Below are 54272 nucleotides of genomic sequence, written 5' to 3'. Positions count from 1 at the left end.
ACGACCGAGACGAAGAAAAAGCCCGGCTGGCGCACGCTCGCCCGTTCGCTGAAGAATCCCAAGAGCGGGTTCATGGCGCTGTTCGGCTTCGCCAGCGGGCTGCCCTTCGCCCTGTTTCTGGGAACGCTGTACGCATGGCTGAGCGAGGCGGAAGTCGATCTCGAGACGATGGGCGTCTTCTCGCTGATCGGGCTGGCCTATGCCTTCCAGTTCCTGTGGTCGCCGCTGCTCGACAAGGTGGATATTCCGGGGCTCCGGCGGCTGGGCAAGCGCAAGCAATGGATCGCGCCTATGCAATTGCTGCTCGGCGTCATCCTCGTCACCATGAGTATACTCGATCCCAAGAGCCAGCTCGGCGTTTTCAGCCTGCTCGCGGGGATCGGCGCGTTCGCCAGCGCCACGCAGGATATTGCCATCAATGCCTGGCGTATCGACGTGGCGGACGAGGAAGCGACGATCGACATTCTCTCCACCATCACGCAGATGGGCTTCCGGCTCGCGAGCCTGGTGGGAGGGGCGCTGGGCCTCATCATCGCCGAACGGATTGGCTGGCCGCAAACCTATGTGATCATGGGCGCGATCATGCTCGCGATTGGTTTCGCCGGTCTGTTCGCGCCTGATTCGCAGGTCGATTCGGCAGCGTCGAGCGCGGCCGGAGAAGACGAGGTCGCCGAACTCTACCGGGTGGGCGAGATCGAACCGCGCGTGCGCAACTGGGCGCTGCTGGCGGTCGGGCTGCTGTGGGCCTGGGCCATCGGTACGGTCGTGGTGTTCATGGTCCGCTCGATGACGGCGGTTCCCGATCTGCGCCCCGACCCGACCGAATTCACCGCCACCTACGGTCCGCTCATCATCCTCGCCACCATTGTCCTGCCCGCCCTGATCGCCGCCTGGCTCGCGAAGCTGAAGAAAGACGGGCGCCACACGATCACCGCGACGGAAGGCACGTTTGGCGCGCACGAGATGAAGTTCACCGACCACCTTTACCGCGCACTGGTTCTGCCGCTGGTCGAGTTCGTCGGGCGCATCGGCTGGGCGCTGGTCCTGATCCTCGCGTTGGTGCTGACCTATCGGATCTGCGACGCGATCTGGGGAACCTTCGCCTATCCGTTCTACCTCGGGGAGCTCAACTATACCGGGGACGAGGTCGCTTTCGCTTCCAAGTTCTTCGGGGTGGGCGCGATCATCGCGGGGCTGGCGCTCGGCGGGTGGCTGATTACCGTCATCGGCCGGATGTTCACGCTGACGCTGGGGGCGGCGCTGGCGGCGGCAACCAACCTGCTCTACGCAGACCTGGCCGCCGGCGGACGATACATGCAGGCGAGCAGCGATTTCATCGGTTTCACCCGCCTGATAGAGGTCATGGCGCCTTTCGGTTCGGAAGGCCTTCCGCGGCTCACCTTCACCATCATGTGGGAAAACCTCGCCATCGGCGTTGCCGGGGCTGCCTACATCGCCTGGCTTTCCAGCATCGTCGCCAAGAAATACGCCGCCGTCCAGTACGCGCTGCTCGCCTCGCTCACATTGCTGGTGGGCACGCTGGGGCGCGGGGCGCTGGGGGAAATGATCGAGGATCGCGGATATTACGACGTCTTCGTGCTGACCGCGCTGATCGGCGTGATCGCGGTTGTCCTGTGCATTCTCGAGTGGATAAGGGAAGCTCGCAGCGGCGCGAAAAGCGGCGTCGTCCAGCCCGACTTCGAAGGCGAGACCGTCGCGGCGGAGTGATGCCGGAAGGGGCTCAGCCCGGATATTCGCGATTGGCGCTCAACGCCTTGCCCGCAAGATAGAGCGAGCCGCAGATCAGCACCGGGCCCGCGCGGCTGTCGAGGGTCGCGAACGCTTCGGCAAGGTCAGCCGCGGTGCTGGTCCTGGGAACGCCCGCCTCAGCAGCGAGCGCCGCCAGCTCGTCTGGCGAGACATGTTCGCTACCGGGGATCGGCACGCCCACCAGCGACGCGAGATGCGGGGCGAGCAGACGCAGAAATCCGCGCGCATCCTTGCCAGCCATCATGCCCATGACCGCATCGGCCGGCTCGCCCAGCGTGGCCAGATAGGCCGACAGGGCCGCTGCCGCGTCGGGATTGTGTCCGCCGTCGAGCAGGATCGGGCGCCCCGGCACCAGTTCGGTCAGCGGACCGGGCGCGAGCCAATGGAGCCGCGCGGGCCAGCGGGCGGCCTTGGTGCCCTCTGCCAATGCGGGGGCGGAGACGGCAACATCGTCCTGATGACGCAGCATGGCCACGGCGAGCGCGGCGTTGTCCGCCTGATGCGCGCCGGGCATCGTGGGCAACGGCAGGTCGAGCCGCCCGTGACGATCGCGGTAGGCTATCGCGTCCGGCCCGGTTTCCGCCCACCAGTCTCCACCGCGCATGTGCAGCGGCGCCCCGGCCAGCCCCGCCCGCCGTTCGATCTCCGTCTCGACATCGGGCGGATAGGCCTGTGTCACCAGCGGCGATCCCGGCCGCGCGATGCCGGCCTTCTCGAACGCGATGCGTACGAGGGCATTGTCGGGGGAGGGGGCGGTGTCGTCCTCGCTCAGCAGAAAGGCCTCGTGATCGACGCCCAGGCTGGCGATGCCGCAGGCGGCGGGGCGTTCCAGGACGTTGGTCGCATCGAACCGGCCACCAAGCCCGACCTCGATCACGCAGGCATCCGCCGGCTCGCGGGCGAAGGCGAGGAAGGTCGCCGCGGTGGTGACTTCGAAGAAGCTCGGGGAAAGCCCGTCGGCGGCGTCCAGCACCTCTTCCAGAAGGGCGGCGAGCCGGGCGTCGGACACCAGTTCGCCGGCGATGCGGATGCGTTCGTTATAGCGCACCAGATGGGGCTTGGTGGCGACGTGGACGCGCTTGCCATCGGCCTCCAGTATGGCGCGTAGGAAGGCGCAGGTGGAACCCTTGCCGTTGGTTCCGGCGACGTGGAACACCGGCGGCAATCGGGTCTGCGGATCGCCCAGCCGTTCGAGCAGCGCCCGGATCGTGTCCAGCCCGAAGCGACCCTGCGGCAGCGACAGCCTCCCCAGCCTGTCCAGCTGGCGCTGGACCGCGGGATCGTCCGAAATCGCGAAGTCCTTCAAGGATTGCCTACGCCGCCGCACGGGGTCTGAGATAATCGAGCAGATCGGACAGCGTGCCGCGCAGGTCCTTTCGCGGCACGACCATGTCGACCATCCCGTGCCTGTGCAGGTATTCGGCGCGCTGGAAGCCCTCGGGCAACTGCTCGCGAATCGTCTCCTGGATCACGCGCTGCCCGGCAAAGCCGATCAGCGCGCCCGGTTCCGCCACATGCACGTCGCCCAGCATGGCATAGCTGGCGGTGACGCCACCCGTGGTCGGGTCCGCCAGCACCACGATATAGGGCAGGCCCGCCTCGCGCAGGCGGCGCGTCATTACCGTGGCGCGGGGCATCTGCATCAGTGAGAGAATGCCTTCCTGCATCCGCGCGCCGCCCGCCGCCGTCACGACGATGTAGCCGCATTTCTCATCGAGGGCGCGCTGCGCCGCGGCACAGAAGGCGTCGCCGACGGCCATGCCCATGCTGCCGCCCATGAAGGTGAAGTCCTGCACGCCGACCACGGCCCTGCGCCCCTCGATCGTGCCGGCGGCGGCGGTGAAAGCGTCCTGGTGAGCGTTGTTGGCGCGCGCGGCTCTCAGGCGTGCGGTATAGGGCTTGGAATCCTTGAAGCGCAGCGGATCTTCGGTGACCTGCGGCGCGTCGAGCAGCTCGTATCCCGCATCCAGCAACTGCCCCAGCCGCGTGTCCGCCCCGATGCGGCCGTGATAGTCGCAACGCGGACAGACATAGAGGTTGTTCTCGTATTCCTTGGTGAACAGCATCTCGTGGCATCGCGGGCACTTCACCCAGAGATTGTCGGGCGTCTCGCGCTTCTTGCCGAACGGGAGCCGTTCGCGGACCTTGTTGAGCCATGTCATGCGGCGCTCTCTCGCGCGGAATGCACCGCCTTGGCAAGATCCGACGTCAGTTTGCGGACATGCGGGGCGGCGTCCGCGCCGTGCCTGGCCACCAGTTCGACAAGCGCGCTGCCCACCACAACGCCATCGGCAATGCGGGAGATGGCGGCGGCCTGTTCCGGTTCGCGCACGCCGAAGCCGACCGCGACGGGCAGGTCGGTGTGGTGCTTGATGCGGCCGACATTGGCCTCGATCGATTCGATGGCGGCGCTCTGCTTGCCGGTGATGCCGGCGACGGAGACGTAATAGAGGAAGCCCGCCGACCCTTCGAGCACGGTGGGCAGACGCGCCGAATTAGTGGTGGGCGTGGCGAGGCGGATGGGGGCGACGCCACGCTCACGCAAGGCGGGGCCGAGATCGGCATCTTCCTCGGGCGCGAGATCGACGCAGATGACGCCGTCGACGCCCGCCTCGGCGAGCGCATCGGCAAACCATTCCGGCCCGCGCCGGACCATCGGGTTGGCATAGCCCATCAGCACCAGCGGCACGTCCGGATGGCGGGAGCGGAAGGCGGTGGCGATGGCCAGCACGTCGGCGGTCGTCGTCCCCGCCGCCAGCGAGCGGATATCCGCCGCCTGGATCGCGGGGCCGTCGGCCATCGGATCGGTGAACGGCATGCCCAGCTCGATCACGTCCGCGCCGCCCTCGACCAGCGCGTCGAGATTGGCCGAGGTGTCCCCGTCGCCCGCGGTGAGGAAGCAGACGAGGGCCGGGTGGGGCTTGGCGAAGGCGGAGGAGAGGCGGTTGGTCATTTGCCCATCAACGGAGTGAAGCGAAAGAGAACGAATAAAATTAAGCCTACCAGCGCAGAAAACGCCAAATGCGCCAGCCATGAATCGTGCCACGGTTCGGAGAGGAGACCACCGATCCAAACGCCGAAAGTGCCTGCCAAAGCGATTCTTAAGCCCTTGGAAGATCGATCACTCACATCTCCACTCCCAGCGCCTCGGCGACGGTGAAGATGTCTTTGTCGCCGCGGCCGCAGAGGTTGGCGAGGATCACGCTGCCGCGCGGCATTTCGCGGGCGCGCTTGACGATGGCGGCGATAGCGTGGCTGGGTTCGAGCGCGGGAATGATGCCCTCGGTGCGGCACAATAGCTGGAAGGCGTCCAGTGCCTCCTCGTCGGTGGCGGAGGTGTATTCGACGCGGCCCGTTTCCTTCAGCCATGCGTGCTCCGGCCCGATGCCCGGATAGTCGAGACCCGCGCTGATCGAGTGTCCCTCGGTGATCTGGCCGTCCTCGTCCTGCAACAGATAGGTCTTGTTGCCGTGGAGGATGCCGGGAAAACCGCCTGCGAGGCTGGCGGCGTGCTCGTTTCCGTCGAGTCCGTGCCCGGCCGCCTCAACGCCGAGCATCTTGACTTCGGGATCGTCGAGGAAGGGGTGAAACAGGCCGATGGCGTTGCTGCCGCCGCCGATCGCGGCCACCAGCATGTCGGGCAGCCTGCCGGTGCGGGCCAGCATCTGTTCGCGCGCCTCGCGGCCGATCACGCTCTGAAAATCGCGAACCAGCTCGGGGTAGGGATGCGGGCCGGCGGCGGTGCCGATGATGTAGAAGGTGTCCTCCACATTCGCGACCCAGTCGCGCAGCGCTTCGTTCATGGCGTCCTTCAGCGTGGCGCGTCCGCTGGTGACGGGGACGACCTCGGCGCCGAGCAGCTTCATGCGGAACACGTTGGGCTGCTGCCGCTTCACGTCGGTCGCGCCCATGTAGACCACGCAGGGCAGGCCGAAGCGCGCGCAGACCGTGGCGGTGGCGACGCCGTGCTGCCCCGCGCCGGTCTCGGCGATGATACGCGTCTTGCCCATGCGGATCGCCAGCAGGATCTGCCCGATGCAATTGTTGATCTTGTGCGCGCCGGTGTGGTTCAGTTCGTCGCGCTTGAACCAGATCTGCGCGCCCTTGCCCTCGGGCGCATCGGCGCGCAGGCGCTCCGTCAGCCGCTCGGCGTGATAGAGCGGACTGGGACGGCCGACATAATGTTCGAGCAGGTCGTCGAACTCTGACTGGAAGGCATCGTCAGCCTTCGCTGCGCGGTATTCCCTTTCCAGATCGAGGATCAGCGGCATCAGCGTTTCGGCGACGTAGCGACCGCCGAACGCGCCGAAATGCCCGTGCGAATCCGGCATTTGGCGAAAGCTGTTCGCCTTCACGGGGGGCTGGGTGCGGGAGGAATTGGGTTGCGTTCCGGTCATGCGCTGTCTCTCGTTCTCAGGCCATCGCGCGGCGCGCTTCACGCGCGGCGTCGCAGAAGGCGCGGATTTTCCCGGTATCCTTCACCCCGGGTGCGCTTTCCAGGCCGGAGGAGGCATCCACCAGCGGCGCATCGGTATAGCGGATGGCATCGCCCACGTTCGACGGTCCGAGCCCGCCAGCCAGACCCCAGGGAAGCTTGTGTCGATGATTGAGCAATAGCCGCCAGTCCAGCGCCAGCCCGTTGCCGCCCGGCAACGCGCCGGCGGCGGCATCGTAGATCAGGCGATGCGCGACGTCGGCAAAGCGGTCCGATTTCTCCAGCGCGGCGGCGTCCTTCACGCCGATGGCCTTCCATACTTCCAGCTTGGAATTGTTCTTGATGAGCGCCAGCCATTCGGGGTTCTCGCGGCCGTGCAGTTGCAGCACGTCGGGCTGTATTTCCTGCAGCGCCTCCGCCGTGTCCTTAGGTTGCATGTTGACCGTAAGCAGCACGACCTTGACATGCGGCGGCACTCGGGTGCGCAGTTTTGCCGCATCCTCCAGCGGGAGATGGCGCGGGCTTTTCTCGAAGTGGACGAGGCCGATATGCGTCGCCCCCGCATCAACGGCGGCATCGACGGTTTCGGGCGTGGTCAGCCCACAGATCTTGATCAACTGTTCCGGCATGGTGGCTCGTCTAGGCGAATTGATGGGGTAGTGAAAGTGGGCGGGGAGGCCGGTTCACGTCACAGCGTCGCCTCGATCTCCCGCGCCGCCGCCAGCGGATCATCGGCACGGCTGATAGGCCGGCCGATCACCAGCACCGATGCGCCGTCGTCGCGGGCCTGGCGCGGGGTGACGACCCGCTTCTGATCGGCGGTCGGCTTCCCGCCGGGGCGCAGGCCGGGGACGACGAAGAAGCCGTCGCGCCAGCTGTCGTGAACCGCCTTCACCTCGTGCCCGGAACACACGATCCCGTCGAGCCCGGCATCCTGTGCCAGCCCGGCCAGTCGCATCACCTGATCGTGCGCGGTGCCGGCAACGCCGGTGCGTTCGAGGTCGCGCCCGTCCATGCTGGTGAGCAGCGTCACGGCGACGACCTTGCAATTCTCCCCCGCGGCGGCCTTCGCATCTTCCATCATGGCCCGCCCGCCGCCGGCATGGACGGTGACGATGGCAGGTTCGAGGACGTGCAGCGCCTGCATCGCGCCGGCGACGGTATTGGGGATGTCGTGCAGCTTCAGGTCGAGAAAGACCGGCAGGCCGAGCTCCCGGATCTCGTGAACGCCGTGCGCGCCGTGGGCGCAGAAGAATTCGAGGCCGAGTTTCAGCCCGCCGACATGGCCGCGCACCTTTTCGGCCAGCGCCTTCGCGCCCGCCAGTTGCGGCAGGTCGAGCGCCAGATAGACCGGATTGCTCACGATCCGGGCGAGCGATAGGTGCCGGGCACGTCGTCGTCGCGATGCCGGGTTTCGCGGTGCACGGTATCGGTATCGCCATCCCCGTCGACATCGCTGCGGGTCACCGCCGTTTCCGTCTCGTCAGAAGTGACGGGCGCGCGGCCAGCGGTGGTTCCGGTTGTGGTCGTTGCGTCGGAATGGCTCGTCGCTACCGGGGTGGCGGCAGCGGTGCGCGCGGCGTTTTCGAGGCTGGCGACCTTGCGCCGCATCCGCCACATGGCGGCGCGGTGATAGAGCCACATCGGCACGAAGCCGATCAGGAAGGATACGATCACGATCGCCGGGATCTTCGTGTCGACGACGATCCCCTCCCAGATGCGGACGGTAACGGTCGGATCCCAGTTGGCGAAAGAGAACAGCAGCAGCGCTACCAGCAGCAGCACCCAGACGATGGTTCTGACGATCGACATTGCTGCTTCCCCTTGTCTTTTTCCGAATTCGCTGCGTTGACGCTAGGCAAGGGCGACGGTTTTGGGAAGGGCCGTCATGCCCCGCCGAACACGCGCTCGAACACCGTGTCGACATGCTTGAAGTGGTAGTCGAGGTTGAACTTTTCCTCCAGCTCCGCCTCCGGCAGCGCGGCGGTCACGTCCCCGTCCTGTTTCAGCAGGTCGAGCAGCGAGAGGCGTCCGTCGCTTTCCCACACTTTCATGGCGTTGCGCTGCACCAGGCGATAGGCGTTGTCGCGCGTCACGCCGGCCTGCGTCAGTGCCAGCAGCACGCGCTGCGAATGGACGAGGCCGCCCATCCGGTCGAGATTGGCCTGCATCCGCTCGGGATAGACCAGCAGCTTGTCGATCACGCCGGTCAGACGGGCGAGCGCGAAGTCGAGCGTGATGGTCGCGTCGGGGCCGATGAATCGCTCCACGCTCGAATGGCTGATGTCGCGTTCGTGCCACAGCGCCACGTTCTCCAGCGCGGGCAGGGCGTAGGCGCGGATCATCCGGGCTTGGCCGGTGAGGTTCTCGGTCAGGATCGGGTTGCGCTTGTGCGGCATGGCGCTCGATCCCTTCTGACCGGGAGAGAAATACTCCTCCACCTCCAGCACCTCCGTGCGCTGGAGATGGCGCACCTCGACCGCCAGCCGTTCCATCGAACTGGCGATGACGGCGAGTACGGCGAAATACATCGCGTGCCGGTCGCGCGGGATCACCTGGGTGCTGACCGGTTCCACCGCCAGCCCCATCCGCTCGGCGACATGCGCCTCCACCTCCGGCGCGATGTTGGCGAAGGTGCCGACAGCGCCGGAGATGGCGCAGGTGGCGATCTCGGCGCGCGCCGCGACCAGCCGCGCGCGGCAGCGGTCGAATTCGGCGTAGGCCTGCGCGAGCTTGAGGCCGAAGGTCGTCGGCTCCGCATGGATGCCGTGGCTGCGCCCGATGGTGGGCGTGTACTTGTGTTCGCGCGCACGCCGCTCCAGCGCCCCCAGCAGCGCATCGAGATCGGCCAGCAGCAGGTCGGTCGCGCGGGTCAGCTGCACCGCCAGCGTGGTATCGAGAACGTCCGAGCTGGTCATGCCCTGATGCATGAAGCGCGCCTGTGGCCCGACCTCGTCCGCCACCCAGTCGAGGAAGGCGATGACATCGTGCTTGAGCACCGCCTCCTTCGCGTCGATCGCGGCGACGTCGATCCCGGGATCGGTCTTCCACCAGTCCCACAGCGCCTTTGCCCCGCTTTCCGGCACCACGCCCAGCTCCGCCAGCTTTTGCGTGGCGTGCGCCTCGATCTCGAACCAGATCCGATATTTCGCTTCCGGCTCCCAGATGGCGGTCATTTCGGGGCGGGCGTAACGGGGGACCATCGGGGCACTTTCGGCTTGAGGGGAGTCGATGGCGAGCGGGTAGGGGCTGGGGCGGGGCGAGGCAAGCGGTTGCGCCGGCGGACGCGCTCTGCGGCCCGCTTGTGAAGGATTTGCGAGGTTGACGAAGTTTACACTCGCGTCAACTTCGCTTCCGGGGTCTTTTGATCGAAATACCAATGATTTATGACGTTCTATCCTCGCGAAGTTGACACTTTGCCGTGCTGGGAAAAAAATTGCGCAAAGGCCCCGTGTCCCGCTTCGCGCAGCGTGCTGCACGGGGTCGGACAGATAGGAAAGCCACAGGGGCATGCCGCGGACAAAAATTCCCCCATCCCCAATTGTGGGGATGCCGCCGGCGCGGCGGCGGTGCCATTCAGATGACGGGTCGGGCGGATGAGCGGCCGTCCGGCAATTCCCGCCGGCATGGCGCGCCACCCCGCCCGGTCCACCCAGTTTGCGCCGCGATCGTCCGTCGCCGCGCAGTCATGCAACCGGTGCGGGGGGGCACCGGCGCGAAGTCCCGGGCCGGTTCGCTTGCGACCCGTTACGGGCCACCCGGGAGAGGGGCCGGTCATCGTGCCGGTCCCTCACTCGCTCCGCGTCCCGCCCCGCCAAGTGCTTGCCAAGGTGGGAAAATCGGCGCATCGCCTCTCTCTGAAACGGGAGGGTCGATGGCACTCGCACTGGAAGCGGCGTTCGATGCCGTGATGGACGACGAGGCGCTCGTCGCGTTGTTCGACAGCTATGCCGCGCGCATCGGCGCCAAGGGCTACGCCGCCGGATGGAGCGGTGGCTTCGCCGTCGACGAGATCATGGTGTTCCGCAATGACTGGTCTGACGCGATGCTGGGCGAGTATCACGAACGCTACGCCGCGAACGATCCGTGGACGCGGGCGATGCTGGCCAGTGGGGAGGGGGCCGATGCCGAATTCCTGCTGACGTCGGATTACGTTTCGGATCACGAATTCGGCGACAGCGCACTCTACAACGATCTGCTGCGCGCCAACGGCGACGACAGCTTCCGCGCGGCCGCGCTCGTCGGCCCGATGCAGGGCGGATTGTGCGGCATTACCTTCTACCGTGGTCGCCGGCAGAGCGATTTCGACCGTGCGCGCGTGATGACGCTGAACGAGGACGCCGAAGCGCTGGGCCGCGTGCTCGCGCTGAAAGCGCTGCTCGCCGGGCGCAGCGCGCAGGCGGCGAGCTGGCGGATGCTGGTGGACCGCTTCGCCGGCGCGGTGTTCGTGCTCACCGTGAACGGCCGGCTGCTAGAGACGAACCGGGCGGGCGAACGCATGCTGGAACGCCGCGCGCCCTTCTTCGCTTCGCGCGGGGCTTTCTTCGCCAGCCACCCGGCGACGCAGGCCCGGCTGGCCGATGCGCTGCTCCGCGCCTCGATCGGCATAGAGGCTACGCCGCTGGTCATCGCCGCCTCGCCGGGCGGGCGGTCGGAGCGCTTCCATGTCCTTGCCGCGCCCAATCCCGGCGGCGGCAGGCGCATCGTGCTGATGGGGGAGCCGCCGGCCCGCATCGGCGAGGCGGCCCGCGCGCTCCTGATCGCGGCCTTCGCCCTGTCGCCTGCGGAGGCGGCGGTGATGGCGCGGCTGGCGGAAGGGGCGTCCGCTCCCGAACTGGCGCAGGAGCGCGGCGTGTCGGTGGAGACGGTGCGCACGCAATATCGCGCCGCCACGGCGAAGATGGGGTGCGAGGGGCTGGGCGAGGCGCTGTCGCGCGTGCGCCGGATAGTCGCCATCTCCGGGGCGGAAAGCTAGATCAGCCCCTTGGCCCTTAACGAGACGTGCCCCTCGCGCCCGACGATCACGTGATCGTGGACGGTCAGCCCGAGCGGGCGCCCCGCCTCGGCGATCTGGCGCGTGATCTGGATATCGGCGCGGCTGGGTTCGGGGCTGCCGCTGGGATGGTTGTGCACGAGGATCAGCGCCGATGCGCCGATATCCAGCCCGCGCCGGATGACCTCGCGCACATGGATCGCCGCCTCGTCTATCGTGCCGTCACCCACCAGATGATCGAGCAGCAGGCGGTTGCGGGCATTGAGGTAGAGCACGCGCACCCGTTCCACGGTCAGGTGTGCCATGTCGATGGCGAGGTAATCGAGCAACGCCTGCCAGCTGCCGAGCACGGGTTTGTCCTGCACCTCGCTGCGCGCCATGCGCCGGGCGACGAGCGCGGCGATCTTCAGCTGGCCGACCGTCGCCTCGCTCACGCCTTTCACCTGCTTGAGCGCAGCGGCTTCGGCGTTGAGTACCGCCGACAGCGAGCCGAAGCGTTCCAGCAACCGCTTGGCGAGCGGCTTGGTGTCGCCGCGGGCGAGCGCGCCGAACAGCAGGTATTCGAGCACCTCGTAATCGGCCAGCGCTTCCGGCCCCCCATTGAGCAGCTTTTCGCGCAGCCGGGCGCGATGGCCGGCGGCCTTGGCAGGCATCTTGCCGGCGCTCGTCTCGGGCAGGTCGAGCGGGAGCGAACTGTCCGATCTGCGATCATCGTGCGCCACGTTCGATGCGACCTCCCTCATCAGCCGCATTGCCTTTGCCCGCGCTCTCGCGCAAGTGTTCGCGCAAGATGGCGCAGGAAGCCGACGCGGCACAGGAAAACCGGCCACAGGGTCGCAAGCGCCGCATCGTGCGCAACGCCTTTCGCGTGGTCGTGGCGCTGCTGGCCGTAGCGGTGCTGCTGGCGTGGTTCGCCCGCTACCGCATCGCCGACGACCTGATCGCCGATGCCTTTCGCGACGCCGGCGTGCGCGCCACCTACGATATCGAGAGCATTTCCCCCGGTCGGCAGGTGGTCGCGAATATCGTGGTGGGTGATCCCGCGCAGCCCGACCTGACGGTGGAGCGGCTGGAGCTGCTGACGACGCCACGCTTCGGCCTGCCCGACATTCGCCAGCTGCGCGTAAGCGGGGCGCGCCTCTACGGCAGCTGGCGGGGCGGACAGCTGAGTTTCGGCGCGCTCGACCCGCTGCTCTTTACAGGAGAAGACAAGCCGTTCCGCCTGCCCGACGTCAACCTGGCGCTCGCCGATGGACGCGCGCTGATCGCCAGCGACTATGGGCGGATCGGCCTCTCGCTGTCGGGGGAGGGGCGGCTGCGCGACGGTTTTACCGGCGAACTGGCGGCGGTGAGCGATGCGCTTGCGGCCGGCGAATGCGCGGCGGAGCGCACGACGCTTTACGGGACCGTTTCCGTCGACAGCGAGCGCCCGCATTTCACCGGCCCCCTGCGGTTCGACCGGTTCGCCTGTCCGGACAGCCAGATCGCGATGCGCGACGCGGCGGTGCAGCTCGATCTCACGGCGGATGCCCGGCTCACCCACGTCGCCGCCGATTTCGCCGCACGAACGGGCGGGGTGGAACTGGCGAGCGCGCGGGCGAACGGTCTGACCGGCGGCGGCGAGGCGTCGTGGCGCGACGGGGTGCTTACCGCCCGCTACGATCTCGAACTGGGCGCAGTGGCAACGCCGCCGGCGCGGATGGACGCGCTGGCGCTGGAGGGGCGGCTGCGCGCTTCGGACGATTTCGCCCGGATGGAGACGGACGGCGATCTGCGGGGAACGGGCGTGGCGATGGGCCTCGACCTCGACCGCACGCTCGGCGACGTGGCGGAAGCGACGCGCGGGACGCTGCTCGCCCCGCTGCTCGACCGCACCGGCCTCAACCTCGCACGCGAATTGCGCGGGGGCAGCTCCGTCACCGCCCGCTATACCCTGCGGCGGATGGACGGCGCCACCGCGATCGCCATTCCCGAGGCGCGGCTGCGCGGAGCGAGCGGGGACACGGTACTGGCCCTGTCGCGCGGGCAGATCGCGCCGGGCGCGGCGGGCGCGCCGCGCCTGGCCGGCAATTTCGCGACCGGCGGTGACGGGCTGCCGCGCATCACCGGGCGCATGGAACGGGCGGCGGGCGGCGCGCTGACCATGAACCTTGCGATGCGCGAATACGCTTCCGGCCGGTCACGCCTCGCCATTCCGCGCCTGTCGCTGAAGCAGGACGCCGGCGGCGGGGTGACGCTGGATGGCGAGATCCTGGCGAGCGGTCCGCTCCCGGGCGGCGCGGTGCGGGGTCTGGTATTGCCGGTTGACGGACGCATCGCTGCGGACGGCAGGCTCGCCCTGTGGGACGGATGCCGCGATGTCCGCTTCGACCGGCTGGCCTTTTCCAACCTGACGCTGGAACGCCAGTCGCTGACGCTGTGCCCTCAGCCCGGCGTGCCCATCCTGCGTTATGGCGCCAACGGTCTGCAACTGGCGGCGGGTGCGACCTCGCTCGACCTGCGCGGACGACTGGCGGAAACGCCGATCGCGCTCAGGAGCGGGGCGGTCGGTTTCGCCTGGCCCGGTGCGCTGGTTGCGCGCGATCTCGACGTCGCTCTCGGCCCGCCGGCCACCGCGCAGGGGTTCGCCATAGCCGACCTCACCGCCAATCTCTCCGCGCCCCGGCTCGGCGGGGAGTTTTCCGGCACCGACGTGTTCCTCGCATCGGTCCCGCTGGACGTGACGGGGGCGCGGGGAACGTGGTCCTACGCCGACGACCGCCTCGGCCTATCGCAGGCGGCCTTCACGCTGGCGGACCGGCAGGAGGATGCGCGTTTCGAACCGCTCGTCGCCCGCGACGCGGCGCTGACGCTGGCGGGCAACGTCATCGCGGCCGACGCGCTGCTGCGGGAGCCGGAGACGGACGCCGCGATCGCCCGCGCCGCCGTCGTCCACGATCTTGGCACCGGCACCGGTCACGCCGACCTGACGGTGGACGGGGTCGCGTTCGACGCGAATCTCCAGCCGCTCGACCTGACGCACCTGGCGCTGGGGGTCATCGCCAATGTGCGTGGCACCGTATCGGGCGAGGGGCGTATCGACTGGACCGCGCAGGGGCTGACGAGCAGCGGCAGGTTCGGGAGCGATTCGCTCGACTTCGCCGCCGCTTTCGGCCCCGTGCAGGGGGCGAGCGGCACGGTGGTCTTCACCGACCTGCTCGGCCTCTCCACTGCGCCGGGGCAGACGCTGGCGGTCGCTTCGGTCAACCCGGGCATCGAGGTCTATGACGGCACCGTGGCCTTCCAGCTACGCGGCGGCGAAGTGCTTGCCATCGAGGGCGGGCGCTGGCCGTTCATGGGCGGCACGCTCATCATGCGACCGGTCGACATCACCCTGGGGGCCGAGGAAACCCGCACCTACACGATGGAGATCGTGGGGCTGGAGGCCGCGCGGTTCATCGAACGCACGGGCATCGCCAACATCGCCGCGACGGGCACGTTCGACGGCGTCATTCCCATCGTGTTCGATATCACCGGTGACGGGCGGCTGGAGAATGGTCGCCTCGTCTCTCGGCCGCCCGGCGGTCACATCGCCTATGTCGGCGACCTCACCTACGCGGACATGAGCATCTACGCGAACTACGCCTTTTCCGCCCTGCGCGATCTGCAATACGACCGGATGGAGATCGGCATGAACGGCCCGCTGACGGGCGAGCTGGTGACGCAGGTGCGCTTCGCCGGCATCCGCCAGGGGCCGGAGGCGGAGCGCAACATCGTCACCCGCGTTCTGGCCGACCTGCCGATCGAGCTGCGCATCAACATCCGCGCGCCGTTCTACGGGCTGATCAATTCGCTGCGCTCGATCCAGGATCCTGCCGCGGTCCGCTCGCCGCGCGACCTCGGGCTGGTGGGCGCGGACGGGCGCCGCCTGCGCGACAGCGTGGACCAGCAGACGGTGGACGAACAGGACGAGGCCGCCGAAGCCGAGGCCGAGCGACAATTGCGCGAATCCCTCGGCGAACCGGCCGAGAAAAGGCCCGCCCCCGCCGGCGAAGACACGGGCGTTCAGCCCCCGGAAAGCGAGATCATGCGATGAACTGTGCCAGATTGACGACCGGTATTCATGCCTATCACAACCGCCCGATGCGGCGATGGCGGGCGAGGCAGCGGTCGGCGATGGCGATGCTGGGAGCGATCCCGCTGGCCGGGTGCATCACGCTGGAGGCACCGGACGAGCCGATTGTGATCGAACTCAACATCAACATCACGCAGGAAGTCGTGTACCGGCTGGCAGAAGATGCCGGCAACACGATCGACGAGAATGCCGAGATCTTCTGATCGCGGCGGAATGGAGTCCATGATGCGCAGCAAGTCCGTAATACGAACCGCCCTCGCCGCCGGCGTCGCCCTGCTGGGGCTGGCTCTGGCAGCGGCGCCCGCCAGCGCCCAGCGCGACCCGGCCTACCAGTCGGCCCGCGCCCAGGGGAAGGTGGGCGAAAAGATGGACGGCTATCTCGGCATCGTCGGCGCCGCCACGCCCGAGCTGCGCCGCATCGTCGACGACATCAACATCCGTCGCCGCGCGGTCTATGCCCAGCAGGCGCAGGCGAACAATGCCACGCTGGAGGAATACGCCTTCACCGCCGGGTGCCTCGCCATCAGCCGGACGTCGCCGGGCGAGATGTACCAGGCACCCAATGGCAGCTGGGTCGAGCGGGGCAGCGGCCCCGCGCAGCGCGATCCGCGGTGCCCGTAGATTCGCACGGTGCCGCGGCATCCGCGGGGTCGTCCTCCCCGTGGGTTTCGTCGCTCGATTGAAAGGCCGGTCGGCGCGACGGGTGCGAGGCCGGAACTGTTCGGCGCGCGGCAACGCGGCGCAAGGCCGACCGGCCGCCCGCAGATGACCCCCGGCGCAGCGGTGGGAATGGTGCCCGGGATGCACGCCCGGATTGGCGAACGCGGATGGCCTTGTCCGCGGTCAACCGTGCCGGGGGCGATGCGAGCGTGATCGATGCGGTACCACAACCCCTCCGCACCAGTTGACTCGCCACACCCCCCTTACTAAGGGGGCGGCGCTCTTGGCGGGCGGGTCTTTGCATGTGCGGGCAACCTTCGGTAGGGGTCGCTGCATGAGCGAGGACAAGCCCGCACGGGAACCCATCGGTGAAGACGCGCGGATCGATGCGCTCGAAGGGCGGCTGAAAGCCGTACGAGAGCGCGAAGAACAGCGCAACGCACCGAGAATGAAGGGAGCGGGCGAGAGCGAGAAGCTCGGCAATCGCGTGCTCAGCTACCTTCTTGGCGGGATTCTCGGCGGTGCACTGATCGGCTGGGTCATCGACCGTTTCGCCGATACGTCGCCCTGGGGTCTGTTGGTGATGCTGTTCCTCGGAATAGTCGTCGGCTTCAGGAACATCATCCGGATTTCGAGCCGGCGCCCCGAATAGGGCGCCGTGCCTGTATCAGACGCTTGAAGTAGGGGCTTTTCAGACGTGGCAGCAGAGACGGCCAAGGTCGATCCCATGCACCAGTTCACCATCGAGCCGCTGTTCGGCTCGGGGAACCTGGACCTTGCGGGCTACAACATCGCGTTCACCAATTCGGCGCTGTGGATGGCCATCACGGCCGTCGCGCTGTGGGTGTTCATGATCGGCGGCATGAAGCGCGAGCTTGTGCCCGGCCGCTGGCAGATGATGGTGGAAAGCTTCACCGGTTTCGTCGACGACATGCTGGAAGCCAATGTCGGCAAGAACGGGCGTAAATACGTACCTTACATCTTCAGCCTGTTCATGTTCATCCTGTTCGCCAACCTGCTCGGCCTGCTGCCGCTGGGCGTGATCGGCCTGCACCCTTTCACCTTCACCAGCCATTTCACCATTACCGGCGTGCTGGCGATCATCTCGTTCGGAATCGTGCTCATCGTGGGGTTCTGGAAGCACGGGCTGCACTTCTTCAGCCTGTTCATCCCTTCGGGCACGCCGTTGCCGATGGCGATCATCATCTTCCCGATCGAGCTGGTCAGCTTCCTCTTCCGCCCCTTCAGTCTCGGCCTGCGGCTGTTCGTGGCGATGATGGCCGGCCACGTCCTGCTGGAAGTGCTGTCGAGCTTCGTCATCGACGGCTGGAACGCGGGCGCGGGCTACGGCGTGCTGGTCGGCATTCCGGCCTTCCTGCTTATGATCGCCATCTGCGCGCTGGAAATCCTCGTGGCCGCCATCCAGGCCTACGTCTTCGCGCTTCTCTCGTCGCTGTATATCAACGACGCGGAAAACCTTCACTAAGACCTCCGAATTCGAACAAGTTCAACGAAAGGAAATTCTCATGGATCTCGAAGCAGCCAAGCTCCTTGGTGCCGGTTTCGCGGCGATCGGTGCCGGCATGGCGGCCATCGGCGTGGGCAACGTATTCGGCTCGTTCCTGGAAAGCGCGCTGCGCAATCCGGGTGCCGCCGATGGCCAGCAGGGTCGCCTGTTCATCGGTTTCGCCGCGGCGGAACTCCTGGGCCTGCTGGCCTTCGTCGTGGCGATGATCCTGATCTTCGTCGACGTCTAAGACACTTCGCTGCCGGCCGGGCCGAGTCCCGGCCGGTGGCGCCACAGCAACCTGTGCCGACAGACGGAATCCGTCCATGCCCCAGATAGCCCAATTGGCCGAAACCTTCGCCAGCCAGATCTTCTGGCTGCTGGTGATCTTCGGCTTCATCTACTTCGTGATCGGCCGGGGCATGGTCCCCAAGGTCATGGAGACGGTGGGCCTGCGCGACAAGCAGATCGCCGACGATCTCGCCGCTGCGCAGAAGGCGCGCGACGATGCCGATGCGGCGGAGGAAACCTGGCGCAAGCGCGAAAACGCCAATCGCGAACGCGCGCAGGCCGTGGTGGCCGAGGCGAAGTCGAAGGCCCAGGCCGCGACCGAAGCCCGCGTGGCGGAGGCGCAGACCGGCATCGACGCAAGGCTGGACGAGGCGGAGCATCGGATCGCCGCCGCTCGCGCCGAAGCCGCTGCGGAAATCGAGGCGGTCGCCGCCGAGGCGGCGCAGGACATCGCCAGCCGCCTCGCCGATGTCAGCGTGAGCGAGGCCGCGGCCCGGTCCGCCGTGCAGGAGACGATGACCCATGGCTGACGCAGCGCAAACTCCCGAAGTCCTCGCGTCCGAACCGGCGCAGGCCTATGTCGAGGAAGGGCATGGCGGGGCACCCGTCCATGCGGAGCCCGAATTGCTCGGCTACGCGCCGTTCCAGTGGGTTTCGGTCGCCATGGCGGTGCTGCTGCTGATCGCGTTTGTCTATGCCAAGGTGCATCGCTCGCTGGCCGGCGGGCTGGACGCGCGCATTGCCGCGATCCGGGAGAACCTCGACGAAGCGAAGGCCCTTCGCGCCGAGGCCGAGGCGCTGCGCGAGGAGTACGCGGGCAAGATCGCCGACGCCGAGAAGGATGCCGAAGCCATGCTCGACAACGCCCGGCGCGAGGCGGACTCGATCGTGGCAAAGGCGGAGGACGATACGACCGCCATGATCGCCCGCCGCGAGCGCATGGCGCAGGACAAGATCGCCTCCGCCGAACGGCAGGCCGTCGCCGAACTTCGGGCGAAGGCCGCCGACGCCTCGACCGCCGCCGCGGCCAGGCTGATCCGGCAGAACCACACCGAGGCCGCCGATCGGGCGCTGGCCGACGAGGCGATCGCCAGCATCTGAGTCTACGCAGGCGGTGACGGCTCCGGTCGCGCGCCTGGCACCGGCCGCCCCGGTGGCGGGGAAGGTTGTGCTTCCCGGCGCTTGTTTTCTTGCAACCGCAAGGAGACACGACCCATGCCGCTATCGGCCATCGCCATAAACTGCTCGCTCAAGTCGAGCGACGACGAAGCCAGTTCCACCGACGCCATGATCCACGTCCTCGCCGACGCGTTCGGGGAGCATGATATCGCGGTGGCGGAAACGCTGCGCATCGCCGACTATACCGTCCTGCCGGGTGTGACTTCGGACGAGGGCGAAGGCGACGACTGGCCGCAACTGCGCGAAAAGATCCTCGCCCACGACATCCTGATCTTCGGCGGCCCCATCTGGATGGGCCAGATCGGGTCCATCGCCAAGCGCGTGCTGGAACGCATGGATGCCTTCACGAGCGAGACGGACGACGAGGGCCGGATGCCGAGCTATTCCAAGGTTGCCGTGGCCGCCATCGTCGGTAACGAGGACGGCGCCCACTGGTCGAGCGCGCAGCTGTTCCAGTCACTCAACGATACCGGCTGGACTATCCCTGCCGTGGCCGCCTGTTACTGGGTGGGCGAGGCGATGGGGTCGACCGACTTCAAGGAACTGGACAGCACCCCCGACAAGATCAGGACAACGGCGGCGATGGTCGCCGGCAACGCCGCGCATCTTTCGGGACTGCTCAAGGACAAGCCGTATCCGGGTTGACCGGTGTGCGCTAGATCGGCTTTGAGGTTCGAGGATGAGACGACAGGGGGCGTGCGATGACCGACATTCACCGTTGCAAAGGCCGGCGCGAGGGTAACGGGGGCGGGGCGCGTGCCGTCACCGCAGCGCTCGTTCGCCTCCTGGCGGCTTTCATCGCCGCGTTCGTTGCCATGCCGCTCGCCGCACAGACCGATACGACCGGGGCGACCCGCATTCCCCTGTGGGAGGGCGGCGTCCCCGGGTTCGAGGATCGGCGCGACATTCCCGAGGTCAGCGACGAGTGGTGGACGCGCAATATCAACGATCCCGCGATCTGGCATTTCGCCCCGCCCGAATGGAAACGCACCGGAACCGCGGTGCTCGTCATGCCGGGCGGCGGGCACGAGAACCTGGTCACGACCACCGAGGGCGTCGCGGTGGCGCGCTGGTTCGCGGAACAGGGGGTCGACGCCTTCGTGCTCTACTACCGCCTCTTTCGCGAAGCCGGCTCCCCCTGGACCGTCGAGAATGCGCGGCAGGATGGAGAGCGGGCCATGCGCACGATCCGCGCGAGGGCAGAAGCGTCGGGCATCGATCCGGGGCGTATCGGCGTGATCGGTTTCTCGGCGGGCGGGGAACTGGCGCGCATGACCATGCTCAGCCCACCCGTCGCGCCGCCGGGCACGCCCGACGCGGTGGATGCTCTCGACGCGCGGCCGGACTTCGGGATCCTCGTCTTTCCCGGCCCGCTTCACGCCGATGGGGAGACGATCGGACCTGGCGCCCCGCCAGCGCTCCTGTCGGTGGCGATGGACGACGAATGTTGTGCCGATCCCACGATCGAACTGTTCCTGGATTATCGCGCCGCCGGGGCACCGGTCGAACTCCACGCCTATCAGGAGGGCGGACACGCCTACAACATGGGCGAGGCTACCGACCTGGTCAGCCTGCAGAACTGGCCGGAAACCATCACCGAATGGATGATCGATCGCGACCTGCTGCCCGCTCCGGCCGATCGACCAGTGCCATAGGTGTTACTTCGCGGGTGTAGGGGTCGCGAACGAAGAGCGGAGCCGAACAGCGGATAGCGGTTCGACCCCGGACTACCGATCGTCGTGGGACGACGCTACTTGTCGAGCATCGTCACCCGGAGCTCCTGCCCGCGATTGCTCGTCACCATCATCGTCTCTCCGACCTGCATCGGGCGATAGGGCCAGCATTCCTCTCCGCGCGGAACGAAGTTCACGCACACCGTGTTATCATCGCGCATCCCGTAGATACCCTGGACCGTCGGGCCACCCGGATCGACGAGAATCGTCATCGTTCCGTCGGGCGCGAAATTGATTTCGTTCACGGTTCCATCGTCGGTTTCGACACGGACCGTTCGACCGCTCAGTTCCGATGGCCATTCGGCGTAGGGTTCGAGCTGTTCGTCGGGCACGATGACGCCACTTTCGTCGACCTCGTAAGTCATGCACCCGGACAGCGCGCCGAGCGCCAGGGCGGCAGGAATGGCGGCGATCTTCATGGCATTCTCCCCTTGTTTTCTAGGGGATAATACCGGGCGATCGAACCTTTGTTCCGAATATGGCGCTAGAAGGCGTCCTTCGCCGCCCGCAATGCGGCAAAGGTTTCGGGTGCGCTCTCGCCGCCCCAGCGCGCCTGCATTTCGGTATCGTCGGCGCGCAGGAAGGGATTGGTCTCGAGTTCGCGTTGCAGCACGAACGGCACGGTCGCCTCGCCCCGCTTGCGGGCGGCGCTGACTTCTCGGGCGTAGGCCATGAGAGCGTCGTTCCCGGGATCGGCGTGCTGGGCGAACAGCGCGTTGGCCTTTGTGTATTCGTGCGCGCAGTACATCACCGTCTCGGGCGGGAGGGCTTTGAGGCGGGCGAGGCTGGCCCAGAACTGGTCCGGCGTCCCCTCGAACATGCGTCCGCAGCCCAGCGCGAACAGCGCGTCACCGACGAAGGCGATGGTGTCGGCGGCCATGTGGTAGGCGATATGGCCGCTGGTGTGACCGCCCGCATCGATGACCGTGGCCCGGTGATTGCCGAGCATCAGCTCGTCCCCGGCGTCCAGCGCGCGGTCGACGCCGGCGATCTTCTCCCGCTCACCGGCGGGGGCGGCGATGGTGCAACCCGTCGCTGTCTTGATCGCCGCGTTTCCACCGGCGTGATCGGGATGCCAGTGGGTGTTCCAGATCTGCGTTATCCGCCAGCCCTTCGCGTCCGCCTGGCGCAGATATTCGTCCGCATCGGGCGTATCGATGCAGGTGGTCTCCCCGCTCGCCGGATCGTGAACGAGGAAGCCGTAATTGTCGGACAGGCAGGGGAACTGATGAATGTGAAGGTCGGTCATGTTTCGCGTCCCATCGGATGGCGGGGCATGTCGGCGGGAAGGTGCACCCAGTCGTGCCGGCTGCGTTCGTAGACGGAGCGGGCGGGGCGCGGGAAGGCGGGGTCGGCCAGCGCGCCGAGCGATATGCCGATCATGTCGGGATACTTGCCGGGAAAGGCATAGACGGTGCTGCCGCAATGCGGGCAGAAACCGCTTGCGAAGCCGTTACCGTCATCGGTTGTTCTCGTGTATTCGCGGCTGGGGCCGCGCAGGACGACGGCTTCGCGCGGGTAATAGGCCATCACGCCAAAGGCCGAGCCGCTGAGCCGCTGGCAGTCGAGGCAGTGGCACAGCACCGTCATCGCCCGCGCATCGTCGGCAATCGTGGCGGACAGGCCGCCGCACTGGCATCGCGCTTCCATGACGGGGCAGTCTACAGGGGGGTGCCGATAGGGGAAAGGCCCGCCTGCTCTACGGAGCGGGCGGGCCTTTCGCTGGTTAAGGTTCGTCGAAGGGAGGCTTACTTGTCCTCTTCCTCCGCCTCGTCCTTGGCATCCTTCCTGGAGCTGTCCTGCTTCAGGGCCGCACCCAGGATGTCGCCGAGCGAGGCACCCGAATCGGACGAGCCGAACTGCGCCACCGCTTCCTTCTCTTCGGCGATCTGGCGCGCCTTGATGGAGAAGTTCGGCTTCTTGGACCGGTCGAAGCCGGTCACCATCGCATCGAACTTGGCACCCGCCTGGAACCGGTCGGGGCGCTGCTCGTCGCGGTCGCGGCCAAGGTCGGAACGCTTGATGAAGCCGGTTGCGCCGTCTTCCCCGACCTGCACTTCCAGTCCGCCATCGCGCACTTCGAGCACGGTCACGGTAACGACCTCGCCGCGGCGCAGCGTGCCGCCGACGCCGCCTTCGGCGGGCGCACCCTTCTCGAGCTGCTTCATGCCGAGACTGATGCGTTCCTTGTCGACGTCGATGTCCAGAACGACCGCTTCGACCTCCTCGCCCTTGCGGTGCAGGGCCAGCGCGTCCTCGCCCGATATGCCCCAGGCGATGTCGGACATGTGCACCATGCCGTCCACGTCGCCGGGCAGACCGACGAACAGGCCGAACTCGGTCGCGTTCTTGACTTCGCCCGATACGGTCGAGCCGATCGGATGCGCTTCGGCGAACTCTTCCCACGGATTGCGCTGGGCCTGCTTCAGGCCGAGCGAGATGCGGCGCTTCTCGGCATCCACTTCCAGCACCATCACCTCTACCTCCTGCGAGGTGGAGACGATCTTGCCGGGGTGCACGTTCTTCTTCGTCCAGCTCATCTCGGAGACGTGGACGAGGCCCTCGATCCCCGGCTCCAGCTCCACGAAGGCGCCGTATTCGGTGATGTTGGTAACGGTACCCGTCACCTTCATGCCGACCGGGTACTTGGCGCCGACGCCTTCCCACGGATCGCTTTCCAGCTGCTTCATGCCGAGGCTGATGCGCTGGGTGTCGGCGTTGATGCGGATGATCTGCACGGTCACGGTATCACCGATATTGATGACCTCGCTCGGGTGGTTGACGCGCTTGTAGCTCATGTCGGTGACGTGGAGCAGGCCGTCGATCCCGCCCAGGTCCACGAAGGCGCCGTAATCGGTGATGTTCTTCACCACGCCGTCGATCACCTGGCCTTCCGCCAGCTTGTCGATCAGCTCGCTGCGCTGTTCGGCGCGTGTCTCTTCCAGCACGGCGCGGCGCGACACGACGATGTTGCCGCGACGCCGGTCCATCTTGAGGATCTGGAAGGGCTGCGGCATGTCCATCAGCGGGGTCACGTCGCGCACCGGGCGGATGTCGACCTGCGAACCGGGCAGGAACGCCACGGCGCCGTCGAGATCGACGGTGAAGCCGCCCTTGACGCGGCCGAAGATGCGGCCCTCGACGCGCTTGCCTTCGCCGAACTCGCTTTCCAGCTTGTCCCACGCGGCTTCGCGGCGGGCGCGGTCGCGCGACAGCATCGCTTCGCCATCGGCGTTCTCGACGCGGTCGACGAACACCTCGACTTCGCTGCCGACTTCGAGGCCGTGCTCGTCATCGACGCGCATGAATTCCTTGAGGTCGATGCGGCCTTCGCTCTTGAGGCCGACATCGACGATGGCCATGCCGTTCTCGATACCGGTCACGGTGCCCTTGACGACGCGGCCTTCGAAGCCGCCCTCGGCGCCGCCGAGCTGTTCGTCGAGGAGAGCCGCGAAATCGTCGCGGCTGGGATTGGCAGAAGTTGCCATAAGGTCAGTATTCCTGTCTTCGTTTTGCTACCGGCCACCGGTTCTACCGGGGTCTTTTCCCGTCGGTATCGCACCATTGCGAGCCGTACGGGGCAAGAGGGCCGTCGCCGCGCGGGGCCGGATGCCGCGCGCGGGTTCCTCAATCGGGTCTGATTGCGAGAACGGGCGCGCGCCTATGCCAAACCTGCGCGAAAGGCAAGCGAAATGGGGCCTGGCGCGCCGGGCCGGGGGCATGGTGTGACAGGTGTGACAGGGTCCAGAAGCGAAACGGCGGGCGGATCGATCGCCGGCTTTCGATATGGGTCCCGCGGACGGGAATGCGGGTCACGGGCAGCATGGCAATCGTGTGCCGAATGGCGTATGCTGTAGGAAAGCGCGCAACGGAGAGGCGAATGAGCACCATCGCGACCACGCTGGCGAAATACCGTGCCTACCACCTCGATCGCCGCAACGTGGCGACCCATGCGCTCGGCGTGCCGATGATCGTTCTGGCGGTGGAGATCCTGCTGTCCCGCCCGCAGATGGCCTTCGCAGGCGCGACGATCAGCCCGGCGATGGTGTTCAGCGCCTTGTCGGCCGTGTATTACCTGCGGCTCGACCTGCGCTTCGGCCTGGTTCTGACCGCGATCCTCGCGGCGTTCGCGGCCATCGGCCTGTGGATCGGCGCGCAGTCGACCCGCGTATGGCTCACCGCCGGTATCGGCCTGTTCGTGATCGGCTGGGCGTTTCAGGTGGTCGGCCACAAATACGAGGGCCGCAAGCCCGCCTTCATCGACGATCTGGAAAGCCTGATGGTCGGCCCGCTGTTCATGCTGGCGGAACTGGCCTTCGCGCTGGGGCTGCGACGCGACCTGCACGACGAGGTCGTGCGCGCCGCCTAGGTCCGGTCGAGCATGGCGATCTGCCGGTCGTGCCGGCGTGACAGCAGCAGCAGGGCCGCGCCCGCGCCGACCAGACACATCAGCATGTCCCACTGCGTATCCCATACGTCGCCCTGCGTGCCGAGGAATTCGTCGGCCCCCTGACCGAGTGCCATGGCCGCCCCGAACTCGATCAGTTCGTAAGCCGCGCTGACCGCGAGGCAGCAGGCCAGCACCAGCACCGCCAGCAACGCGCCGGGTTTCAGCGCAGACAGTCGCACCAGCAATTCGCGCAGCACGATGGCGGGGGTGAACCCTTGCACGAAATGGCCGAACCGGTCGTAGGGATTGCGCGCCAGGTCCAGCCAGTCCTGCACCGCGAAACCTGCGGGAACGCGGGCGTAGGTATAGGCGCCGCCGAGGATCAGGACGAGGCCGTGCAGACCGATCAGCGCCAGCGACAGCGCGGTGAGAGGAAAGCGAACGGCGGTCAGCCACAGCACCGGCAGCGCGATCAGAACCGGCGCGACCTCCATCCACCAGGTCGCGCGGTCGTAAGGCTGCCAGCCCGACCCGATCAGCGCGAGCATCCAGACGACGCTCAGCGCGATCAGCCGGTTGCGCCGGGCGGCCGTCATCCGTCCGCCAGCCGCGCGCGAACCTCCTCGGCCACCGCGATCGCGGCGGCGATGGCCTCCTCCCTGCCGAGCGCGGTCGTATCGAGGACGTTGGCGTCGTCAGCGACTTCGAGCGGTGCGGCGGAGCGATCGCGGTCGCGCGCGTCGCGCGCTTCCAGCTGGGCGAGGATGTCCTCCAGCGTCACGTCGCGGGCGGCGGCCCGCATTTCGGCGAAGCGGCGCTCGGCGCGCGCGCGCGTGCTGGCGGTGACGAACAGCTTGACCTCGGCCTCCGGCGCGATGACCGTGCCGATGTCGCGTCCGTCCAGCACCGCGCCGCCCGGCTGCGTCGCGAAGGCGCGCTGGCGTTCGAACAGCGCGGCGCGCACCGTCGGGTGGACGGAAACTCGGCTGGCCAGTCCGCCGCTCGCCTCGGAACGAAGTTCGGGGTCGCGCAGCAGGGCGTCGGGAAAGGCGCAGGCGGCAAGCGCGTCAGCCTCGCAATCGGGGTCGCCCCCGGCCAGCGCCACCTGCCGCCCGACCGCCCGGTAGAGCAGGCCCGTGTCGAGATGCGGCAACGCGAAATGCGCGGCAAGGGCCTTGGCGATCGTGCCTTTTCCCGAGGCCGTGGGTCCGTCGACGGCGACGATCATGCCTCGCGCGCCTCGTCATGCGTGCGCCGTTTCCCCCGCCACGCCTTGGCCAGACCCCACAGCGCGATAGCCGCCCAGAACCCTTCGAGGATGAGGCTCGGCCAGTTGGTGTGGACCAGCAGCGATATGGTGAGGAAGGCCGCTCCCAACAGGTTCGTGCCGTGCAGCACCCAGGGATTGGGCCTTTCCACCGCGGTAAGGTAGAAATACGCGCCGATGATGCAGGCCGTGCCGAGGAAGCCGACGAGGCTGTAGATATCGAGTGTCTCGCTCATGCCTGCGCCTCCCCCAGCAAGGTCTCGAACGCCGGGAAGCTGGTGGCGACAGGGGCGGTGTCGTCGATCTCGATCCCGTCGCGGCTGGCGAGACCGGCAACCGCCATCGCCATCGCGATGCGGTGGTCGAGATGGGTGGCGACCTGCCCGCCCGCGGGCGTGCCGCGCAGCGGATCGCCGCCGCTGCCCTCGATCACCAGGCCATCCGCCCGCTCCTCGACCCGCGCACCCGCCAGCGTCAGCGCGGCGGCCATCGCGGCGAGCCGGTCGCTTTCCTTCACCCGCAGTTCCTCCAGACCGGTGGTGGTGGTCGTTCCCGCGGCCAGCGCGGCGGCAACGAACAGGACCGGAAACTCATCGATCATGGCGGGGGCGAGGGCCGGGTCGACCGCCACGCCGGTCAGCTGCGAGTGCCGTACGCGCAGATCCGCGACCGGCTCCCCGCCGACCTCGCGCGGGTCGTGTTCCTCGATCCGTGCGCCCATCTCTCGCAGCACGTCGTACAGCGCGGCGCGCGTCGGGTTGAGACCGACATTCTCGATCGTCAGGTCGCTGCCCGGCACGAGCAGGGCGGCCACGGCGAAAAAGGCGGCGCTGGACGGATCGCCGGGTACTGCGATGGTCTGCGGCGTCAGGTCCGCTTCCCCGGTCAGCTCGATCACCCGCGCGCCGTCTTCCTCGCCCACGGCGATGGCCGCGCCGAAGCCGCGCAGCATACGCTCGGAATGGTCGCGCGTGGGGACCGGTTCGATCACCCGGGTGAGACCGGCGGTGTTGAGACCGGCCAGCAGCACCGCGCTCTTCACCTGGGCGGAGGCGACGGGCAGGCGATAGGAAATCGGCACCGCGGGGCTGATCCCGCGCAGCATCAGCGGCAGGGTGTCGCCGGGGCTGGCCTCGAACGCCGCGCCCATCCGCGACAGGGGGGCCATCACCCGGCCCATCGGACGCCGCGAAAGGCTGGCATCGCCGGTGAACACGGCGCGGATGGGATGGCTGGCGATCAGACCCATCAGCAGCCGCGTGCTGGTGCCCGAATTGCCCATGTCGAGCGCGGCCCCGGGCTGGAGCAGCGAGCCGACGCCCACACCGTGAATGCTCCAGGTGCCGTCGGCCCCGCGCTCCACGCTCGCGCCCATCGCGCGCATGGCGGCGGCGGTGGCGAGCACGTCCTCCCCTTCCAGCAAGCCGGTCACGCGCGTTTCCCCCACGGCGAGGGCGCCGAGCATGATCGCGCGGTGGCTGATCGACTTGTCGCCCGGCACCGCGATGCGTCCGCTCAGCGGACCGGTGGCGGCGAAGCGCCGGGGGGAGGGCGGGTTGGAATGGCTCACACGGCTGCCTATCTGGGCGAAGTAATGGCGCGCCGCTTTGACACCGCCAAGGCCGTGTGGCAAGGCGCGCCCCGCTCGCGATTCCGGCACCGAGGCCGGCACGCGCCTTCACGAATTTTCCCGGCCGCCTTCGCGGACCGGACGAGACTAAGGACGATCCGATGGTAAAGCCAGAATGGGGCACCAAGCGCACCTGCCCCAAATGCGGTGAACGCTTCTACGACCTGGGCGAGGACGATCCGGTCACCTGCATCGAATGCGGCAACGAATGGACCCCCGAACCGGTGCTGAAGTCCAAACAGCCGATCCCCTTCGACGACGACAAGAAGAAGAAGGACGACAAATCCTCGGACGACGATCTGGACGATGACGATCTGGAAGACATCGACGAGGACGATGATTCGCCCGACAACGACGTCGATCTCGGCGGGGACGACGATCTGGGCGTCGCCAACACCAGCGACGACGACGAAGAGGAAAGCTAGGGCGAATTAGCCCTTGCCTCGGGGGCGGCTGTTGAATAGAGGGCTGCCTCCCGACGCTCTGGCGAAGGGAACGCGCATCTGTTAAGGGTGCGCGCACAGAATGGAACGGGGCCTTAGCTCAGCTGGGAGAGCGCAACACTGGCAGTGTTGAGGTCAGCGGTTCGATCCCGCTAGGCTCCACCATTCGATATCTGCATCAGTCGGGGCATCGCCTCGCACGCTGGCCGACGAGGTTTCGTCCGCCGGCGTTTTTCGCGTTTGGCGGGAATTCCCGCGTCTGAAGGGCCGAAAGCCATGTTCGATACGCTGTCCGATCGCCTGAATACCGTGTTCGACCGGCTGCGCGGGCGCGGGGCGCTGGGCGAGCAGGACGTGCGCGACGCCATGCGCGAGGTGCGCGTGGCGCTGCTGGAGGCGGACGTGGCGCTGCCCGTCGCGCGCCAGTTTATCGACCGCGTGACCGAGCAGGCCGTGGGTCAGCAGGTGCTCAGGTCGGTGACGCCGGGGCAGCAGGTCGTCAAGATCGTCAATGACGAGCTGGTCGCGATGCTGGGCGGCGAGGACAACGACGGCGAAGCCGCGCCGCTGCGGCTCGACGTGCGGCCACCGGCGGTGGTGATGATGGTCGGCCTGCAGGGATCGGGCAAGACCACCAGCACGGCCAAGATCGCCAAGCTGCTGAAGGACAAGCAGGGCAAGAAGCCGATGATGGCCTCGCTCGACGTCAACCGTCCGGCGGCGCAGGAGCAGCTGGCGGTGCTGGGCGAACAGGCGGGCGTCGCCACGCTGCCCATCGTGCCGGGTCAGCAGCCGGTGGAGATCGCCAGGCGCGCGCTGTCCTCGGCAAGGTTGCAGAATGTCGACGTGCTGCTGCTCGACACCGCCGGCCGCCTGCATGTGGACGAGGCGCTGATGGCGGAGATGAAGGCTGTCGCCGGCGCGTCCGACCCTGCCGAAGTGTTGCTGGTGGTCGATTCGCTGACCGGTCAGGACGCGGTGAACGTCGCCCGGTCCTTTACCGACGAGGTGCCGCTGACGGGCGTGGTCCTCACCCGCATGGACGGCGATGCGCGCGGCGGCGCGGCGCTCTCCATGCGCGCGGTGACGGGCAAGCCGATCAAGTTCGCGGGCACGGGCGAGAAGCTCGACGCGATCGAGCGGTTCCACCCTGCGCGCGTGGCCGACCGGATCCTGGGCATGGGCGATGTCGTGTCGCTGGTCGAGAAGGCCGCCGAGACGATCGACCGGGAGGAATCGGAAAAGCTCGCCGAGCGGATGATGAAGGGCAAGTTCGACCTGAACGACCTTCGCACGCAGCTTTCGCAGATGCAGAAGATGGGCGGCCTCGGAATGCTCGCCGGGATGATGCCCGGCATGAAGAAGGCCAAGGCGGCGATGCAGCAGTCGGGCATGGACGACAAGGTGCTGGTCCACATGGACGCCATCATCGGTTCGATGACGGCGAAGGAACGCGCCAATCCCGCGCTGCTCAACGCCAGGCGCAAGAAGCGCGTCGCGGCGGGCAGCGGTACCTCGGTGCAGGAGGTCAACAAGATCCTCAAGATGCATCAGGAAATGGGCCGCGCGATGAAGCAGATCCGCAAGATGGGCGGGTTGAAGGGTCTCGCCGCGATGTTCGGTGGGGGCGGCGGGATACCCGGCATGGGTGGCGGCGGGGGCGGCCCCGGCGGCGCGCCCGCCATGCCCGGACTGCCCAAGGGCCAGCTTCCCCCCGACATGCAGGATTTTCTCAAGAAGAAATGATTTCAGACGTTTGAATTGGAAAGGTAACGTAACATGGCAATTGCACTTCGTCTCTCGCGTGGCGGCGCCAAGAAGCGCCCCTATTACCGCATCGTGGCGGCGGACAGCCGTTCCCCGCGCGACGGCAAGTATCTGGAGCAGATCGGCACCTACAACCCGCTGCTCGCCAAGGACGACGAGAACCGCGTGAAGCTGGACGAGGATCGCGCCCGCTACTGGCTCGGCGTCGGCGCGCAGCCGTCCGACCGCGTCCTGCGCTTCCTCGATGCGGCCGGCATCAAGGAGCGCGCGCCGCGCAACAACCCGCAGAAGGGTGAGCCGGGCGAAGCGGCCAGGGAACGGGCCGAGGAACGCGCCGCCAAGGCCGCCGAGGCCGAGGAAGCGAAGAAGGCCGCCGAGGAAGAGGCCAAGGCCGCTTCGGCCGAGGAAGACACCCCCGCCGGGGACGCCGCTGGCGAGGAAGGTGCCGCCGCGGAGAACGCGGACACCGCCGGCGAGGCCGGGGACAAAGCCGAGGACAAGGCGGAGGGCTGATCGCCCCGCGCCTCGACTTCGGTTCGAACGCAGGGGGGGCGCATCGCATGCGCGGTCGCCCCCCTCCTGGTTCGCAAGAACCACTGCCAGCCAGTCCTGCGATCATGACGACGACGTCTTCCCCGATAATTCTGGCCGCGATTACCGGCGCGCATGGGGTGACGGGGGAGGTGCGGCTGAAGCTGTTCGGCGACGGGATCGCCTCGCTCCAGGCTCACCGCGCCTTCAACGGCGGCGCGCTGACCCTGACGAAGGTGCGCGATGATAACAAGGGCGGCGCCATCGCCCGCTTCGCCGAAATCGCCGATCGCAACGCGGCAGAGGGGCTGCGCGGCACCGTACTGACCGTCGCGCGCGCAACCCTGCCGCCGCTGGAAGAGGGCGAATACTATCACGCCGACCTGATCGGGCTTGCCGTCGCCACCGAGGCGGGCGAACAGGTCGGCATCGTGCGCGATGTGGTGAATTACGGCGCCGGGGACATCCTCGAGATCGAGCGAGCGGGCGGCAAGCGCTTCATGGTGCCGTTCACCCCGGTCGCGGTGCCGCGCTGGGACGCGGATCGCGCGGTGCTGAACGCGGATTTTTTCGACGAGGACTGACGGCCGGGTTGAACCCGGCGTTCTATCAAGCTAACACACCCGGGTGTTTACGGGAGGTCACGCAATGGACTGGCTGCTCTACATCGTCGCTGCGGTGGCGCTGGTTTCGGCTATGGCTGCGGGGCTGGCGCTCGGCATGCACCTGCTGGTGCCGGGCTGGAGCGAACGGCGACGCGCGCTGATCGCATCTTTGATCGCCGGCGGCGCGCCGATGACGCTGGCGTTCGGCGGGTTCTTCAGCGGCGACATAGATACCGGAGAGGATTTCGCGCTCGGCCTGGCCTCGCTGGTGATCGTGCAGCTCGTCCTGCTCGCTGTGTTCGCCCTGCCGCCCGCCTGGTGGGTGACATCGCGCCTGGCCGGACCGAAAGCACCGCGCGCGGCGATCGATCACGGGGAAAGCGAGCTGCTGACCGAGGGTTGACGCCGGCACGGGCGGGCACCCCGGCCAGCCGGAACCTCCCGCTCTCGCATCGTTGGTCTGTCATGCGACCTTTTCTTGCGATAGCCACCGCCGCCGCTCTCGCGGCCTGCAATTCGGGCGCGGACGACAGCATGGACCCCACGCAGCCTTCCATACAGGAACCGGCCGATTCTGCCGATCCCGCCGCCGGTACCCGGCCCGCCGATCAGCCGCGCCTCGTTACCGTCGAAGGGCGCATCGGCGAGGGGGCCGAATGCCCGCTGCTGACCATGCCCGATGGCGGGCGCTGGTCGCTGAGCATGGAAGGGAGCGATTTCGGCCCCGGCGACTATGTCGAACTGACCGGCGAGCGGATGGATGCCAGCATCTGCATGGCTGGCGAAGGAACGCTGCTGGTCCGGCGGATCGATCCGATCGACCCGCCGGCGCGCGACCGCGATCCGGCACGCGCGGGCGGCCTCGCCGTGACGAGCGACTACGTGCGCGGCAGCTGGGTGGCGAAGGGGCTGAATGCGGATTGCGACAGGCCCGATTTCCAGATCATGCAGAACCGCAATGGCGGCTCCATCATCGAGACTTCGGTGAACGGCGTGCCGACCACCGGCTATGTCGACGTGGGCGAGAGCCCGGCGTTCCAGTGGGACGAGGGCCTTCCTGCCCTGCCGATCGAGACGCGCGGGCCGGACGGGCTTGCCGTGATGCCGGGGGACGGCCGCACGGTGACGCTTGCCGGGCACCGGATCGCCGGCGACGGGGTCGTCTTCGTCCGCTGCGCGTAGGGCCGAGCGTCGCCTAGCGGCGCAACGGTTCGGCCTCAGCCAGATGGTTGCGAATGGTGGTGGCGGCGACGCCCGCCTGCCCCATTGCATGACTGATCTGGTCCAGTCCGAGCACCACGTCGCCCGCCGCGAACAGGCCGGGCACGCTGCTGCGCTGGTGATCGTCGCACACGATGCAGCCCTCCTCCGTCACCCTCGCGCCGCAATCCTGCGCCAGACGCGAGCGCACATCGCTGCCGAGCGCGGGATAGACGCTGTCGAATTCCATCCATCTCTCCGCCGTCTCGACCGCCAGTTTCCCGCCGCGCATTTCGTAGCGACCGCACGGCCCGTCGACGCGCACGATGCCCGCATCTTCCAGTTCGCCGAGGCAATCGCTGTCGAGATCGTGATCGTCGGTGGGCGAAATCAGCGTGAGATCGGCGGTGAAACCGCGCAGGAAGATCGCCTCCGCCGTGCCGTGACTGCCGGTGCCGATGATGCCGACCCGCTTGTCCGTCACCTCGTATCCGTCACACACCGGGCAATAGCGCAGCAGCCCGCCGGCGAGGGCCGCGTCGTGAAACTCGTCCGCCATGCCGGGCGGGTGGCGGTTGAAAACGCCGGTCGCCAGCAGCACGGTGCGGGCGCGGAATGTGCCCTCGTCGGTGCCGACCACGAAAAACTCGCCGGTCCGGGCGAGATGTTCGACGCGCTTCTCCTCGTGCACGACGCCGTATTTCTCCGCCTGTTCGAGCATTCGCCCGACCAGATCGATCCCGGCGATGCCGTCAGGATAGCCCGCATGGTTGCGCGTGCAGGGGATCAGCGCGGCGCGACTGGTGCCGCAATCGAACAGGCGGATGGAAAGGTGATAGCGCGCGAGGTAGATCGCCGCCGTCAGCCCCGCCGGCCCGCCGCCCACGATGATGCAGTCGTCGATTTGTTCGTCCATCCCGAAACAATGCGCGGGATGGCAAAGCGGTTTCGCGAACGGTAAGGCGGGAAGATGCTTGATAGCGAATTTCTCATTCTGGCATTTGTCGTCAATGTCCTCGTGACGTTCGTAAGCGCTTTCGCTGCCACTCGAAACCGCCAAGAATGGTCAGCTAGACGCGTAATTCTCGTAGCGAGTTTGCCCGGCCCAATGCTGCTGGCCACTGCGGCGATAATACTATTTATTCGAGTTCAATGGCTGGAATTCGCAAATCCGGAGGCTTGCGGCTTCGATATGTGTGGGTTTGCTATAGTCGGGGTAGTCATGGGTTTGTTGGCAGCGGTCATTTGTTTCATCGTCAACCTGTTGCCCGCGTTGCTTGGCGGCAGACTAGCCAAGTGACCTTCGCCGCCACCATCATCACCCTCTATCCCGAGATGTTTCCCGGCCCGCTCGGCGTCTCCCTGGCGGGGCGGGCGCTGGAGCGGGGGGACTGGTCGTGCGAGACCGTGCAGATCCGCGACTTTGCCACCGACAGGCACCGCACGGTGGACGATACGCCTGCAGGCGGCGGGGCCGGAATGGTGCTGAAGGCGGACGTGCTGGCGCGCGCGGTGGACAGCGTGGCGGACGAGCGCCCCGTCCTCGCCATGACGCCCCGTGGCACGCCGATCGCCCAGACGCGCATTCGCGAGATCGCGGCGGGACCGGGCATCGTCATTCTGTGCGGCCGGTTCGAGGGGTTCGACGAGCGGCTGTTCGAGGCCCGACCGCAGATCGAGCAGGTGAGCCTTGCCGACATCGTCCTTTCGGGCGGGGAGCCTGCCGCTCTCGCCATACTCGACGCTTGCATTCGGCTGCTTCCCGGCGTAATGGGCGCGGCTTCAAGCGGGCACGAGGAATCGTTCGAGGACGGTCTCTTGGAATACCCGCAATATACCCGACCTCAGCAATGGGAAGGGCGCACGATCCCCGAAGTGCTGCGATCGGGGGATCATGCGAAGATCGCCGCGTGGAGGAAAGCCCGCGCGGAACACGATACACGGTCACGCAGGCCCGATCTATGGGAGCGCCACGGGGGTGCTCCGGACCGGCCTGCCTCTGGCGCGCGGCGAAAAGACTAGGAGGAAAGACCGATGGGTCTGATCCAGGAGCTCGAGGCCGAAGCCATCGAGGCACTTGCACAGGGGAAGGACATCCCCGAATTCCGCGCCGGCGATACCGTGCGCGTCGGCGTGCGCGTGGTCGAGGGCCAGCGTACGCGCGTCCAGAACTTCGAAGGCGTGGTGATCGCGCGTTCGAACCGTTCGATCAATTCGAACTTCACCGTTCGCAAGATCAGCTTCGGCGAGGGCGTGGAGCGCGTCTTCCCGCTCTATTCGCCCAATATCGACAAGATCACCGTGGTGCGCCGCGGTATCGTGCGCCGGGCGAAGCTGTATTACCTGCGCGGCCGCACCGGCAAGCGCGCGCGTATCGCGGAACGGCGGGACAACGTCGCCAAGTAGGGCGCGTTCATTTTCCGAAAAACGACAAACGGGGCGGCGTCGCGAAGACACCGCCCCGTTTCGTTGTGTCCGGCAGGTGGGTCAGCCCTGGTCGGTAACGACCTTGTAGAGCCAGTTGAAGAGGATCTGCACACCGTTCGTCTCGCGCCGCTCCTTCTTCTTGTGGCCGATGTCGCGAACATCCTGCGTCGGTGCACCGGTATCGGCGGAGGCAGGTACGCTGACGATGGCGAGGCTGCCGATAGCGAGTGCGCCCAAAAGCGTGTTACGAATTTTCATACGCAATACCTTTCGAATACACCTCTCTTGTTAGCCGCGAGGGGTAAGCGGCAGGCCCGAGACCAGTAAAGGGGGCATTGGTCGGGACGAGTCGTTCATACCATCTTTACCATTATTCGAACCGCACTATTTCGGCTTAGCCATACCACTCACGGCGTAGCCGGCCCGGTGCTGACGCGCGACGAGGCGAAGCGCGGTCCGCGCTTCCCGGGTCGCCGGGAGGCGGGTTGCGCGGCAGCGGATGCGAACCTTTCGGCGAGAGGGACGTTGGGGTCTCGCGGGTCGCTAACGGAGACACCAAAGGATGGCAGAGGCGAAGCTTGGCCTGAACGCCGCCTGGTCGATGGCCGTTGGCGGCATGATCGGCGCCGGCATCTTCGCCACGCTCGGCGTCGTGTTCGACACGGCGGGCGCGTTCGCGCCGGTCGCCTTCCTCATCGGCGGACTGATCGCGCTCGCCACGGCCCATAGCTATTCCGAACTGACCCGCCTGCACGACAAGTCGGGCGGAGTGTTCATCTACCTCCATCAGGAGGGGCACGCGGCGGCGGCGCGGGTTGCCGTATGGGTGCTGCTGGCCGGCTACACGCTGACCGTGGCGGTATATGCCTATACCTTCGGGGCGTGTCTCGCCGATGCCCTGGGCGGTCCGGACTGGATAAAGCCCGCCGCAGCTATTGCCTCGATCGCGCTTCTCGCGGGGGTCAACCTGATGGGCGTCGAGGAAAGCGCCGGGATGGAGATCTTCGTCGTGTGGGCCAAGCTCCTGATCCTGCTGGCGCTCGCCGCGATCGGTGTCGCGCACTGGGCACCGGGCGCCCTGGGCGTGACGCATGAGGGCGGCGGGACATCGCCATATCTGGGCGCCATCGTGGGCGCGGCCAGCGTGTTCATGGCGTATGAGGGGTTCCAACTGCTGTCCTACGATTACGACGAGATGCACAAGCCCCAACAGGACATAGGCCGCGGGATGATGTGGGCGGTCGGCGCGGTAATCGTCGTCTATATCCTGGTCGCGGTCGGCGTCGGCATGCTGATCGGCGCGGACCAGGTGATCGCGGAGAAGGAAGTTTCCCTTGCCATCGCCGGGCGCGCCGCCGCGGGGCAGGTCGGATTCATCGCCGTCGCCATCGCGGCGCTGTTCTCCACCGCATCGGCGGTCAACGCGACGATCTTCTCCACCGCCCGGCTGACCATGCGCGCCGCCGAGATGGGCGAGATGCCAGGGACGTTCGGAAAGACCACCGATGCGGGCGTGCCGTGGTTCGGCACCGTGCTGATCGCGGTCATAGCGGGCGTTCTCGCCCTGTTCGGCGGCCTCGATCCGCTGGTGAAGGCGGCCAGCCTCGTCTTTCTGGCGATCTTCGCGCTGGTCAACTGGCTGTCCATCCGCAAGGATGCCGGGCAGCGCTGGGTCTCGCTGGTGGGGCTGATCGGCGCGGTCGCCTCCGCCATCGTTCTCGTCATCCATTTCTTCGGGATCGTCTAGCAGGTCGGATCGCGCACGAGGGAACGCTTGCGACCTGTGCCAGTGCGCCCTAGGTCGGCGCCCGAACGAGCGAGGAGTTGCAGGAATATGGGTTACCGCGTGGCCGTGGTCGGAGCGACCGGGAATGTCGGGCGCGAGATGCTCGCCATCCTGGCGGAGCGGGAATTTCCAATGGACGAGATCGCCGCGGTCGCCAGCGGCCGTTCGACCGGCACCGAGATAGAGGTCGGCGATTCGGGGCGGATGGTGAAATGCAAGAATATCGGGCATTTCGATTTCTCCGGGTGGGACATCGCCCTGTTCGCCGCGGGCAGCGGTCCCGCCAAGGAATACGCGCCGAAGGCCGCGAAGGCGGGCTGCGTCGTCATCGACAACAGCTCGCTCTATCGCATGGACCCGGACGTGCCGCTGATCGTGCCCGAGGTGAACCCGGACGCGATCGATGGCTACGCCAGGCGCAACATCATCGCCAACCCCAATTGCTCCACCGCGCAGCTGGTCGTCGCTCTCAAGCCCCTGCACGACGCGGCGCGGATCAAGCGCGTCGTGGTATCGACCTACCAGTCGGTATCGGGCGCCGGCAAGGCGGGAATGGACGAGCTGTTCGAGCAGAGCCGCGCCATCTTCGTCGGCGATCCGGTCGAACCGTCGAAGTTCTCCAAGCAGATCGCCTTCAACGTCATCCCGCATATCGACGTGTTCATGGATGACGGCTCCACCAAGGAAGAATGGAAGATGGTGGTCGAGACGAAGAAGATCCTCGATCCGGCGATCAAGCTGAACGCGACCTGCGTGCGGGTGCCGGTGTTCGTCGGCCATTCCGAGGCCATCAACATCGAGTTCGAGGAGGAGATCTCCGCGAGCGAGGCGATGGATATCCTGCGCGAGGCGCCCGGCTGCATGCTCGTCGACAAGCGCGAGGACGGCGGATACGTCACGCCCGTCGAATGCGCGGGCGACGGGGCCACCTATATCAGCCGGGTAAGGGAAGACCCGACGGTGGAAAACGGGCTGACGCTGTGGTGCGTGAGCGACAATCTGCGCAAGGGGGCGGCGCTCAATGCCGTCCAGATCGCCGAATTGCTGGGCCGCAAGCATCTCAGGAAAGGCTGACCGACCGCGCCCCGCCGCCACCGGTGGCGTTCCTGGCCCGGGGGCGATAGGCTGGAGGCGAGGCGGCCGCCTGGCCGCGACGATCTGACGGAAGACAAAACACCATGCGCGCAACTCTCGTTCTCGCCATTCCCGCCCTTCTGCTCGCAGCGGGCTGTTCTCAGGAAGCCGATCCCGACGGGACCGCCAACCAGCAGGCCTTCGAGGAACCGACCGTTCCCGCCGACGAGGCGACACTCGATCTGGAGGCGAACGGCATCGTCGTGCCCGCGCAGGGCGGTTTCGAAAGGTTGTCGGCGCCCTTCGGCTCTCTGCGCGACGCCACGGAAACGACGCTGGCCACGGTGCTGGGCGAGGTCACGGGGCGGGCCGACAACGCCGATTGTCCGGCCGGGCCGCTGGCGACGACCGAGTATGACGGCATCACGCTCTACTTCCAGGACGGCGAGTTCGCCGGCTACGCCGCGCGCGAGCCCTACGTGCCCGAATTGTCGCGCGCGGAAATGGTCGCCGATCCCGGGGTTTCGCTGGTCGAAGGCAGCACGCTCGGAGAGGAGTTCACCATCGGCCAGGAAGGGGGGCCGCTGATCTCCGGCCTGTTCTCGGGCGAGGGCGACGATGCCCGCGTCGAGACGCTGTGGGCCGGCACGGTCTGCAACTTCCGTTAGGGCGGCCGCTGCGATGGGCGAGACGCGGACCCAATTCGTCACCGCGCCGGACGGTGCGCGGATCGCCGTGCACCGGTTGGGGGAGGGCCGCCCGGTCCTGATGCTGCATGGGCTGTTTTCCAGCGCCGAGACGAACTGGATACGCTACGGCCATGCCGCCCTGCTGGTCGAGGCGGGGTTCGCGGCGATCATGCCCGACTGGCGCGTTCATGGGGAGAGCGACGCACCGACGGACCCCGCGGCCTACTCTCCCGGCGTACTGGTGCGCGATGCGCGGCACATCGTTTCCGCACTGGGCCTTGCGGAGTTCGACCTCGTGGGCTTTTCGCTCGGCGCGCGAACGGCGCTCAGCGCGGTGGTCGAGGGTCTGGCCCCGCGCAGGCTGGTGCTGGGCGGCATGGGCATAGAGGGGCTGAGCAACTGGGACAGCCGCGCCGCCTTCTTCGTCGACATGATCGACCGCTTCGACACGATCGGGCGCGGCGATCCGGCCTATTTCGCAAGAAGCTTCCTCAAGACCAGCGGCATAGACCGCACCGCCGCGCGGCTGCTGCTGACGCGGGGCGTGGAGGGCATCGACCTTGCCGACCTGGCGAAGCTGACCATGCCGACGCTCGTTCTGATCGGCGAGGAGGACCGCGACAACGGCTCGCCCGAAGAGCTGACCGCCGCGCTGCCCGATGCGCGGATGGAGGAGGTGCCCGGAACTCATATGGGCTGCGTTACCAAACCGCAGCTCGGCCGGGCGATCCGCGACTTCCTGCTGGAGCGATAAGGGCGGTGATGCTCCTCCATCCGCCCGTGCGCCTGGCCCGCCGGGCCCGCGTCGCGGCGGCGGGCGTCCGATGACGCGCGGACCGGTCCGGATCGATTTGCGCATGACGGGGTACGGCGCGCTCGCCTGCGGCACGCTGGTACTGGGCGTGCTGGTCGCGGTGCCGGTGCTGCTGCTGTTCGGCGTGGCGGAACTAAGCGTGATGGCGCTGGCCCACATGCCGGTGATCACGCTTGGCGCACTGGCGCTCGCGGGGGCCGTGCTGGTGCCGACCGCGCTGGTGAAGCACTGGCGCGGCTACGGCGCGGCAGGCGCGGTGCTGGCGTCCTTCATGTTCGGCGCGATCCTGTGGGTCTGGTCGCTCGCCTTCACCTATGACGAGTGGGGGCTGCTGGCGGTGATCGTCGGTCTGGTGCTGCTTGGCGTGGGTATCGTTCCGGTCGCCACGCTGGCGGCGCTGCTGACGGGCGCATGGAATACGCTTGCGCTGTTCGGGGTGCTGGCGCTGGCTGCATGGGCCTGCCGCCTTCTCGCCACCCGCCTCGCTGCATCGGCCGGGGCGGACATGCAGCGCCGCCTTTTCGGTGGCCGGACACGACCCGGCGAGGAACAGGACGCGGCGACCATCGAGGGCACCTTCACGGAACGCGACTGACCAGTCAGGTGAGAACAATCGGTGAAACGGCGCCTTCCCCGCCACGCGCGCGCGAAAAAGGGCGCCGCCGTCGCCGGCGGCGCCCTTCGGCGTTTCACGGAAGCGTCCGGTTCTAGCCGTTCGCGTCCCCGTCTTCGGCGACGGCCTGCATGTCGCTGGCCTCCTGCCCGTCGGCGGGGGTCTCGATCGGATTGCCGTCCGCGTCGATCGGCTGGACCGGGGGCAGTTCCCCGAGTTCGCGATTGGGATCGAGTTCCTCGGTGAAGCCCCCGGTTTCGGCGGCCTCTTCCTCGTTCATCTGCGCGATGACGTCGACGCCCTGGCTCTGCAGTTCGGCCTCGTCCTCGGAACGGGCGACGTTCGCCTTCACCGTGACGTGAACCTCCGGGTGCAGCGCGACGGTCACGTCGAACATGCCGATCGTCTTGATGGGCGCGCCCATGATGACCTGCTTCTTGTCGATGTCGTGGCCCTTGTCGGCGAGCGCGGCGGCAACGTCGCGCACGTTCACCGAACCGTAGAGCTGGCCGGTGTTGGAGGCGGCGCGGATCAGCACGATCTGTTCGCCGTCGACCTTCCCGCCGGCCTTCTCGGCCTCGGCCCGGCGTTCGGCGTTTTCCGCTTCCAGCCGCTCGCGATTGGCTTCGAACACCTTGCGGTTCGCCTCGTTGGCGCGCAGCGCCTTCTTCTGCGGCAGCAGGAAGTTGCGGGCATAGCCGTCCTTCACGGCGACGACGTCGCCGATGGTGCCGAGCTTCTCGATACGTTCGAGGAGGATGATATCCATGACTTCGTCCTCCCTTACTTCACGAGGTAGGGCAGCAGGCCCAGGTGACGGGCGCGCTTGATGGCCTTGGCCAGTTCACGCTGCTTCTTGGCGGAAACGGCGGTGATGCGGCTGGGCACGATCTTGCCGCGTTCGGACATGAAGCCCTGCAACAGGCGCACGTCCTTGTAATCGATCGTGGGGGCGTCCGGGCCGGAGAACGGGCAGGACTTGCGGCGGCGATAGAACGGACGGGCCATCAGTTACGATCCTCGCGGTCGGAGCGACGCTTCTTGTCGCGGTCGTTCTTGCGCATCATGGCGGACGGACCATCCTCGTGCTCTTCCACGGCAATGGTGAGCCAGCGGATCACGTCCTCGTTGATGGCGTTCTGGCGCTCCAGCTCGGCCACCAGGGAGCCGGGCCCCTCGATGTTGAGCATGACGAAGTGCGCCTTGCGGTTGCGGTCGATCTTGTAGGCGAGGCTCTTCAGGCCCCAGGTCTCGGTCTTGACGACCTTGCCGTCATTCGCTTCCACGATGTCCGTGGCGGCAGCGGCAAGCGCATCGACCTGAGCCTGGCTCAGATCCTGACGCGCGAGGAAGACATGCTCGTACAGAGCCATGTGCATTTCCTTCCATGTTCATGCCGATCGCTGGCTTGTCCGCGCGGATCGCGGGGGCCCCTCCGGCTTTCTCGGGTTTCCCCGTGCGGGCTGGGCCGCCGGCGGGGAAGGGGCGCACATAGCGCGGTGCGCGCGGATTGCAAGCGGGGATGGCGGGCGGGAGAGGACTTGCCACCGTCGCGGTCATGGCCCTAACGCCTTGTCGGACAGGAGGATACCGACCCATGCCCGCCGGATTGACCGCTCTGCTGGACGACGTGGCCGTTATCGCGCGCGCGGCATCCTCCTCGCTCGACGATGTGGGCGTCGCTGCCAGCCGCGCCGGATCGAAGACGGCGGGCGTGGTGATCGACGATGCGGCAGTGACGCCCAGCTACGTCACCGGCCTTTCGCCGGCGCGCGAATTGCCGCTGATCTGGAACATCACCAAGGGCAGCCTGAAGAACAAGTTGCTGATATTGCTGCCCGGCGCGCTGCTACTGAGCGAGTTCCTGCCCTGGGCGATCATCCCCATCCTGATGTGCGGAGGCGCTTACCTTTCCTACGAAGGGGCGGAAAAGGTGATCGAGAAGCTGGGCGGGGCCAAGCACGGCAAGACGGTCGAGGATACGATCGACGATCCCGAACAGTTCGAGAAGGAGCGTACCGCGGGCGCCATTCGCACCGACCTGATCCTGTCGGCCGAGATCATGGCCATCACGCTCAGCGAGGTCGCCACGGAGACGCTGCTGACCCGCGCCATCGTTCTGGCGCTGGTGGGTGCGGCGGTGACGGTGTTCGTTTACGGTGCGGTGGGGATCATCGTGAAGATGGATGATATCGGCCTGCACCTGTCGAAGAAATCCTCGAGCGCGGCGCGGGGCTTCGGCCGCTTCCTGCTGGCCGCCATGCCGAAACTGCTGACGGCGCTGTCCTTCATCGGCACCATCGCGATGCTGTGGGTGGGCGGCGGCATCATCCTGCACGGGCTGGAAGAGCTCGGCATCGGCGCGCTGACGCATGTCGCGCACGACCTGGAACATTCGGTCGAGGAAGCGGCGGGAGGCATCCTGGGCTGGGCGACCTATGCGGCGAGCTCCGCCGTGGTCGGGCTGACGCTGGGCGCGCTGCTGGTGTTCGTGATCCACAAGGTGCTGGGGCTGGGCCACGGCGACGAGGCGGGCGAGGCGGAGGCCGCGCACTAGCTTGCCCGCGTGTCAGGCGGCTTCGCGCCGGTTGCGCTTTTCCTCGTCGATCCAGTCGTCCACGTCGACCCATCCGCGCCCGTCATGGGATTCGACGCGGCCGCAGGGGTGAATGACGAACCACGGTTCCTCGTCAGTGGCGCGCGGATCGATCACCAGCGGAACAAGTCGCCTATCCGGCGAAACCTGCCAGCCGACCACGACGATCTTCACGAGATCGACCTGGTTATCGTCGAAATAGGCATGGACCAGGTAGGTGCCCGGCGCGGCGGGCAGCATTCCCACGCCGCCGGTGCGGTACGATTTCTGCAAGACTGGCTCCCGGCTCTGCGACGATCGGATGGGCGCAAGGCATAGCGGGAGAATGTTGCCAAAGGCTTAGTCCGCCTCGTTTCGGAGGCGCTCCAGCAGATTTCGCGCGAAAGTCGTCAGCGTATCGTCGCGCGCGCCCATCACCACGACGCGATCTCCGGGCCGGGCGAAGGTTGCGATACGATCGGCCACCGCCTCGCGCTCGGCGATATATTCGGCGTGTCCGCCAGCTTGCCGGATAAGGTGAACGATCCGCTCGGAACCCTGGGAACGATCGACCGTCCCGCCGAAATAGACTGGATCGCACAGTATGGCGACGTCGCGCGCGTCCAGTTCCGCGGCGATGGTTTCGGCCAGTTCCTCGCCCATCTGTCGCAACGGACCGTAACCGTGGGGCTGGAAGAAGGCGACGACCCGGCCTTCGTGCGCCTTGAGCGTCCTGAGCGTCGCGCGGGCCTTTTCGGGGTTGTGACCGAAATCGTCGATCACGGTGATGCCGTTCTCGCTCGTTCCGACGACATCGAACCGGCGGGCCAGGCCGGCGAAGCTGGCTAGAGCCATCGCGGCGTCGTGCACCGCCACTCTGGCGGCATTCGCGGCCGCGATGGCGGCGAGAGCGTTCGACAGGTTGTGGCGTCCGGGCATGGGGAGACGCAGCGAATGGCCGACCCCGTCGCGCCGGTCCACCAGCAGCGCGCCTATGCCGTCGCGGTCATCCTCGATGGTGCCCGGCTCCACGCCGAGGGCCGCGTCCGGATGATCGATCCCGAACCCTGTCACGCTGTCGCAGCGCGCCGCCAGGTCACGCGCTTCGCTATCGTCGAAATTGACCACGGCGCGCTTCGCCGCCCCAAGGAAATCGCCGAACAGGCCGCGTAGTTCGTGCATGCTCTTGTGGTCGAGACTGACATTGAGCAGCAGGGCGACTTCGGGCCGGTAGAGAGCGATCGAACCGTCGCTTTCGTCAACCTCGCTGACGAAGGTGTCGCCGCCGCCCACGACCGCGCTGGCGAAGGGCTGATCGTCGGTCACGAAATTCTTCATGACGGCACCGTTCATGATTGTCGGCGCACGTCCGGCGCGCTGCATGATCCAGCCAAGCATGGCGGTCGTGGTCGATTTGCCGCTGGTTCCGCCCACGGCGACGGAATGCGGCGCGGCGTTGAACAGGCGGGCGAGCAGTTCGGCGCGGGTCAGGCGCTCGCAGCCCAGTTCCTTCGCGCGGGCGACCTCGGGCACGCTGTCCTCGATCGCGGCACTGGCGATCAGCACCTGCTCGCCCGAGGTGATTCCGCTGCCGTCCTGCGGGTAGAGATCGAACCCGGCGCGCTCCAGCCAGGCGAATTTTTCCGGCGTGCGCCCCTGATCGAAACTGCGATCCGATCCGGCGACCTCGCCCCCCAGCCCCTTCACGATCGTGGCGAGGGGGAGCATCCCCGATCCGCCGATGCCGCAGAAGAAATAGGGATGGGCGGTCACGGTGTTGCGCTTGCTCATGGGGACGGACCTATGCCGCCGGTGGCGCTTTGTGAAGCGCTTGGCTATCGCACTGGCCGCATGACCACCCGCATCGCCATCTGCTGCCCCGGAAAACCGCTTCGCCGCGCCCGGGCGGAGCGTGTCGAGGAGCTGGCGGCGGCGGAGTTCCCCGCCGCAGAGCTCGTCTTCCATCCGCAATGCTTCCTTGAGACCGGTCATTTCGCGGGCGACGATGCGACGCGCCGCGATGCCTTCGTCGATCTCGCCAACGATCCCGCCAACGACGCGGTGTGGTTCGGAATGGGCGGATATGGCGCTTGCCGCATCGCAGCGGAGGCCATGACCCGGCTCGGCGAGGCAGCGCGGGAGAAGGTCTATGTCGGCTATTCCGATGCGGGCACCATGCTCGGCGCGCTCTACCGCCACGGTATCGGCCGCCCCGTCCACGGCCCGCTGCTCGGCGATATCAAGCGCGAGGGCGGCGCGGATGCGATGCGCCGGGTGCTGCGCCTTCTCACCGGCGCGGCGGTGCCGCTAGAGGCCGGCCTGGACGAGCGGCCCGCGGCGGCGTTCAACCTGATGACCCTCGCCATGCTCGTCGGCACCGACCTGATGCCCGACCTCGCCGGGCACGTCGTGCTGGTGGAAGAGGTGGCCGAGCATCTCTACGCGGTGGACCGCCTGTTCTTCCATGTGACCCAGCATCTGTCCGGGGTGGCCGGCCTTCGCCTTGGCCGCATCACCGCCGTGCCGGAAAACGACCGGCCCTTCGGCATGGAAGCGGATGAAATCGCCCGGCACTGGTGCGCGAAAGCGGGCATTCCCTATCTCGGCCGGGCCGATATCGGGCACGATGCGGCCAATGCGCTCGTCCCCTTCGGCAGGGCGTCGGCGGTTGCGGAGGGGGCATCGGAGGCATAGGTCGTAGGGCGACATGCCCTTGCAGCGCCAATCCCGGCGCTCGGGTTGCAACTGGAGATTTTCATGATCGGATTCGTTTTTCCCGGACAGGGCAGCCAGAAAGTCGGCATGGGCACCGAACTCGCCGAAGCCAGCAACGTCGCGCGCGACGTCTTCGCCGAAGTCGACGATGCCCTGTCGCAGAAGCTGGGACAGCTCATGGCAGAGGGGCCCGAATCCGAGCTGACGATGACGACCAACGCCCAGCCCGCCATCATGGCCAATTCGATGGCGGTCGTGCGCGTGCTGGAGGACGGCGGCGTCGACATCGCACAGAAGGGGGAAGCGGTCGCCGGTCACTCGCTGGGCGAATACAGCGCGCTCGCCAGCGTCGGCGCCTTCAGCCTCACCGATACCGCCAAGCTGCTGCGCACGCGCGGCATCGCCATGCAGGACGCGGTCCCCATCGGCCTGGGCGCGATGTGCGCGTTGCTCGGAGCCGATCTCGAAAAGGCGCAGGCGCTGGCCGAGGCGGCCGCGGAAGGGCAGGTATGCGAGGTCGCCAATGACAACGATCCCGGCCAGGTCGTGCTCTCCGGCCACATGGAAGCGATCAACCGCGCGGTGGAGATGGCAAAGGAGTTCGGCGTCAAGAAGGCGGTGAAGCTGCCGGTTTCCGCCCCCTTCCACTGCACGCTGATGCAGCCCGCCGCCCAGCGCATGCAATTCGCGCTGAACGATACGCCGCCCAACGCCTTCCGCCTGCCGGTCTATGCCAATGTCACGGCAAGGGCCGTGACCGATGCCGCGACGGAGAAGGATCTGCTGATCCAGCAGATCACCGGCCGCGTGCGCTGGCGCGAGAGCGTGCTGGAGATGCACCAGGCCGGCATCGACCACTTCGTCGAACTGGGCGGCAAGGTGCTTGGTCCGATGATCCGCAAGATCGTGCCCGAAGTGACCGTCACCAGCGTCGTCGGCATGGAGGACATCGAAACGCTCGCCAAGGACATCGGGTAATGCGCGGGGCCGCGCTTGCCGGCGTGACGCTGCTGGCGATGGCCATGCCCCCCGCGAGCGCACCCGTGGCGGCGCAGGGCAAGGCGCTGGGCTGCATGGCCGGCGCCTATACCGGGGAACAGGACGCCCGCCTCGACGCGTTGGCGGACGAGGCAGGCTTCGCGGGCGAGAGCGACGAGGCCGACGGCGAACTGGCCGGCATCGTGATGCAGGCGGTCGAATCGTGCGTCGACGGAAACGGCTGGACGCAGGAGGAGGCGATGTACGCCGCCTTCTACGAACTGGGCCGCGTGAGCGAGGCCGCCTACCGCAATTCGGGCGAACTGAGCGAGGCGCAGCTCGGCAATGTCGACGAGGCGCTGGCCAAGGGTGACCGTTCCCGCCTGTGGGGCATCATCGAGCGCGGCCTGATGAACGGCATGGCGTCGGGCGACGGCAATTCCGGCATTTCGGGCGGGGACGCGATGACGCTTGGCGCCTTCGTTACCGGCACCGGCATCGGTTCGGACGAGGCGACGGCGGAAAAGGTCGGCGTGCTGCTGGGCTTCATGGCGTTGCAACGGCTGGGCCGCCGGGAATTCCAGGGATTGCAGGGCGAGTGAGTTGACGCCCCTGTCCGCCCCGCGCAACAGCGGGCCGGTTCTGCGATAACACGAAAAGGATGCGCATGATGTTCGACCTTTCCGGAATGACCGCGCTGGTGACGGGTGCCAGCGGCGGCATCGGCTCCTCCATCGCCAGAGCGCTGGCGGGGCAGGGCGCGCGGCTGGCCCTGTCCGGTTCCAACCCGGGCAAGCTGCGTTCCTTTCGCGAGGAACTGATCGAGGAGGTCGGCGGCGACCATGTGGAAATCACCTGCGACCTGTCGAACACCACGCAGGTCGAGGAACTGGTGCCCGCCGCGATCGATACGCTGGGCGGGCTCGATATCCTCGTCAACAATGCCGGCATCACCCGCGACAACCTGCTGATGCGGATGAAGGACGAGGAGTGGGACGATGTCATCAAGGTCAATCTCGAGGCGGCCTTCCGCCTGATGCGCGCCAGCGCGCGGCCGATGATGAAGGCCCGCTTCGGTCGCGTCATCAACATCACCAGCGTAGTGGGCGCCACCGGCAATCCCGGACAGATGAACTACACCGCCGCGAAGGCCGGCCTCGTCGGCATGTCGCGCTCGATGGCTCAGGAACTCGCCGCGCGCGGGATCACCGTGAACTGCGTCGCTCCGGGCTTCATTCGTTCCGCCATGACGCACGATCTCGACGATCGGCAGAAGGACACCATCAACGCCCGCATCCCGATGGGCCGCATGGGCGATGGCGACGATATCGGCGCGGCGGTGACCTACCTTGCATCGAAGGAAGCGGGCTACGTGACCGGGCAGGTGCTTCACGTGAACGGCGGCATGGCGATGCTGGGGTAGGGGCGGGCGGCGCCCTCGCCGGTTTTTCCTAACTTTTCCCCAAGGAATCGGGCTGTGCCCTTCCGAATCCTTGCCCGCAAGCCGCCCCTTGCTAAGGGTGATCGGGCAATTGACCGGCGCCGGCGGGCGATTCCGGGGGTTCCCGGTCCGCTGCGGCGCGCGAAAGGGGAAGATTTGCCATGAAGGCCACCATCGAACGCGCCAAGCTGCTGCGTTGCCTGTCCCACGTTCAGTCGGTGGTGGAGCGCCGCAACACCATCCCCATCCTTTCCAACGTCCTGATCGAGGCGGACGAGAGCGGGCGGATCAAGGTGATGGCGACCGATCTCGATCTGCAGGTCGTGGAAAGCCTCGAAGCAAACACGGTCGGGGATGCGGGCGCCATCACCGTATCGGCGCACCTGTTGTTCGACATTGCCCGCAAGCTCCCCGATGGCAGCGAGATCGCTCTCGAAACGAGCGAGAACCGCATGGTGGTCAAGGCCGGTCGCAGTCGCTTCCAATTGCCGACCCTGCCGCGCGATGATTTCCCGGTGATCGTCGAAGGCGATCTGCCGACGAGTTTCGAACTGCCGGCCGCGACGCTCGCCGAACTGATCGACCGCACCCGCTTCGCCATCTCCACCGAGGAAACGCGCTACTATCTGAACGGCATCTTCCTGCACGTGGCGGAAGACGACAAGCCGGTGCTGAAGGCCGCGGCGACCGACGGGCATCGCCTCGCCCGCTTCACGCTCGACCGGCCCGCGGGGGCCGACGGAATGCCCGACGTGATCGTGCCGCGAAAGGCGGTGGGGGAACTGCGCAAGCTGCTGGAAGAAGCGATGGAGGGCAATGTCGCCATCGACCTGTCGCCCTCCAAGATCCGCTTCACGCTTGGCGGGGAGGGCGGCGTCGTCCTCACCAGCAAGCTGATCGACGGAACCTTTCCCGATTACAGCCGCGTCATCCCGACGGGCAACGACAAGTTGCTGAAGGTCGATCCCAAGACCTTCTTCGCCGGCGTGGACCGCGTGGCGACCATTGCCACGGAAAAGACGCGCGCGGTCAAGATGGGGCTGGATAGCGACAGGGTGACGCTGACCGTCACCAGCCCCGACAACGGCAACGCGACCGAGGAAGTGCCCGGCGAATACAGCGCCGAAGCGCTGGAGATCGGCTTCAACGCCAGCTATCTGAAGGACATCCTTCACCAGATCGACAGCGATACGGTGGAACTCCACTTCGCCGACGCGGGCGCGCCAACGCTGATCCGCAAGGATGAATCCAGCCCGGCGCTCTACGTGCTGATGCCGATGCGGGTGTGACGCGAAAGGCGCGTATCTAGTCGCGCGCCCGGATCATCGCCTCGATATCGACGAACTTCTCGCGCGGGGCGCCCTCGCGCGCGGCGGCCTCCTCCGCTTCCTCGATCCGCTTCCAGTCGCGGAAGGTCACGATGTCGAGACCGCGTTCGGCTGCCAGCGCATCGAAGCCTTCGCGCCCCTTGCGACGGGCCGGACCGAATGCGCCTGCCTCCATGTCCTCGGCGATCTTGTCGACCAGCGCATATCCGTCCGGGCGGTTGGTGCCGATGGTGCCCGACGGTCCGCGCCGGGCCCAGCCGACGCAGTAGAGGCCGGGCAGGATGCGTCCGTCCTCGTTGGCAAAGCGGCCCTGCCGCTCGTCGAACGGAACACCCGGTATCGGCGCGGTGCGATAGCCGATGCAGGTAACGGCGAGTTGCGCCGGAATGCGCTTGGTCTGCCCTGTTCCGATGGCTCGCCCCTTCTCGATGACGGTGCGTTCGACCTCGATCGCCTCGATCCGGTTCTCGCCTTCGAACGCCTTCGGCTGGGCGAAGAAGGCGAACTCGATAACGATACGCTTTTGCGCGCGAACGTGTTCGGCAATGTCGGCGAACTGGCGGACGAGAGCGACCGACTTGCGCAGACCGGGTTCGAGCAGCGCATCCTCCTCGTCTGCCGGGAGGTCTGCCGGATCGACCCGAGGAACGGCACGCTCCAGCTCCCCCAGCTCGCCCAGTTCCTTGGGCGTCATGCTGATCTGGTGCGGCCCGCGCCGCCCGAGGATCACGATGCGCTTGATCCGCGAGGCCTTCAGCGCGTCCCAGGCATGTCCGACGATGTCGCTTCCCTCGAACTCGCGCGTGGTCTTGGCGAGAATGCGCGCGACGTCGAGGGCGACGTTGCCCATTCCGATCACCACCGCGGTATCGCCCGAGAGATCGGGGTCGAGGCCGGCGAATTGCGGATGGCCGTTGTACCAGCCCACGAAGGCCGCGCTGCCGAACACGTTGGCGAGATCGCTTCCGGGGATATCGAGCGACCTGTCCTTCGGCGCGCCGGTTGCGAGGACCACCGCGTCGTAAAGCTCGCGCAACTCCTCGATCGAGATATCCTTCCCGATGGTGAGATTGCCGACGAAGCGGACATTGTCCGTCAGCGCCACTTTCTCGTATCGGCGAGCGACACCCTTGATCGACTGGTGATCGGGCGCGACGCCGGTGCGGATCAGGCCATAGGGGACGGGAAGCGTATCGAAAATGTCGATGCGCACGTCGTTAGCGAACGCCTTTTGCGCCGCTTCCGCCGTGTAATAGCCTGCCGGCCCTGATCCGATGATGGCAATGTGTCGCACAGGCTCGCTCCCCTCCTGGCTCTGGGTTGTAGAGAAATGCGGGGTCGCGGCAACATGCCTGTCCCATATTACGGCGAACGGCTTGGCGATTAACGGTTTTTCAAACGCGATTGGGGCATGGGCGGATCATGAAGGCGGCCCGTGACACACCCACCGGAGAAGTGGACCAGTCGACACGTATCCGCGCGCCTTCCGGCGATGCCGACCCGCCGCGCGAGGTGCCCGGCGGTGCCTCCCCGCCCGGTGACATGGCCGCATCGCCACGGGTCCGCGCGAAGCGGCCGCTGCGTGCCGACAGGCGACAGAAGCAACGCCGCGATTCCGCCGGCGAGCGATCTCTCGAACCGGACGATGCGCCCTTCGTGAAGGGGCAGTGGTTCCCGGCGCGCTGGCCGTATCTGATCCTGGCGATGCTCGCGTCGATCGGGGCCGCCCTGGCGGTCGCGACAAGAGCTCCGTCATGGCCGACCGTGGCGATGTTCGTCCTGTCGATCGGAGGCGTTTCGTGCCTGCGCCGGGTTCACGACGAAGCGATGGACCGCACGGCCCTGGGCAAGAGCATGGCCACGGCGCTCGCGATCGTCCTGCCGTTGTTCCTGTTCGGCGTCGCCATGACGCGCTGGGCGCACCGGGCCGGGCTGGAGTGGGACATCGCCCTGGCGGCGATGGTCTGCGTGTCGGGTCTCGCGGCGGTCTATCTGCGCCGCCAGCCGGGGGTCATGTTCGCCGCCTTCATCGCCATCTGGAGCGCGGCCGGCATTTCGCACGCATCGCTTGTCGGGATCGTCGCGATGCTTGTCGGGCTGATTGCCGCCGTGCTGGTCAGCCGGGAGGAACTGGCGCAGGAAGAGCGCGAGAATGCCTGGCGCGACGCCCAGGAACGCATCCGCACCCGCGCGCAGGACATTCTCGCCGATTACGAGGAAACGGGACAAGGCTGGTTCTGGGAAACCGACCGTCGCTCGCAACTGACCTATGTTTCGCCGGCGGTTGCCGATGCCATCGGGGCGGCACAAGACGAGACGATCGGCAGGCCGCTGACGGCGCTGTTCGACATGGGCGATACGGGCCGCGAGGGGGAGCGCACGCTGATGTTCCACCTGTCCGCCCGCTCCGCCTTCTCCGAACTGGCGGTGCGCGCCGCCATCGCCGACGAGGAACGCTGGTGGTCGGTCTCGGGTCGGCCGATCTATGACCGGTTCGACAATTTCGTCGGTTTCCGCGGGTCGGGCACCGATCTCACCGAACGCAAGCGCAGCCAGGAAAACGCCAGCCGGCTGGCGCATTACGATTCGCTCACCGGCCTCGCCAACCGTTTCCACATGTCACGCAGCCTCGAAACCATCCTCGGGGCGCCACAGGAAGCCAATCGTGCGTGCGCGGTGATGCTGCTGGATCTCGACCGGTTCAAGCAGGTCAACGATACGCTGGGCCACCCGGTTGGCGACGAACTTCTCAAGCAGGTCGCGCAGCGACTCGAACGCGCGGTGGCCAAGCGCGGGCAGGTCGGCCGACTCGGCGGGGACGAATTCAAGGTCATCGTGCCCACCCGCGTGGGACGCAAGGTTCTGGCGGAACTGGGCCAGGAGATCATCCACTCCCTGTCGCAGCCCTATTCGATCGACGGCAACCGCGTGACCATCGGCGCGAGCGTCGGCATCGCCCTGTCGCCCGATCACGGCACCACGAGCGAGGAACTGATCCGCAACGCCGACCTCGCCCTTTACGCGGCAAAGGACGGCGGGCGCGGGCGATACCATTTCTACGCCACCGACCTGCACGCCGATGCCGAGGCGCGAGCCGAGATGGAAGGCGATCTGCGCGACGCCATCGCCAAGGGTGAATTGCAACTGTTCTATCAACCCGTGGTCGCCAGCGCGAGCGAGCAGATCGCCGGGTTCGAGGCGCTGATGCGCTGGCATCATCCGGTAAAGGGGTGGATCCCGCCGAACCTGTTCATCGAAAGCGCCGAAGAAACTGGCCTGATCCAGCAGATGGGCGACTGGGCGTTGCGGCAGGCCTGCGAAGATGTCGCCAACTGGCCCGAAAGCGTGCGCGTGGCGGTGAACGTATCGCCCATCCAGTTTTCGAACCCGCAATTGCCGGCCATCGTCACCGGCGCCGTATCGCGCGCGGGGATCGATCCATCGCGGCTGGAGCTGGAAATTACCGAGAGCGTGTTCCTGAACGACGATGCGGGCACCGACGCGATGTTCGCAGCGCTGAAGGGCATCGGCGTGCGTCTGGCGCTCGACGATTTCGGTACCGGATATTCCTCGCTCGGCTATCTGAAGAAGGCGCCGTTCGACAAGATCAAGATCGACCAGAGCTTCGTGCGCGGGGCGACGGAGGAGGGCAGCCGCAACCGCGCCATCATCGCCTCGATCACCAGCCTGGCCCATGCCCTGGGCATGGATACGACGGCGGAGGGCGTGGAGACGCTGGACGAGCTGGATCTGGTGCGGATGCACGGATGCAGTCACGTGCAGGGCTTCATCTACGAACGACCGCTGAGTTTCGACAAGGCCAGCGAGTTGCTTTCCTCGGGTCTCGCCGCCGTGGCGCGCGGACCACAATCCTCGCGGGCGCCGCGCAACACGATGCTGCGCAAGGTGGTGCTCGACCACCAGGGGCAACTCTACAACGGCACCATCCGCAACCTTTCCGTCACCGGCGCGCTGATCGAAGGGCTTTGGAACGTGCCCAAGGGGACCATCTTCAAAGTCCATATCTCCCAGGAACATGCCGTTACCTGCACGGCCCGCTGGAGCGAGGACGATCGGATGGGCGTGGAGTTCGCTGTTCCCCTGTCGCGGGACCACAAGGGCGGCATCGCCGCGATCCAGCTTCCGGCCGCCCTCCAGGCACAGGCGCAAAACGTGGAGCCGGCCCGCGCGCAGGCATGAGCGCGAGAGGGGAGTCTTTAGGGTTTGGTAAGGCTGTATCGTTAGGAAATCGCTGGAATTGGCCCGCCGCCCCGGCGCGCCGGCCCGGCGGTGAAGGACGACGGTAAACCCCATGGACGTTCGCGGCATGTTCAGGACATTCGGCGCGCAGCGCACCGATCCGGTTCGCGTGCCCGATGCGGAGGCGACCGCGGCCGGGCTTACGTCGCTGTCCGACAGCGAGCGGCTGTCGATCATCGACAGTTTCGAGCAATCCGGCACCGTCTGGCTGTGGGCGACCGATCCCCACAACCGCCTCATTTATCTCTCCCCTTCCGCCATTGCCTGTTTCGGCGAGGACCGCCGTGTGATCGGCGAACAGATCGGCACGCTCGTGGAGACGCGGCCAGACGAGGATTCCGAAGGACAGACTCGGCCGTTTTCCTTCCTCATCAGCGCGCGCACGAAGTTTTCCGATCTGCGGGTTCGCCTCATCGGCGCCGGGGGCAAGGATGTGTGGTGGGCGCTTTCGGGCAAGCCTGCCTATGACGGCGAACAGAACTTCCTGGGCTATCGAGGAAGCGTGAAGGACATCACGGCTTCCTACGAAGAGCAGGTCACGTCCTCGCGCCTTGCCGAATACGATTCGCTCACCGGTCTTTCCAACCGCCACCGTATGAGCAAGCGGCTGGCCGCGACGCTCAACGCATACCGGGTGGAACAGCGATCCTGCGCGATCATGATGCTGGATCTCGACCGCTTCAAGCAGGTCAACGACACGCTCGGCCACCCGGCGGGCGATGAGCTGCTGCGACAGGTTTCGCAGCGGCTCGAGCGCGTGGTGCCCGAGGGAACCGAGATCGGCCGGCTGGGCGGCGACGAATTCCAGCTGATCCTGCCCGATGTCGACGACCGCGGGAAGCTGGGCGATATCGCCCTGCGCACCATTCAGATGATTTCCCAGCCCTATTCGATCGAAGGGTCGCGGGCGATCATCGGAACGTCGGTGGGGATCGCCGTCGCCCCGTATGACGGGATCGAGCCGGACGAACTGGTGAAGGCGGCGGACCTTGCCCTGTATGCGGCGAAGGGCGGCGGCAGGGGCCAGTACCGCTTCTATTCGAACGACCTCAAGGAT

60 protein-coding genes and 1 tRNA gene (2 of these 61 cut by a window edge) are annotated in these 54272 nt (G+C 67.1%); 36 read left to right on the top strand and 25 right to left on the bottom strand.

All coding sequences use genetic code 11. The features are described from left to right. On the top strand, positions 1-1728 hold the 3' portion of the coding sequence (locus EG799_RS02595) for an MFS transporter (RefSeq protein ID WP_123878301.1). It extends 24 nt beyond the left edge of the window; the window shows 1728 of its 1752 coding nt (coding positions 25-1752); its start codon lies off the left edge, out of view; it ends in the stop codon at positions 1726-1728. A 13-nt stretch (positions 1729-1741) separates the two neighbouring features. Here the strand turns inward: EG799_RS02595 and EG799_RS02590 are convergent, their stop codons facing one another. The 8 genes from EG799_RS02590 to purB form a co-directional block, all read right to left on the bottom strand. Then, positions 1742-3076, bottom strand: a complete 1335-nt coding sequence (locus tag EG799_RS02590) for a bifunctional folylpolyglutamate synthase/dihydrofolate synthase (protein ID WP_123878300.1) — start codon at positions 3074-3076, stop codon at positions 1742-1744. A gap of 7 nt (positions 3077-3083) precedes the next feature. Beyond that, positions 3084-3932: an acetyl-CoA carboxylase, carboxyltransferase subunit beta gene (gene accD / locus EG799_RS02585; protein WP_123878299.1), complete on the bottom strand. Its 849-nt coding sequence runs from the start codon at positions 3930-3932 to the stop codon at positions 3084-3086. Continuing rightward, entirely contained in the window at positions 3929-4723 is a 795-nt protein-coding gene (gene trpA / locus EG799_RS02580) for a tryptophan synthase subunit alpha (protein WP_123878298.1), read from the bottom strand. Before trpA ends, accD begins: the two co-directional genes overlap by 4 nt. Before the next feature lie 172 nt (positions 4724-4895). Beyond that, positions 4896-6167 carry a tryptophan synthase subunit beta gene (gene trpB / locus EG799_RS02575; protein ID WP_123878297.1) on the bottom strand — a complete coding sequence of 424 codons (1272 nt, stop codon included), beginning with the start codon at positions 6165-6167 and terminating at the stop codon, positions 4896-4898. A 16-nt stretch (positions 6168-6183) separates the two neighbouring features. Further along, a complete protein-coding gene (locus EG799_RS02570; RefSeq protein ID WP_123878296.1) occupies positions 6184-6834 on the bottom strand; it encodes a phosphoribosylanthranilate isomerase in 651 nt (216 codons plus the stop codon). Positions 6835-6893: 59 nt separating this feature from the next. Then, on the bottom strand, positions 6894-7568 hold the full coding sequence (pyrF, locus tag EG799_RS02565; RefSeq protein WP_123878295.1) for an orotidine-5'-phosphate decarboxylase: 675 nt from the start codon (positions 7566-7568) through the stop codon (positions 6894-6896). Then, positions 7565-8017, bottom strand: a complete 453-nt coding sequence (locus EG799_RS02560) for a LapA family protein (RefSeq protein ID WP_123878294.1) — start codon at positions 8015-8017, stop codon at positions 7565-7567. Before EG799_RS02560 ends, pyrF begins: the two co-directional genes overlap by 4 nt. Before the next feature lie 74 nt (positions 8018-8091). Further along, complete coding sequence (gene purB, locus EG799_RS02555; RefSeq protein WP_123878292.1) at positions 8092-9408, bottom strand: adenylosuccinate lyase; 1317 nt, start codon at positions 9406-9408, stop codon at positions 8092-8094. 671 nt (positions 9409-10079) lie between these two features. Between purB and EG799_RS02550 the strand changes: the two genes are divergently transcribed. Beyond that, positions 10080-11180, top strand: coding sequence for a helix-turn-helix transcriptional regulator (locus EG799_RS02550; protein ID WP_158610997.1), 1101 nt, complete (start codon positions 10080-10082; stop codon positions 11178-11180). On the opposite strand, the gene radC is transcribed toward EG799_RS02550, so the two are convergent. Beyond that, entirely contained in the window at positions 11177-11851 is a 675-nt protein-coding gene (radC, locus tag EG799_RS02545) for a RadC family protein (RefSeq protein ID WP_234029176.1), read from the bottom strand. The genes EG799_RS02550 and radC overlap by 4 nt on opposite strands. Before the next feature lie 137 nt (positions 11852-11988). On the opposite strand from radC, the gene EG799_RS02540 reads away from it, so the two are divergent. The 10 genes from EG799_RS02540 to EG799_RS02495 all read left to right on the top strand — a co-directional run bounded on the left by EG799_RS02540 (position 11989) and on the right by EG799_RS02495 (position 20604). Next, positions 11989-15273 (top strand): intermembrane phospholipid transport protein YdbH family protein, encoded by a 3285-nt coding sequence (locus EG799_RS02540; RefSeq protein WP_123878286.1) that lies wholly within the window; start codon positions 11989-11991, stop codon positions 15271-15273. A 47-nt stretch (positions 15274-15320) separates the two neighbouring features. Beyond that, positions 15321-15515 carry a YnbE family lipoprotein gene (locus EG799_RS02535; protein ID WP_234028980.1) on the top strand — a complete coding sequence of 65 codons (195 nt, stop codon included), beginning with the start codon at positions 15321-15323 and terminating at the stop codon, positions 15513-15515. Between the two features lie 19 nt (positions 15516-15534). Next, positions 15535-15933, top strand: a complete 399-nt coding sequence (locus tag EG799_RS02530) for a YdbL family protein (protein WP_123878283.1) — start codon at positions 15535-15537, stop codon at positions 15931-15933. A 373-nt stretch (positions 15934-16306) separates the two neighbouring features. Beyond that, positions 16307-16624 (top strand): AtpZ/AtpI family protein, encoded by a 318-nt coding sequence (locus EG799_RS02525; RefSeq protein ID WP_123878281.1) that lies wholly within the window; start codon positions 16307-16309, stop codon positions 16622-16624. A 45-nt stretch (positions 16625-16669) separates the two neighbouring features. Next, entirely contained in the window at positions 16670-17458 is a 789-nt protein-coding gene (locus EG799_RS02520) for a F0F1 ATP synthase subunit A (RefSeq protein WP_267900622.1), read from the top strand. A gap of 40 nt (positions 17459-17498) precedes the next feature. Continuing rightward, positions 17499-17729 carry a F0F1 ATP synthase subunit C gene (locus tag EG799_RS02515; RefSeq protein WP_123878279.1) on the top strand — a complete coding sequence of 77 codons (231 nt, stop codon included), beginning with the start codon at positions 17499-17501 and terminating at the stop codon, positions 17727-17729. A 76-nt stretch (positions 17730-17805) separates the two neighbouring features. Continuing rightward, the gene (locus tag EG799_RS02510) at positions 17806-18300 is read left to right on the top strand and encodes a F0F1 ATP synthase subunit B family protein (RefSeq protein WP_123878277.1); all 495 of its coding nucleotides are present in this window, start codon (positions 17806-17808) and stop codon (positions 18298-18300) included. Continuing rightward, positions 18293-18871, top strand: a complete 579-nt coding sequence (locus EG799_RS02505) for a F0F1 ATP synthase subunit B family protein (RefSeq protein WP_123878275.1) — start codon at positions 18293-18295, stop codon at positions 18869-18871. Before EG799_RS02510 ends, EG799_RS02505 begins: the two co-directional genes overlap by 8 nt. A gap of 114 nt (positions 18872-18985) precedes the next feature. After that, complete coding sequence (locus tag EG799_RS02500) at positions 18986-19594, top strand: flavodoxin family protein (protein WP_123878273.1); 609 nt, start codon at positions 18986-18988, stop codon at positions 19592-19594. Between the two features lie 56 nt (positions 19595-19650). Next, the gene (locus tag EG799_RS02495; protein WP_123878271.1) at positions 19651-20604 is read left to right on the top strand and encodes an alpha/beta hydrolase; all 954 of its coding nucleotides are present in this window, start codon (positions 19651-19653) and stop codon (positions 20602-20604) included. A 95-nt stretch (positions 20605-20699) separates the two neighbouring features. Here the strand turns inward: EG799_RS02495 and EG799_RS02490 are convergent, their stop codons facing one another. From EG799_RS02490 to rpsA, 4 genes are all read right to left on the bottom strand, one after another. Beyond that, on the bottom strand, positions 20700-21101 hold the full coding sequence (locus tag EG799_RS02490; RefSeq protein WP_123878269.1) for a hypothetical protein: 402 nt from the start codon (positions 21099-21101) through the stop codon (positions 20700-20702). 65 nt (positions 21102-21166) lie between these two features. Then, positions 21167-21931, bottom strand: coding sequence for a hydroxyacylglutathione hydrolase (gloB, locus tag EG799_RS02485; RefSeq protein ID WP_123878267.1), 765 nt, complete (start codon positions 21929-21931; stop codon positions 21167-21169). Then, positions 21928-22332, bottom strand: a complete 405-nt coding sequence (locus EG799_RS02480) for a GFA family protein (protein ID WP_123878265.1) — start codon at positions 22330-22332, stop codon at positions 21928-21930. Before EG799_RS02480 ends, gloB begins: the two co-directional genes overlap by 4 nt. 98 nt (positions 22333-22430) lie before the next feature. Beyond that, on the bottom strand, positions 22431-24170 hold the full coding sequence (gene rpsA / locus EG799_RS02475) for a 30S ribosomal protein S1 (protein ID WP_123878263.1): 1740 nt from the start codon (positions 24168-24170) through the stop codon (positions 22431-22433). Between the two features lie 392 nt (positions 24171-24562). Between rpsA and EG799_RS02470 the strand changes: the two genes are divergently transcribed. Next, positions 24563-25051: an Mpo1 family 2-hydroxy fatty acid dioxygenase gene (locus EG799_RS02470; RefSeq protein WP_123878261.1), complete on the top strand. Its 489-nt coding sequence runs from the start codon at positions 24563-24565 to the stop codon at positions 25049-25051. Here the strand turns inward: EG799_RS02470 and EG799_RS02465 are convergent. From EG799_RS02465 to aroA, 4 genes are read right to left on the bottom strand one after another with little or no spacing between them, the layout of a single operon-like run. Then, positions 25048-25668 carry a DUF2238 domain-containing protein gene (locus tag EG799_RS02465; RefSeq protein ID WP_123878259.1) on the bottom strand — a complete coding sequence of 207 codons (621 nt, stop codon included), beginning with the start codon at positions 25666-25668 and terminating at the stop codon, positions 25048-25050. The two genes, EG799_RS02470 and EG799_RS02465, sit on opposite strands and share 4 nt — an antisense overlap. Next, on the bottom strand, positions 25665-26300 hold the full coding sequence (locus EG799_RS02460; RefSeq protein ID WP_123878257.1) for a (d)CMP kinase: 636 nt from the start codon (positions 26298-26300) through the stop codon (positions 25665-25667). The genes EG799_RS02465 and EG799_RS02460 overlap by 4 nt, the downstream gene beginning before the upstream one ends. After that, a complete protein-coding gene (locus tag EG799_RS02455) occupies positions 26297-26575 on the bottom strand; it encodes a CBU_0592 family membrane protein (protein WP_123878255.1) in 279 nt (92 codons plus the stop codon). Before EG799_RS02455 ends, EG799_RS02460 begins: the two co-directional genes overlap by 4 nt. Beyond that, entirely contained in the window at positions 26572-27909 is a 1338-nt protein-coding gene (aroA, locus tag EG799_RS02450) for a 3-phosphoshikimate 1-carboxyvinyltransferase (RefSeq protein ID WP_123878253.1), read from the bottom strand. Before aroA ends, EG799_RS02455 begins: the two co-directional genes overlap by 4 nt. Before the next feature lie 161 nt (positions 27910-28070). Here aroA and EG799_RS02445 point away from each other — a divergent pair, with 161 nt between their 5' ends. From EG799_RS02445 to EG799_RS02415, 7 genes are all read left to right on the top strand, one after another. Next, on the top strand, positions 28071-28394 hold the full coding sequence (locus EG799_RS02445) for an FYDLN acid domain-containing protein (protein ID WP_123878251.1): 324 nt from the start codon (positions 28071-28073) through the stop codon (positions 28392-28394). Positions 28395-28501: 107 nt separating this feature from the next. Further along, positions 28502-28577: transfer RNA gene (locus EG799_RS02440), tRNA-Ala, on the top strand. 111 nt (positions 28578-28688) lie between these two features. After that, positions 28689-30158 (top strand): signal recognition particle protein, encoded by a 1470-nt coding sequence (gene ffh, locus EG799_RS02435; protein WP_123878249.1) that lies wholly within the window; start codon positions 28689-28691, stop codon positions 30156-30158. Between the two features lie 33 nt (positions 30159-30191). Next, on the top strand, positions 30192-30692 hold the full coding sequence (rpsP, locus tag EG799_RS02430) for a 30S ribosomal protein S16 (protein ID WP_123878246.1): 501 nt from the start codon (positions 30192-30194) through the stop codon (positions 30690-30692). A 104-nt stretch (positions 30693-30796) separates the two neighbouring features. After that, positions 30797-31294, top strand: a complete 498-nt coding sequence (gene rimM, locus EG799_RS02425; RefSeq protein WP_123878244.1) for a ribosome maturation factor RimM — start codon at positions 30797-30799, stop codon at positions 31292-31294. A gap of 64 nt (positions 31295-31358) precedes the next feature. Beyond that, positions 31359-31718 carry a hypothetical protein gene (locus tag EG799_RS02420; RefSeq protein WP_123878242.1) on the top strand — a complete coding sequence of 120 codons (360 nt, stop codon included), beginning with the start codon at positions 31359-31361 and terminating at the stop codon, positions 31716-31718. 62 nt (positions 31719-31780) lie between these two features. Continuing rightward, positions 31781-32497, top strand: coding sequence for a DUF5818 domain-containing protein (locus tag EG799_RS02415; protein ID WP_123878240.1), 717 nt, complete (start codon positions 31781-31783; stop codon positions 32495-32497). A gap of 13 nt (positions 32498-32510) precedes the next feature. On the opposite strand, the gene EG799_RS02410 is transcribed toward EG799_RS02415, so the two are convergent. Continuing rightward, positions 32511-33431 (bottom strand): NAD(P)/FAD-dependent oxidoreductase, encoded by a 921-nt coding sequence (locus tag EG799_RS02410; RefSeq protein ID WP_123878238.1) that lies wholly within the window; start codon positions 33429-33431, stop codon positions 32511-32513. Between the two features lie 54 nt (positions 33432-33485). Between EG799_RS02410 and EG799_RS02405 the strand changes: the two genes are divergently transcribed. From EG799_RS02405 to rplS, 3 genes are read left to right on the top strand one after another with little or no spacing between them, the layout of a single operon-like run. After that, positions 33486-33815 (top strand): hypothetical protein, encoded by a 330-nt coding sequence (locus tag EG799_RS02405; RefSeq protein WP_123878236.1) that lies wholly within the window; start codon positions 33486-33488, stop codon positions 33813-33815. Continuing rightward, positions 33812-34537: a tRNA (guanosine(37)-N1)-methyltransferase TrmD gene (trmD, locus tag EG799_RS02400; protein WP_123878225.1), complete on the top strand. Its 726-nt coding sequence runs from the start codon at positions 33812-33814 to the stop codon at positions 34535-34537. Before EG799_RS02405 ends, trmD begins: the two co-directional genes overlap by 4 nt. Positions 34538-34549: 12 nt before the next feature. Then, positions 34550-34921 (top strand): 50S ribosomal protein L19, encoded by a 372-nt coding sequence (gene rplS, locus EG799_RS02395; RefSeq protein ID WP_123878223.1) that lies wholly within the window; start codon positions 34550-34552, stop codon positions 34919-34921. 81 nt (positions 34922-35002) lie between these two features. On the opposite strand, the gene EG799_RS02390 is transcribed toward rplS, so the two are convergent. Beyond that, positions 35003-35200 (bottom strand): hypothetical protein, encoded by a 198-nt coding sequence (locus tag EG799_RS02390; protein ID WP_123878221.1) that lies wholly within the window; start codon positions 35198-35200, stop codon positions 35003-35005. A 304-nt stretch (positions 35201-35504) separates the two neighbouring features. On the opposite strand from EG799_RS02390, the gene EG799_RS02385 reads away from it, so the two are divergent. The 5 genes from EG799_RS02385 (at position 35505) to EG799_RS02360 (ending at position 39900) form a co-directional block, all read left to right on the top strand. Further along, positions 35505-36689, top strand: coding sequence for an APC family permease (locus EG799_RS02385; protein WP_123878219.1), 1185 nt, complete (start codon positions 35505-35507; stop codon positions 36687-36689). 87 nt (positions 36690-36776) lie between these two features. Next, on the top strand, positions 36777-37802 hold the full coding sequence (locus tag EG799_RS02380) for an aspartate-semialdehyde dehydrogenase (RefSeq protein WP_123878217.1): 1026 nt from the start codon (positions 36777-36779) through the stop codon (positions 37800-37802). A 104-nt stretch (positions 37803-37906) separates the two neighbouring features. Beyond that, entirely contained in the window at positions 37907-38470 is a 564-nt protein-coding gene (locus tag EG799_RS02375) for a hypothetical protein (RefSeq protein WP_123878215.1), read from the top strand. Positions 38471-38483: 13 nt separating this feature from the next. Next, entirely contained in the window at positions 38484-39245 is a 762-nt protein-coding gene (locus EG799_RS02370) for an alpha/beta fold hydrolase (RefSeq protein WP_123878213.1), read from the top strand. A gap of 70 nt (positions 39246-39315) precedes the next feature. After that, the gene (locus tag EG799_RS02360) at positions 39316-39900 is read left to right on the top strand and encodes a hypothetical protein (RefSeq protein WP_123878211.1); all 585 of its coding nucleotides are present in this window, start codon (positions 39316-39318) and stop codon (positions 39898-39900) included. Positions 39901-40012: 112 nt separating this feature from the next. Here EG799_RS02360 and rplI read toward each other — a convergent pair whose 3' ends face one another. From rplI to rpsF, 3 genes are read right to left on the bottom strand one after another with little or no spacing between them, the layout of a single operon-like run. Next, a complete protein-coding gene (rplI, locus tag EG799_RS02355; RefSeq protein WP_123878210.1) occupies positions 40013-40687 on the bottom strand; it encodes a 50S ribosomal protein L9 in 675 nt (224 codons plus the stop codon). Between the two features lie 14 nt (positions 40688-40701). Then, the gene (gene rpsR / locus EG799_RS02350; RefSeq protein ID WP_123878209.1) at positions 40702-40926 is read right to left on the bottom strand and encodes a 30S ribosomal protein S18; all 225 of its coding nucleotides are present in this window, start codon (positions 40924-40926) and stop codon (positions 40702-40704) included. Continuing rightward, positions 40926-41291: a 30S ribosomal protein S6 gene (gene rpsF / locus EG799_RS02345; protein ID WP_123878207.1), complete on the bottom strand. Its 366-nt coding sequence runs from the start codon at positions 41289-41291 to the stop codon at positions 40926-40928. The genes rpsR and rpsF overlap by 1 nt, the downstream gene beginning before the upstream one ends. Positions 41292-41515: 224 nt before the next feature. Between rpsF and EG799_RS02340 the strand changes: the two genes are divergently transcribed. Further along, positions 41516-42475, top strand: a complete 960-nt coding sequence (locus EG799_RS02340; protein ID WP_123878205.1) for a DUF808 domain-containing protein — start codon at positions 41516-41518, stop codon at positions 42473-42475. A gap of 12 nt (positions 42476-42487) precedes the next feature. Here EG799_RS02340 and EG799_RS02335 read toward each other — a convergent pair whose 3' ends face one another. Both EG799_RS02335 and EG799_RS02330 read right to left on the bottom strand, forming a co-directional pair. Continuing rightward, positions 42488-42787 (bottom strand): hypothetical protein, encoded by a 300-nt coding sequence (locus EG799_RS02335; RefSeq protein ID WP_123878203.1) that lies wholly within the window; start codon positions 42785-42787, stop codon positions 42488-42490. Positions 42788-42853: 66 nt separating this feature from the next. Next, positions 42854-44284 (bottom strand): glutamate ligase domain-containing protein, encoded by a 1431-nt coding sequence (locus tag EG799_RS02330; RefSeq protein WP_123878201.1) that lies wholly within the window; start codon positions 44282-44284, stop codon positions 42854-42856. 60 nt (positions 44285-44344) lie between these two features. Here EG799_RS02330 and EG799_RS02325 point away from each other — a divergent pair, with 60 nt between their 5' ends. The 5 genes from EG799_RS02325 (at position 44345) to dnaN (ending at position 48916) form a co-directional block, all read left to right on the top strand. After that, positions 44345-45187, top strand: a complete 843-nt coding sequence (locus EG799_RS02325) for an LD-carboxypeptidase (RefSeq protein ID WP_123878199.1) — start codon at positions 44345-44347, stop codon at positions 45185-45187. A 63-nt stretch (positions 45188-45250) separates the two neighbouring features. Beyond that, positions 45251-46186, top strand: coding sequence for an ACP S-malonyltransferase (fabD, locus tag EG799_RS02320; RefSeq protein ID WP_123878197.1), 936 nt, complete (start codon positions 45251-45253; stop codon positions 46184-46186). After that, positions 46186-46788: a hypothetical protein gene (locus tag EG799_RS02315; protein WP_123878195.1), complete on the top strand. Its 603-nt coding sequence runs from the start codon at positions 46186-46188 to the stop codon at positions 46786-46788. Before fabD ends, EG799_RS02315 begins: the two co-directional genes overlap by 1 nt. 68 nt (positions 46789-46856) lie before the next feature. Next, positions 46857-47609, top strand: a complete 753-nt coding sequence (gene fabG / locus EG799_RS02310; RefSeq protein ID WP_123878193.1) for a 3-oxoacyl-[acyl-carrier-protein] reductase — start codon at positions 46857-46859, stop codon at positions 47607-47609. Positions 47610-47788: 179 nt separating this feature from the next. Beyond that, a complete protein-coding gene (gene dnaN / locus EG799_RS02305; RefSeq protein ID WP_123878191.1) occupies positions 47789-48916 on the top strand; it encodes a DNA polymerase III subunit beta in 1128 nt (375 codons plus the stop codon). Positions 48917-48932: 16 nt separating this feature from the next. Here the strand turns inward: dnaN and EG799_RS02300 are convergent, their stop codons facing one another. Continuing rightward, positions 48933-50249 (bottom strand): FAD-dependent oxidoreductase, encoded by a 1317-nt coding sequence (locus tag EG799_RS02300; RefSeq protein ID WP_123878189.1) that lies wholly within the window; start codon positions 50247-50249, stop codon positions 48933-48935. A gap of 128 nt (positions 50250-50377) precedes the next feature. On the opposite strand from EG799_RS02300, the gene EG799_RS02295 reads away from it, so the two are divergent. Further along, on the top strand, positions 50378-53155 hold the full coding sequence (locus EG799_RS02295; protein ID WP_234028979.1) for an EAL domain-containing protein: 2778 nt from the start codon (positions 50378-50380) through the stop codon (positions 53153-53155). 127 nt (positions 53156-53282) lie between these two features. Then, positions 53283-54272, top strand: the start of a protein-coding gene (locus EG799_RS02290; protein WP_234028978.1) for an EAL domain-containing protein. It continues 1218 nt past the right edge of the window; the window shows 990 of its 2208 coding nt (coding positions 1-990); its start codon is at positions 53283-53285; its stop codon lies off the right edge, out of view.

This window comes from Aurantiacibacter spongiae (genome assembly GCF_003815535.1).
In the GTDB taxonomy this organism is placed as follows: Bacteria; Pseudomonadota; Alphaproteobacteria; order Sphingomonadales; family Sphingomonadaceae; genus Alteraurantiacibacter; species Alteraurantiacibacter spongiae.
The sequence above is the reverse complement of the archived record's forward strand: the minus strand, read 5'-3'. Positions and strand labels throughout refer to the sequence as shown.

Excerpts from the sequence above, each read along its gene's own strand:
- accD (WP_123878299.1), bottom strand. The coding sequence starts at position 3,932 with ATGACATGGCTCAACAAGGTCCGCGAACGGCTCCCGTTCGGCAAGAAG.
- trpA (WP_123878298.1), bottom strand. The coding sequence starts at position 4,723 with ATGACCAACCGCCTCTCCTCCGCCTTCGCCAAGCCCCACCCGGCCCTC.
- trpB (WP_123878297.1), bottom strand. The coding sequence starts at position 6,167 with ATGACCGGAACGCAACCCAATTCCTCCCGCACCCAGCCCCCCGTGAAG.
- EG799_RS02570 (WP_123878296.1), bottom strand. The coding sequence starts at position 6,834 with ATGCCGGAACAGTTGATCAAGATCTGTGGGCTGACCACGCCCGAAACC.
- EG799_RS02560 (WP_123878294.1), bottom strand. The coding sequence starts at position 8,017 with ATGTCGATCGTCAGAACCATCGTCTGGGTGCTGCTGCTGGTAGCGCTG.
- purB (WP_123878292.1), bottom strand. The coding sequence starts at position 9,408 with ATGGTCCCCCGTTACGCCCGCCCCGAAATGACCGCCATCTGGGAGCCG.
- EG799_RS02550 (WP_158610997.1), top strand. The coding sequence starts at position 10,080 with ATGGCACTCGCACTGGAAGCGGCGTTCGATGCCGTGATGGACGACGAG.
- radC (WP_234029176.1), bottom strand. The coding sequence starts at position 11,851 with ATGCCTGCCAAGGCCGCCGGCCATCGCGCCCGGCTGCGCGAAAAGCTG.
- EG799_RS02540 (WP_123878286.1), top strand. The coding sequence starts at position 11,989 with ATGGCGCAGGAAGCCGACGCGGCACAGGAAAACCGGCCACAGGGTCGC.
- EG799_RS02535 (WP_234028980.1), top strand. The coding sequence starts at position 15,321 with ATGCGGCGATGGCGGGCGAGGCAGCGGTCGGCGATGGCGATGCTGGGA.
- EG799_RS02530 (WP_123878283.1), top strand. The coding sequence starts at position 15,535 with ATGATGCGCAGCAAGTCCGTAATACGAACCGCCCTCGCCGCCGGCGTC.
- EG799_RS02525 (WP_123878281.1), top strand. The coding sequence starts at position 16,307 with ATGAGCGAGGACAAGCCCGCACGGGAACCCATCGGTGAAGACGCGCGG.
- EG799_RS02515 (WP_123878279.1), top strand. The coding sequence starts at position 17,499 with ATGGATCTCGAAGCAGCCAAGCTCCTTGGTGCCGGTTTCGCGGCGATC.
- EG799_RS02510 (WP_123878277.1), top strand. The coding sequence starts at position 17,806 with ATGCCCCAGATAGCCCAATTGGCCGAAACCTTCGCCAGCCAGATCTTC.
- EG799_RS02505 (WP_123878275.1), top strand. The coding sequence starts at position 18,293 with ATGGCTGACGCAGCGCAAACTCCCGAAGTCCTCGCGTCCGAACCGGCG.
- EG799_RS02500 (WP_123878273.1), top strand. The coding sequence starts at position 18,986 with ATGCCGCTATCGGCCATCGCCATAAACTGCTCGCTCAAGTCGAGCGAC.
- EG799_RS02495 (WP_123878271.1), top strand. The coding sequence starts at position 19,651 with ATGACCGACATTCACCGTTGCAAAGGCCGGCGCGAGGGTAACGGGGGC.
- EG799_RS02490 (WP_123878269.1), bottom strand. The coding sequence starts at position 21,101 with ATGAAGATCGCCGCCATTCCTGCCGCCCTGGCGCTCGGCGCGCTGTCC.
- gloB (WP_123878267.1), bottom strand. The coding sequence starts at position 21,931 with ATGACCGACCTTCACATTCATCAGTTCCCCTGCCTGTCCGACAATTAC.
- EG799_RS02480 (WP_123878265.1), bottom strand. The coding sequence starts at position 22,332 with ATGGAAGCGCGATGCCAGTGCGGCGGCCTGTCCGCCACGATTGCCGAC.
- rpsA (WP_123878263.1), bottom strand. The coding sequence starts at position 24,170 with ATGGCAACTTCTGCCAATCCCAGCCGCGACGATTTCGCGGCTCTCCTC.
- EG799_RS02470 (WP_123878261.1), top strand. The coding sequence starts at position 24,563 with ATGAGCACCATCGCGACCACGCTGGCGAAATACCGTGCCTACCACCTC.
- EG799_RS02465 (WP_123878259.1), bottom strand. The coding sequence starts at position 25,668 with ATGACGGCCGCCCGGCGCAACCGGCTGATCGCGCTGAGCGTCGTCTGG.
- EG799_RS02460 (WP_123878257.1), bottom strand. The coding sequence starts at position 26,300 with ATGATCGTCGCCGTCGACGGACCCACGGCCTCGGGAAAAGGCACGATC.
- EG799_RS02455 (WP_123878255.1), bottom strand. The coding sequence starts at position 26,575 with ATGAGCGAGACACTCGATATCTACAGCCTCGTCGGCTTCCTCGGCACG.
- EG799_RS02445 (WP_123878251.1), top strand. The coding sequence starts at position 28,071 with ATGGTAAAGCCAGAATGGGGCACCAAGCGCACCTGCCCCAAATGCGGT.
- ffh (WP_123878249.1), top strand. The coding sequence starts at position 28,689 with ATGTTCGATACGCTGTCCGATCGCCTGAATACCGTGTTCGACCGGCTG.
- rpsP (WP_123878246.1), top strand. The coding sequence starts at position 30,192 with ATGGCAATTGCACTTCGTCTCTCGCGTGGCGGCGCCAAGAAGCGCCCC.
- rimM (WP_123878244.1), top strand. The coding sequence starts at position 30,797 with ATGACGACGACGTCTTCCCCGATAATTCTGGCCGCGATTACCGGCGCG.
- EG799_RS02420 (WP_123878242.1), top strand. The coding sequence starts at position 31,359 with ATGGACTGGCTGCTCTACATCGTCGCTGCGGTGGCGCTGGTTTCGGCT.
- EG799_RS02415 (WP_123878240.1), top strand. The coding sequence starts at position 31,781 with ATGCGACCTTTTCTTGCGATAGCCACCGCCGCCGCTCTCGCGGCCTGC.
- EG799_RS02410 (WP_123878238.1), bottom strand. The coding sequence starts at position 33,431 with ATGGACGAACAAATCGACGACTGCATCATCGTGGGCGGCGGGCCGGCG.
- EG799_RS02405 (WP_123878236.1), top strand. The coding sequence starts at position 33,486 with ATGCTTGATAGCGAATTTCTCATTCTGGCATTTGTCGTCAATGTCCTC.
- rplS (WP_123878223.1), top strand. The coding sequence starts at position 34,550 with ATGGGTCTGATCCAGGAGCTCGAGGCCGAAGCCATCGAGGCACTTGCA.
- EG799_RS02390 (WP_123878221.1), bottom strand. The coding sequence starts at position 35,200 with ATGAAAATTCGTAACACGCTTTTGGGCGCACTCGCTATCGGCAGCCTC.
- EG799_RS02385 (WP_123878219.1), top strand. The coding sequence starts at position 35,505 with ATGGCAGAGGCGAAGCTTGGCCTGAACGCCGCCTGGTCGATGGCCGTT.
- EG799_RS02380 (WP_123878217.1), top strand. The coding sequence starts at position 36,777 with ATGGGTTACCGCGTGGCCGTGGTCGGAGCGACCGGGAATGTCGGGCGC.
- EG799_RS02375 (WP_123878215.1), top strand. The coding sequence starts at position 37,907 with ATGCGCGCAACTCTCGTTCTCGCCATTCCCGCCCTTCTGCTCGCAGCG.
- EG799_RS02370 (WP_123878213.1), top strand. The coding sequence starts at position 38,484 with ATGGGCGAGACGCGGACCCAATTCGTCACCGCGCCGGACGGTGCGCGG.
- EG799_RS02360 (WP_123878211.1), top strand. The coding sequence starts at position 39,316 with ATGACGCGCGGACCGGTCCGGATCGATTTGCGCATGACGGGGTACGGC.
- rplI (WP_123878210.1), bottom strand. The coding sequence starts at position 40,687 with ATGGATATCATCCTCCTCGAACGTATCGAGAAGCTCGGCACCATCGGC.
- rpsR (WP_123878209.1), bottom strand. The coding sequence starts at position 40,926 with ATGGCCCGTCCGTTCTATCGCCGCCGCAAGTCCTGCCCGTTCTCCGGC.
- rpsF (WP_123878207.1), bottom strand. The coding sequence starts at position 41,291 with ATGGCTCTGTACGAGCATGTCTTCCTCGCGCGTCAGGATCTGAGCCAG.
- EG799_RS02340 (WP_123878205.1), top strand. The coding sequence starts at position 41,516 with ATGCCCGCCGGATTGACCGCTCTGCTGGACGACGTGGCCGTTATCGCG.
- EG799_RS02330 (WP_123878201.1), bottom strand. The coding sequence starts at position 44,284 with ATGAGCAAGCGCAACACCGTGACCGCCCATCCCTATTTCTTCTGCGGC.
- EG799_RS02325 (WP_123878199.1), top strand. The coding sequence starts at position 44,345 with ATGACCACCCGCATCGCCATCTGCTGCCCCGGAAAACCGCTTCGCCGC.
- fabD (WP_123878197.1), top strand. The coding sequence starts at position 45,251 with ATGATCGGATTCGTTTTTCCCGGACAGGGCAGCCAGAAAGTCGGCATG.
- EG799_RS02315 (WP_123878195.1), top strand. The coding sequence starts at position 46,186 with ATGCGCGGGGCCGCGCTTGCCGGCGTGACGCTGCTGGCGATGGCCATG.
- fabG (WP_123878193.1), top strand. The coding sequence starts at position 46,857 with ATGTTCGACCTTTCCGGAATGACCGCGCTGGTGACGGGTGCCAGCGGC.
- dnaN (WP_123878191.1), top strand. The coding sequence starts at position 47,789 with ATGAAGGCCACCATCGAACGCGCCAAGCTGCTGCGTTGCCTGTCCCAC.
- EG799_RS02295 (WP_234028979.1), top strand. The coding sequence starts at position 50,378 with ATGAAGGCGGCCCGTGACACACCCACCGGAGAAGTGGACCAGTCGACA.